Source organism: Butyricicoccus sp. AM05-1, from assembly GCF_003474415.1.
GTDB lineage: Bacteria > Bacillota > Clostridia > Oscillospirales > Butyricicoccaceae > Agathobaculum > Agathobaculum butyriciproducens.
The window spans coordinates 1-57,474 of the sequence record NZ_QUDG01000007.1 but is presented as its reverse complement, the minus strand read 5'-3'; the positions used below and the strand labels follow the sequence as shown (position 1 = coordinate 57,474).

Sequence of the window (57,474 nt, the reverse complement as noted above, 5' to 3'; positions counted from 1 at the left end):
GTAGTCGAGACCGTAGCCGACTACGAACTCGTCCGGAATCTCAAAGCCGAGATAATCCACATCGACGTTGATCTTGCGGCGCTCCGGCTTGGAGAGCAGCGTGCACAGGCGGATGGAGTTCGCGCCGCGTGCTGCCAGAATCTGCATGAGATAGTGCAGCGTTACGCCGGAATCCAGAATATCCTCCACGATCAGCAGGTCGCGGCCGTCGATCGGCTGTGCGATATCCTTGATGATCTGCACCTCGCCGGAGGTCTTGGTGCCCTTGCCGTAGCTGGATACGACCATGAAATCCACGTTGCACGGCGTATCAATGGCACGGGTCAGGTCGGCCATGAATACATAGGAGCCCTTGAGCACACTGACGATCAGCGGGTTCTTATCGCGGTAATCCTCCGTGATACGCGCACCCAGCTCTGCTACCTTTTCGTGAAGCTGCTCCTCGGTAAAGTAAACTTCCTTGATGTCATCTCGCATATTATAAGCCATTTTTTGATAACCCCTTTACTGTAATCTGCAGTGTATTTGCGTTATTTTTGGCTGTTCTGCTGCAGTCCGCACCGATATCCTGCACCGCGATCACGCCGTTTTTATCCGCGATAACGGCCATCGCATTCCGCATATAGCGCGGAATCTTTCGGTCGATCATCAACTTTTTGAGCGATCTGCTGCCGCCATTTTCGGTCAGCCGCAGAGTGTCTCCGGTGCGTCGTGTGCGAACACACAGCGATTCAAAATCTATTGTACCACAATCCAGACAAAAAGTATTGAATGTTTTGTAAAAAACTTCGGATTTTTCTAATTTTTTTGCAGTCAGCCTTACCGTGTCCTTCCAGATCATCCCTGCGAATGGTACGGTAAACGGGATTTCCGGCCGCTCGACCGCGGTTTCCGCCTTGGGAATGATGCGCAGAACGTCATATTCACGTCTTGCGAAACAGCCGTTCGGCAAATCGGTTTCCGCAGACGGAGACGCGGTTTCCAGCAGATGCTCGAGCGCTGAAATGTGCTTTGCGGTTACGTCTTTGAGCGGCATATCCGCGTTTTCGAGCAGCAGACGCAATGCTCGGCTGCGAACCGCCGATGCGGCCTCCCGCAGAGGCTGAATCTTCCACGCGCCGTTCCCGACTGCACAAAGTTGTACACAGGTCTGTGCATAACTCTGCAGGCAAGTCTCGTCCTGTCGAAGCTGACGCGAAAGCCGTGCTGCCGCCTGCACCGCCTGCGGATTCAATTCCCGCAGAATGGGAACGACCTCTTGACGGAGGCGGTTGCGCGTATAAGCCGTGTCCGCGTTCGTGCTGTCCGTAACGAAATCCTGTCCGCGCTCACGCAGAAAGGCTTCGATTTCCCGCCGTTCAACCTCGATGAGAGGCCGAATGATGCGTCCGCGCACCGGCGGAATGCCCGTGAGACCTTTCGCACCTGTGCCGCGCACCAAATGGAACAGCATGGTCTCCAGATTGTCGTCCGCATTGTGCGCCACTGCGATTTTGGCTCCGTGCGCGGCATGCTCCAGCCGTGCATAGCGAATACGCCGCGCAGTCTCCTCCACCGCGGAATCGCCTGCGGCAGCGGCTATGTCCACGCGCTCGACCGCCAGTTCCACGCCGAGCCTGTCACACAGCCTGCGGCAGAAGGCTTCGTCCCGGTCGGACTCTGCACCGCGCAGACAGTGGTTGAGGTGAAATGCCCGCACCGGATACCCCAGCTCGCGCAGACTCAGCAGAAGCGCTACGGAATCCGCACCGCCGGACAGGGCGACAAGCACATTTTCGCCGGTTTCGAGCATCGTATAGTCGGAAATCGTTCGTTTTACCGTATCCAGCATGGCTTACTCCTCGTGAATGCGGTCCGGGTTGGAGAAGGTCGTGTACTGACCGACCCACTGCAGCTCAATGGTGCCGGTCGCACCGTGGCGGTTCTTCGCAATGATAATTTCTGCGATATTTTTATTTTCGCTTTCATCATCGTAGTAATCATCGCGGTAGATAAACATAACGATGTCGGCATCCTGCTCGATCGCGCCGGACTCTCGCAGGTCAGACAGCATCGGTCGCTTATCCGAGCGCTGCTCGGACGCACGCGACAGCTGCGACAGACACACGACCGGAACATTGAGTTCCTTCGCCATAATTTTCAGCGAACGTGAAATCTCTGCGACCTCCTGCACACGATTATCCATGTGACGGCCGCCGACGTGCATCAGCTGCAGATAGTCGATGACGATCAGACCGAGTTCGTCACCCAGTCTGCGGCATTTCGCCTTGATCTCCGCAACCGTGATGGCCGGATTGTCGTCCACATAGATATTCAGTCCTGCCAGTACGCCGGACGCACGCGCAATCTTTACCCAATCGTCACCGTCCAGATTGCCGGTTTTCAGCTTCTGCGACTCGATGAGTGCCTCACTCGACAGGAAACGGCTGGCCAGCTGTTCCTTGCCCATCTCAAGCTGGAACACGCACACGCCGGTGCCCTTTTTGTCGCCGCGCTCCTTATTCTTAACACTTGCCTTAGCCGCATTGAGCGCCACATTGAGCGCAAACGCGGTCTTGCCCATGCCGGGTCGTGCCGCAATGAGAATCAGATCGGATTTATTGAGACCGGTCAGCGCCGTGTCCAATGCATGGAAGCCGGTGGACATGCCGGGAATTTCACTGTCCGACCGGGCGCGCTCGTCCAGTTCGGTATACAGATCCGCGATAACCTCAGAAAGCCGTGACAGGCCCTTAATTTCACGTCCCTGACGGATGCTGTAAATACGCTGCTCCGCCAGCTCGGCAATGCCGGAGGCTTCACCGTGGGCTTCAAGGGCGTTCTGCTGAATCTCGCTGCCCGCGTCCGCCAGCTGTCGCAGCAGGCTCTTGTCACGCACGATGCGGACGTACTCGTTGACGTTCCGCGCACCCGGCGTGACCTCCATCAGCTGAAAGAGATACGCGCGGCCGCCGGCCTCGTCGTAGTAGCCCATGCGCGTGAGCATATCCAGAACGGTTACCGGGTCAATGCGCTGTGCACCGTTGAACATCGAGTAGATAGTCTCAAAGATGCGCTTGTTTTCTTCCGCGTAAAAATCATCGGCGCGCACCTGCTCGATGACCTCGGGAATGCAGTTCGGATCGACCAGCATCGCGCCTAAAAGCGACTGCTCCGCAGTCAGATCCTGCGGCACCTGCCGCATTAAAAGTTCGTCGGGCACTTACTTACCTCCCTCCGCTAAAAAATAAAAATGGAAAATGGAGAATTGAGAATAAAGAACGAAAAATGACAACGCAGGCATAGCCTGCGTCAATCAAATCCCGCTTTGCTTGCAAAGCGCAACCACATGACAGGTTTTCCAAACGGAAAACCGAGTCATTGACCCGCCGCAGCGACCGTGCGTTTCACGCACGGCATGAAATAGGACACGGCAATACCGTGTCCGTAAAAAGTCAGGACATGCGCCTGACTTTTTACACCCCGACCCAGCGCCCTTGGGGCGTGTCCGGGGGTATCGCCGGTCGGTTTCTCCGGAACCGACCGGCGTATATAGTGGGTATTGGATACCCCCTATAGGTGCAGGTTAGGCCTCGACTACCTGCACCAGAATCTCGCCTGCGATATCCTGATACAGCTTTGCCTTTACACGGTGTACACCGAAGGTCTTGATCGGCTCCTCGAGCACGATCTTCTGCTTCGGTACGTTCAGACCGTACTGCTTGTTCAGTTCCTCAGCGATTTCCTTGGAGGTAACAGCGCCGAACAGACGGCCGCCCGTACCGCCCTTGGCCGGAACCTTTACCGGGCTCTCCTTAAGCTTCTCGGCTGCCTCGCGGGCTGCCTGCTGCTCGAGTGCGATCTTGCGTGCGTGTGCCTCATCCTGCGCCTTCTTCACGTTCAGGTTATCCGCGGTTGCCGGCTCTGCCAGACCGCGCGGCATCAGGAAGTTGCGGCCGTAGCCCTCGCTGACCTCGATCAGCTCGCCCTTTTTACCCTTGCCCTTAACGTCGGCCTTGAGAATTACTTTCATGGTGATTACTCCTTTTGTGTTTGCTATATCGAATGCGGCGAACAACTTCGCCTGCTTTTCGGTTTTATTTATTGTCGTCCTGCTTTTCGGTCCGCTGATCGTCGAAGTAGCCGCGAATAGCATCCGTGATCAGCTTGTCGGCCTCCTCCGGCGTGGTATTCTTCAGCTGTGCACCAGCCGCCGAATGGTTTCCACCGCCGCCGAGTCGTTCCATCAGCAGCTGCACATTGACGTGGCCTGCCGCACGAGCGGAAACCGCCATATCATTGCCGCTGCGGAACGCAACAACGCTTGCATGTGTGCCGATGATGGACAGCAGCTCGTCTGCTGCCTGTGCGGCCGCAATACGGTCTACCTCCTCACCGGTGATAGCGAAGATAACGCCCTGACCGCAGTTGCGCGCGGACGAGATCAGCTTCTGACGCTCCATATACTGGTCAAAGCTGGACTGGAACAGGCGCTTGACATCGCTCGACTCCGCACCTGCGCGGCGCAGATACGCTGCCGCCTCAAATGTGCGGACGCCGGTGCGCGTTGCAAAGCCCTTGGTATCCAGATAAATACCTGCCAGCATGGCTTCCGCCTCGCAGGTGAGGATGCCGCTGGTCGGCACAAGATACTGCAGCAGCTCGCTGACCAGCTCGGATGCGGACGACGCATACGGCTCGTGCAGGGATACGACTGCGTTCTCGATATAATCCGCCGCACGGCGGTGATGGTCAATGACTGCGATCTTGTTGATGGATTCGAGCAGCGCCGCGCTCTCCACATAGCCGGGACGGTTTACGTCCACCACGATAAGCAGCGTGTTGAAATCGCACGCGATCATCGCATCCTCGGCGCTGATGAACACGCCCTTGTACTCAGACTGGGTTTCCAGCCGTTCGATCAGGTCATTTGCCATGGTGTGCTGACGGTCCACAACAATGTGCACCGGTCTGCCCTTGACGCGCGCGGCACAGACCATACCGGCAGCAGCGCCGATGGCGTCCATATCGCTGTTCTTGTGGCCCATGACCAACACCTGAGACGAGTCGCGGATCAGCTGGCTGAGTGCGTTGGCAACCACGCGGCTCTTGACCTTGGTGCGCTTCTCGACTTCCTCGCTCAATCCGCCGAAGAAGGCAAAGTTAAATTTATTCTTGATAACCGCCTGGTCACCGCCGCGGGACAGCGCCATGTCGACAGCGAGTCCGGCAAACTGATAGCTTTCCGCAAGCGTTTCGCCGTCGCGTCCGATACCGATGGACAGAGTGGCTACAACGCCCTCGTGGTTCTCAATTTCGCGCACCTCCTGCAGAACGGAGAACTTGCGCGCGACCAGCTTGTCCAGCTCGGCGTTTTCGATCACGAAGATATACTTGTCGCGGTCGTACTTGCGCAGTACGGCGCTCGAGTCCTTCACCCAGGCAAACAGACGTTTATCAATGCCCGCCAGAATGTTGGATTTTTCCGAGTCGGTGGTGTTCTTGACCAGCTCCTCGTAGTTGTCGATTGCGATAACCGCGATAGCCGGACGGGTAGTCTCAGCCGCATCCCGCAGACGGACAAACTCGGTGCAGTCGATGAAATGCAGCATCATCAGCTGTCCCGCACCGCTCTGCACCATACTGCCGAATACATGGTACTGCCGCTTGCCGATGCCAAGCTCTCCCGGGAACGCGGTCTGTCCCTTGATGAGCCAGCCGGTCTCAAACGTCGGTGCGATCTCGCCCATGCGAACGCCGCTTACCGCAGTCCCCCGACCGCTGATTTCCGCAAATGCGTCATTCGCCCATACGATCTCGCCCGTGGTAGCCAGCGCAACAGCTGTCGGCAGCGGCGAGCGTGTCACCGCCGGACGGATCTCTCCGCCATCTACCTCGATGTTGTTCATCAGCTCCTGCACCTGCCGCCGCCGTGCCGCATTCATGCGCAGCGAAACAATCCGCAGGATGATACACACCACAATACCCGCCGCACCGTACACGCGGGAGAAATAAAGTCCCACGACCGCAAACAGGAAAAACAGCACATAAAACATTACGCTGTTGGGAGCCAGCATCTTCTGTAATCTCTTTTTCAAACCCCTGCCTCCTTTTTGGGACGCAAATATTCAACCTAATTATAGCAAGCCATTGTAGAAATTTCAACACTAAATGCAAACCGGTTTTGTATCTTTTCGCCGTCCGCTTGCAATTTCTGCGGCTTCATGGTACAGTAACCGTAGATTCGCATTCAGGAGGATATCATTATGCAATTTTCGTTTGCACACAACAATTTTAATGTCTGCAATCTGGACCGCTCGCTTTCTTTTTATAAGGAGGCTCTCGGTCTGACCGAATCCAGCCGCATCAACGCACCGGACGGCAGCTTCATTATTGTATACCTGACCGATGGCGTAACGCCGCATCTGCTCGAGCTGACGTGGCTGCGCGACTGGGACAAGCCGTACAACCTCGGTGACAACGAGTTCCACCTTGCCTTCCGCGTGGATGATTTCGATGCCGCGCACGCAAAGCATAAGGAAATGGACTGCATCTGCTTTGAAAATCCGGCAATGGGCATCTATTTCATCTCCGACCCGGACGGCTACTGGCTGGAGGTCATTCCCGCAAAGTAAACAGAAAACGCTTGGAGCTGCTGCTTTGAGCGTTTTTTTCATTCTCTTAACAGGATTATTCTGTTCATTTTTCGACAACGGGTGTATACTATTGAAGTTATCTCCTGACGAAAGGACTGTATCATTTGAATCCTTACCTTGATCTATACCTCACATGTGCACGGATTGGCGTATGCACGTTCGGCGGCGGCTATGCCATGCTGCCGATTCTGCAGCGCGAGGTCGTTGAAAACCGCCACTGGACAACTGAGGACGAGCTGATGGACTACTACGCCATCGGTCAGTGCACCCCGGGCGTTATCGCGGTGAACACCGCCACGTTCATCGGCTACAAAACGCACGGCATTCTCGGCGGCATTGCCGCCACGGCGGGCATGATCACGCCATCGCTGATTATTATCACGATTATCGCCGCATTTATCCAGCAGTTTGCGCATCTCGCTGTCGTGCAGCACGCGTTTGCCGGAATCCGCATCGCGGTCTGCGCGCTTGTGCTGCAGTCCGTGTGGAAAATGGCGAAAAAGGGCGTTGTTGACGTTCCGACCAGTGTTATCCTGCTCGTTACGTTCGCGGCTGTCGCTTTCTTCGGCGTATCGCCGGTTGTGATGGTCGTTATCGCCGCTGCTGCCGGTATTATCATCGGTATGATCCGGAGGAAGCGCGCATGACTTTTTTACTGCTGTTTCTCGAATTTTTCAAGACCGGTCTGTTTGCCATCGGCGGCGGACTGGCGACCCTGCCGTTCCTCAAGCAGATTTCGCTGCGGTATCCGTGGTTCACGCCGAATGATCTGATGGACATGATTGCGGTCTCCGAGTCCACACCCGGTCCGATGGGTGTCAACTCGGCAACATACGCAGGCTTCCACGCAGCCGGCATTCCCGGTGCCATCACAGCAACCTGCTCGCTTGTGCTGCCGTCGGTCATCATCATCATTCTGGTGTCGCGTGCGCTCGATAAGTTCCGCGACTCTCCGCTGGTCCAGAACGGCTTTTACGGCCTGCGTCCGGCGTCCGCGGGTCTGATCTTCGGCGCAATGCTCGAGGTGTTTGTCGCTTCCCTGCTGCATACGGAAAACTGGGCCGGTATTGCCAGCATCGGTTCGGTCATCAATGTTCCGGCGATAATTATTTTCCTCGTGCTGTCGCTCGGTATCTGGAAGCTCAAAAAACTGCATCCGATCGTGTTTATCCTGATCGGCGCGGTATGCGGCATTGTGTTTAACCTGTAAGTTTTGATTTGTTATCGTGCAGATTCTCTGTGGAACGGCGGGATGGGGCATCCCGCCGTTCCACAGAGAATCTGCCAAATGTTTTGCCGCATACACCATAATCACACGACATACCGTAGGGCGGGGTGACCTCACCCCGTCGCTACCCTCCGAATTGCACAAAAAATCCCTTTCTCAGTCGAGAAAGGGATTTTCTTTTTATTTCGTGAGGTATTCCTCAATCAGTTCACACGCATCCTCAATGCAGCCCGGACAGGAGCGCCGTACATTGCCGTCGGCTACGCCCTTGAGGTCGCGGCACAGATACGCGCCGTTCTTCTGCTCAAACTTCTCCTTGAGCATTTTCGTGACCTTATAGGTCTGACCCTTGGTCGTGCCCGGCTTATCCGCTCCTGCGCTGTTCTTCATGCCCGCGAGCATGAACGCACCGCTCAGCGCGCCGCACATCTCCATGCAGCCCATGCCGAAGCCGAAGCCTTCCGACATTTTATAGGCGGTCTCCTTATCCAGACCAACCAGATCGCAGTACGCGCAGGCCACCGCCTGTGCGCAGTTGTAGCCCTGATCGTGAAAATCCTGTGCCAGTTTTGCCCGTTCTGTCATAACAAATATCTCCTTCTGTCAAAGCAAACCGCGCCGTAAACGACGCGGTCAACTTACTTAATACTGCACCTGTGTGAAATAATACAGGATCGCATTGCACTGTGCACGCGCCTGCTTCTGCCAATCCTCCTCACTGTCGATGAACTTCTGGTCCTCCTCGTTATCAATGAAACAGAATTCACTCGTCAGCGCCGGAATATTCAGCGCCGCTGCTGCACGGTTGGTGTAATAATAATCGCCGTGACTGCCCTCGCGGAACACGATCTGGCGAATCGGAACCCCCAGCTTTTCGTACTCGTCGAGCAGCGCCTGCGCCAGAATTTTGGTCGGTCCGCCGTTCTTGTCCGCAATCTGCGCCAGGATCTCCGCGCCGCGTGCAGTGGTGTTGGCTGCATTGTGGTGGATACTGAAGAACAGGTCCGCCGAGGACGCATACTGTTTCATAACAGCGCCGCGCAGCGTCAGCTCGCTGCCTTCCTCAAGGGTATCGCGCACCATGATAACCTTTGCACCGGCTGCCTCAAGGTACTGCTTGAGGTACTGCGCCACATACAGGTTGACGTGCTTCTCATCGAGCGAACCGCCGTTGTTTGCGCCGACATCGCTGCCGCCATGACCCGGGTCGATAATGACCGTCTTCACGCCGTCAATGTGCGAGGTGCGCGGCGGCTGTATCGGATCGTTATCCTCGTCGCCGCTGACGTAGTCGCGCACGCGCGTCAGGTAAGCCGCACTGCAGTAGCGGCCGCTGCCCGAAGAGTTATCCATAATATGCGCCCAGCCGTTGCTGATGCTGTCAACCGCGATTTCCGCGCCGTTTTTCAGCACGCCGACCAGCGTGCCGGAGGTGCTCGGGATCGAGCGAACAGACAGCTCGGAACCCACGGTTACACGATACACGCCGCTTGTGAATGTCTCGACGGACGTGTCCGGTGTTGTCGGCTCAGTCGGCGTTGTCGGCTCGTCAGGAGTCACCGGTGTACTCGGCGTCGAAGGTGTGCTCGGTTTGGAGACAGTCGGCTCAGTCTGCTTATCGACCGCCGCATTGTAATCCCTTACACGCACCAGATAGTCCGCGCTGCAGTAACGGCCGCTGCCGCCTGCGCTGTCCAACAGATGTGCCCAGCCGTTCGACAGCTTATCCACGATAACCAGAGCATCCTTGGCGTACTCGCCGACTTCGGAATAGGTTTTGCCCGGACCGCTGCGCACGGTCAGCGCCGAATGGACATTGACGCGGTACACACCGGTCGTGAACGAAGCCGGAGTCGGTGCAGGCGTCGGTGTTTTGAGCGTAACCGTGCGGCTGGGTACGTCATAATCCGCCGTAAAGCCGAGTGCGGCCGCCATATCGGCTATCTTGTAGTAGTTGTTTCCGTTGATGATGTAACCGTCGAACGAAACCTTTTTGCCGTTCACCTTGACGATAGCCGTAGTGGGTTTGCCTGCCGCGCTGGACAGTGCCTTCGTGTTCAGCTCTCCGCCGACCGCGGTGTAGTTTTTGCCGGTCGTCAGGGTGATAACGTTGGTGGACTTCTCCCAGCCTACCTCAAACTCTGCGGTGCTGTTGCGCAGCAGATACGCTACATCGCGCAGCTTGAAATAATTATACTTGTTAATTAAGTACGCCTGCGGATTGGTCACCGCCTTGCCGTTGAGCTGAAACGCGTGCGTGGTCTTTGCCGCGCTGACGACTGCTCTCGCCTGCGGCAGATCCTGTGTCAGATCCCGCTCGGCGGCAGCCTCGGTCGTGACGGCTGTGGTCTCTGCCTCCGCGGCATCCTGCGGCAATTCTGCGGCCGCCGCACCCGCTGTCATATATATCGCCGCACTAAGCAATGCCGCGATCATTCGTTTGAAACGCATTCTTGAACCTCCATGCTGTTTCGCCGGTGGGTTGCTTTCCTGCATGCCCGCCGTGGGCATTCTTGATGGTATTTTACCACAAAACATGGCACATTTCAACGAAATATGACGAAACCGGGGCATTTGTAATATTACAAATGCCCCGATTATTCCATATAAGTACAATATTTCGTTAAGGCAATACCGCATAATTGAACAAGAGTGATTTGCGAGTAAATTTTGCGTACTGACGAGGCACAGTTTTGCGGTAATACTTGATGTATTACCGTGAAACTGCAACAAAGTCAGGACACAAAATTTCCGCAAAGCACCGCCGCTTTAATTGTGCGGTGTTGCCTTAAATCTCTTCCATCTGCCTGTTGATGGAATCCTCGCAGGAGCGCATGGCATCCAGTGTCTGCTGCCACAGCTCCTCGAGCGTCAGTCCACACAGCTCCGCGCCGCGCTCGATGACCTCACGCGAGCAGCCTGCCGCGAACTTTTTATCCTTGTATTTCTTCTTCAGGCTCTTGAGCTCCATGTCCTGCACGCTTTTGGATGGGCGCATGAGCGCCGCCGCACCGATCAGGCCGGTCAGCTCATCGGCTGCATACAGCAGCTTTTCCATCTCGTGCTCAGGCTTGATGTCCACACAAATCGCCCATCCGTGGCTGCATACCGCATGAATAATGCTCTCGTCTGCACCGCCTTCGCGCAGCAGCTCGGGCGCCTTGACACAGTGCTGCTCCGGCCACTGCTCAAAATCAATGTCGTGCAGCAGGCCGACAATGCCCCAGAATTCCGGGTCATAGCCGCGCTGCTCGGCAAAACAGCGCATGACGCCCTCAACCGTCAGCGCATGCCGTAAATGGAACGGCTCCGCGTTGTACCTGCGAAGAAGCTCCCATGCTTGTTGTCTGGTCATTTTGCAAAATCCCTTCTGTCATTTTCAATGTATGCGCAGGGCGGGATGCCCATATCAGTTTTGCAGCCAGCTTGGCTTTTCCCGCATTCTGACGCCTGCGGCGATGCCCAGCGCGGCGAACATGGTTACAATGGACGTACCGCCGTAGGAGAAGAACGGCAGCGTCAGGCCCATGACAGGCAGCAGACCGACATTCATAAAGATATTCATAAAGGTCTGGAACAGCAGCATGCCGCCTACGCCGACCGCAATCAGCGCCGAAAACGGCGTGGAGGCGCGGTACGCCACATAAAACAGGCGGATGATCAGCGCCATCAGCAGGATGATGATGAGCAGACAGCCGAGGAAGCCCAGTTCCTCGCCGGCTACCGAGAAAATATAGTCGGTCTGGTTCTCCGGCACATACTGCATCTGGGTCATCGTGCCGTTGGTCCAGCCTTGACCGGTAAACTGCCCCGAGCCGATGGCGATCTTGCCGTAGGTCGCCTGTCGGGACTGCTCCACGTCAATGGACGGGTCAAACAGCACGAGGATTCGCGTTTTCTGGTAATCCTTGAGCACATAATTCCACAGGATCGGCACGCTTGCGATACCGACTCCGGCAGCAATGCCCAGCCACTTGAGCGGCAGACCGGCCGAGAACAGCATGATAACCGCGATCATCAGGTACTGGATCGCCATGCCGGTGTCGCCCGACGAGAGCACGACCGCCCCCATCATTACCAGCGTGTGCAGACCGACCGAAACCAGTCCGCGCCATTCGGTGATATGATCCTGTATTTCGGTCATATGCGCGGCAATCGTGAAGATGAAGATCAGCTTGCCAAGCTCACCCGGCTGCAGGCTTGTCACGCCCAGATTGAGCCATGCACGCTGGCCGTTGACCTCGGTGCCGAGCGGCGTAAACAGCAGAAACTGCAGCAGAATGTTGCCGATCACGAATATTTTCCATAGGTCGCCCAGATTTTCCAAGTCGATCAGACTGAGCGCAATAAATGCTGCCAGACCGAGAATGATCGCGGCACCCTGTACATACAGGTTTTTCGTCGAGCCGTCCAGTGCCGTCACCGGGTTGAGCGTTGCCGAGTAAATGAGGAACATGCCGTAGATCGAGCAGACCAGTCCCAGCAGCATCAGATACAGGTCGGTGTTTTTGATATAATGCGTAACAGAGTGTACAATGGAACGAGCAGTGTCCATCAAACCCCTCCCTTTCAAAATAGAAAATTGAGAATTGAGCATCGGAAATTAAGGTATCGCCGCAACGCGGCGGAATTAGATTGCAGTGCTTTGCACTGCCACACTCATTTTCCATCCTCAATTACATTTCTATATGATACCACAACACACCCCTCTTTGCGAGTAACAATTTCGGCAAATTTTTCGCGTGCTTGTATGGAAAACCGGACGAAGTATTGATATAATGAATATATTATGTTACCCGCTGCAAAATAGAGGAGGAATTTCATGTTATCCGATATTGAAATCGCACAGGGCTGTCAGATGCGCCCGATCACCGAGGTTGCCGCTGCTGCCGGTCTGGATGCCGATGATCTGGAGCTGTACGGCAAGTACAAGGCAAAGCTGTCCGCAGACGTGTGGACCAAGGTGAAGGAAAAGGAAAACGGCAAGCTGGTCCTCGTTACCGCCATCAACCCGACGCCTGCCGGTGAGGGCAAGACCACGACCTCGGTCGGTCTGGGGCAGGCACTGTGCAAACAGGGCAAAAACGCGATTATCGCACTGCGTGAGCCGTCTCTCGGTCCGGTATTCGGCATCAAGGGCGGCGCGGCAGGCGGCGGCTACGCGCAGGTTGTTCCGATGGAGGACATCAACCTGCACTTTACCGGCGATATGCACGCCATCACGGCAGCAAACAACCTGCTGTGCGCCATGCTGGACAACCACATGCAGCAGGGCAATCTGCTGAACATTGATCCGCGCCGTATTGTGTTCACCCGCGTAATGGACATGAACGACCGTGCTCTCCGCAACATCACCATCGGTCTGGGCGGCAAGGTGAACGGTGTGCCGCGCGAGGATCACTTCATGATCACCGTAGCATCCGAGGTTATGGCTATCCTGTGTCTGGCCGCTGATCTGGACGACCTGAAAAAGCGTTTCGGTGATATTCTGGTGGCATACAGCTACGCCGGCAAGCCGATCTATGCACGCGACCTGCATGCAGAGGGCGCCATGACGGCACTGATGAAGGATGCCATCAAGCCCAACCTGATTCAGACGCTCGAGGGCACGCCCTGTCTGATGCACGGCGGTCCGTTCGCCAATATCGCACACGGCTGCAACAGCGTGCAGGCAACCAAGCTGGCACTCAAACTGGGCGATATTGCCATCACGGAGGCAGGCTTCGGCGCTGACCTCGGCGCAGAGAAATTCATGGACATCAAGTGCCGCAAGGCCGGTCTGGCTCCGGACTGCATCGTACTGGTTGCGACCGTCCGCGCGCTCAAGTACAACGGCGGTGTAGCCAAGGCTGATCTCAATCAGCCGAACATGGATGCGCTGAAGCACGGTATCTGCAATCTGGATGCGCATCTGGATAACATGAAGAAGTTCGGCGTACCGGTCGTTGTTGCCGTCAACGCATTCCCGACCGACACTGACGAGGAGATGGATTTCATCCGCGAGCACTGTGCCGAGCGCGGTGTGCGCGTAGCACTCTCCGAGGTATTTGCCAAGGGCGGCGAAGGCGGTCAGGCGCTGGCCGACGAGGTTCTGGCTGTGCTCGACGAGGGCAAGGCCGACTTCCACATGCTGTATGAGGATTCGCTCCCGCTCGAGGACAAGATCCGCAAGATCGCCAAGGAGATTTACGGTGCACTCGGCGTGACCATCGCGCCTGCCGCAAAGAAGGAGCTGGCAAACATCACCGAGATGGGCTACGGCAACCTGCCGGTCTGCGTTGCAAAGACGCAGTATTCGCTCTCCGATGACGCATCGCTGCTCGGCCGTCCGACCGAATTTGTTGTCAACGTACGCACCGCTCGTCTGGCTGCCGGTGCAGGCTTTGTTGTTGTAGAGACCGGCTCGATCATGACCATGCCCGGTCTGCCCAAGGTTCCGGCTGCGGAGAAGATCGACGCAGACAGCAACGGTAAGATCACCGGTCTGTTCTAAATACAATAAATACAATTTAAATGAAGAGTGGAGAGAACATCGGCTGCGGTGTGCTCTCCACTTTTCCCTCTTCTTTTGCTGTGAAAGTGATATTATGCAAATCAGTCTTATTTTAGCGCAGCAGATTGCCGAGCTGTTTCTCATTCTTCTGATCGGCTGCGTGCTCGTCAAGGTCCGGCTGCTCAAAAGTGCGGACAGCCGCGTGCTGTCGGTCGTGATGGTGTATGCGGTTATGCCGTGCGTCATCATCAACGCCTTTCAGGTGGATTACTCTCCTGCCGTTGTTACCGGATTGCTGTACGCCTTTGTACTGGCGATTGCGCTGCACGCGCTGCTTCTTCTGCTGGCGCGGCTGCTGCGCCGTCCGCTGCGGCTGGATGTGATCGAGCGCACCTGCATCATCTACACGAATGCGGGCATTCTGGTCATTCCGCTGGTGCGGGCGCTGCTTGGCGAGGATTATGTGATCTATTCCTGTGCGTTCCTCGTCGTACAGCAGGTTCTCCTGTGGACGCACTGCCGCAGTCTGCTCTGCGGTACGCGCGGCTTCGAGTGGAAAAAGATCATCGGCAATGTCAATATCATCGCCATTTTGATCGGCGGTGCACTGTTCATCCTGCGGCTGCCGCTGCCCGGTCTGGTGAACGATTTGTTTTCTCAGCTCGGCGCGATGGTCGGCCCGATCGGCATGCTGCTGGCCGGTATCGTCATTGCGGACACGCCGCTCCGCCAGCTGTTTATGCGCCGTCGGCATTATGTTCCTGTGCTGCTGCGGCTGATTATCTGCCCGATTATCACGGTACTGCTGCTTCGCGTCATCGGTGCGGCAAGCTGGATTCCGGATGGACACAGCATTCTGCTGACCGTGTATCTCGCGTGCATCACGCCTGCGTGCGCTACGGTTACTTCGATGGCGCAGCTTTACGACCGCGATGCTGAGTATTCCAGTGCACTGTATGTGCTCACAACGCTGTTCTCCATCCTCACCATGCCGCTGATGGTATGGGTGTTCGAGGCGCTCATTTAACAAAAAACCGTGTATTTCAAATGAAATACACGGTTTTCTTTTTGTCAGAAGCCCAGTTTTTCGCCGATGAGCACGACCTCACAGCTTTCAAATCCGCTCGGCACGCCCATATGAATGACCATGGCGCGGCAGATACGCTCCGGACTTTTACAGTTGTGACACCTGCCGTCAACCGCACACGGTGTTTTTTTATTCAGCCGCTTGGCATTGAGCGGAGCGGCAATATTTCTTGCCCGCTCGATGGCGCTCTGCAGGTCGGGACGCAGCTTGTTCACGCCGCACACGAAAATGCAGCGCTTCGGTCCGAACAGCGTGGCCGCCACGCGATTGCACTTGCCGTCTATGTTGACGATCTCACCGGTCTCGCTCAGTCCGTTCGCTGAAGAAAGGTAAATGTCCGGCGTCTGGCAGTACACGCCCTTGTCGATCCAATGCCAGTGCGCGTCCGTGCTGTCCGCAAAGTTCTCCGGAAAACCAAGCTGCTTCATCGTCATTGAGCCGCCCATTGACACGGATTTGCCTGCACAGGTGTCTCTCAGATAGGAAACTGCCTCATCTTTCGTTTCAAAGTAGCGGAAACCAAAGCCGTAATCGGTCAGAGCCTTTTCCGCTTTGCTCACATCGGGCACGCCGTACGCGAACAGCGGCAGCAGATCGCTCGGCTCATATGCGAGCGCGTCCGCACCGGATGCACGCAGTTCCTCCGCCGAGCGGAATCCCCAGGCAACACCGATGGCGGTCAGTCCTGCGTTTACTGCGGTCTGCATATCGGTCGCGCTGTCTCCGATGTAGAGGGTCGTTTCCTTGTCGCCGCCCAGTTCGTCCAGCAGCTGCAGCACGCTCGTCGGATCCGGCTTGCGCGGGATATTCGGCCGTTCGCCATAGGTAATGTGCACCAGATTGCCGAAATAGTGCTCAATCAGCGCTTTCGCAGCGGAATCGTACTTATTCGACAGCACGCCGACCGTCACGCCGTTCTCCTTGAGCGTTTCGAGCACCGAAACAATGCCCTCATACGGATGCGTGCGATTCATCATATGCTCGCCGTAGAACGCGCGGAAATCCGCCAGACAGGTGTCGATCATCTCGTCCGTGCGGCTCTCCTCGGGAATGCTGCGCTCGACCAGCTTGCGCACGCCGTTGCCGATACGGATGCGCGTCTGCTCCATGCTCACCGGCGGAAAGCCATGCTTCTCGACGGCATAGGTCACGCTGTCGCACAGATCACCGAGCGTGTTGAGCAGCGTACCGTCCAAATCAAAAATGGCCGTTGTAATTTTCATACATATTCGTCCTTTTCTTGTCCGTGAAAATAGAATACCGCACCACAGAATCCCGTGATACGGTATCATTATAGCACATTTTCTTACCCGCGCATATACGTCTTGGTAATTTCACCGAGCATGGACGAAACCGTCGGGTTGAGCGCTTCCGCGCGCACGCGCCAGCGCCAGTTCTTGCCGCCGATAGTGGCAGGCGTATTCATGCGGGAATCCGCACCGAGCGAGAGCAGATCCTGCAGGGTCGTCATAGCGATGTTCGCCGAGGACGCCCATACGCACTTGATGGCACTCCAGCCCATGGCCTCGGCGTGCGAGGTACGCAGATACCGGTATGCAAACTGCTTTTCCGGCTCGGAGCAGATGTCCATGATCTGCTCGCACACGGTCTGCGAGTCATGGGTCGAGGTGTAGACGATGCTGTTCGGCTTATAGTTGTGCGGCAGATGCTCGTTGTCGTAATCCGGCGTAAAGCCGAAAATCAGCACGCGCATGCCCGGAAAACCGCTTTCTTCGAGCAGCTTCTTGACCTCATCGGTCTGCACGCCGAGGTCCTCCGCGATGAGCGGCACCGGACCGAGTGCCTTCTCGATGGCGTTAAACAGTTCCATGCCCGGACCCTTGCGCCACTTTCCGTTGATGGCGGTCTCCTCGTCCGCGCCGACCTCCCAGTAAGCGGCAAAACCGCGGAAATGGTCGAGACGCACCACGTCGAACAGCGCCATGTTGCTCTTCATGCGCCAGATCCACCACGCGTAGTTTTCCGCCTTATGCGCCGTCCAGTTGTACACGGGGTTGCCCCACAGCTGACCGGTTGCAGAATAGTAATCAGGCGGTACGCCTGCTACCAACTTGGGGCTGCGGTCAGGCTTCAACTTGAACAGCTTGGGGTGCGTCCATACATCGGACGAGTCGGCGGAAACGTAAATCGGGATGTCACCGATGATCTGAATGCCCTTTTCGTTGGCATACTCGCGCAGTGCCGTCCACTGCTTGAAGAAGATATACTGCAGAAAAATCCGGAAATCCACCTCGTCACGCAGCTCTGCGGTCACTTTTTCGAGTGCTGCAGGCTTGCGGTCGCGCACATCCTTATCCGGCCACATGTAGACCGGCATGTGATGGTATTTCTCCTCCTTGAGCGCCATGAACAGCGCGTAATCCGGCAGCCATTCGCTGTTCTTCTCGATGAAGGCGGCGATTTTCTCGCGCATTTCCGGTGTCACGCGGCTGTATGCCTTGCGGAACAGCGGCCAGCGGGTATCGGCCAGCTGCTCGAAATCCGCGATATCCGCCGAAGCGTTGAAGTCGCCCTGACGAATCTCATCCGCGGTGAGCAGACCGTCCTCAACGAGCAGATCCATGTCGATCAGATACGGATTGCCTGCCGCTGCCGAAAAGCACTGGTACGGCGAATCGCCGAAGCCGGTATGACCGAGCGGAAGCACCTGCCAGTAGGTCTGGTGCGCCGCCGCCAGAAAATCTACAAAATCACGGGCGGTTTTGCCCATGGTGCCCACGCCGTGCGGCGAAGGCAGTGAAGTGACGTGCGCAAGCACGCCGCTGGAACGCTTAAACATATCCTTCTCTCCCTCTGTCAGTGGATCTGTTGTTATTATAGCACAGATGTAGTATTTAACCAAGAACTATCTGCAAATTTGCATATTTTTTGTGAAAGTTGTGGTCTTTCTGTAAATTTAGCTGAGATAACGGTTGTGCCCGACTATCTCTCTGTGGTATAATATTATGTCTATTATTGCAGAAGATGTGCCGCAGACCGGAGTATTCTGCGGCAGCTTACTCTTTTTTCGTCTCGTTTGAGGACAGTTTTCCATACTATAACACTGATGTAAGGGGTTTATCACGCATGAGAATGCGCAAAAAGAAAAACTTGGACGTTCGATTTGCCGCCTGTGCGGACGTTATGGCGTTCGAGCCGAAGGAAAAACGCGGCAAGTGGCGCGCCCTGTTCGGCAACGACAATCCGATCCATCTGGAGATCGGCTGCGGCAAGGGCCGTTTTGCCATCGGCATGGCTGAGCAGCACCCGGATGTGAACTTTATCGCGGTCGAGCGCGAGGAAGGCGCGCTCATTATGGCAGCCGAGCGCTGCCAGCAGCAGCCGCTGCCCAATCTGCGGTTCGTATCCTTCGACGCGGCTGAGCTGCGCGAGGTGTTCGCGCCCGGTGAGGTGGACCGCATTTACCTGAATTTTTCCGATCCGTGGCCGCCCAACCGTCAGCGCAAGCGCCGCCTGACGTGGCGTGCATATCTGGAAGTATATGACGAAATCCTGCGTCAGCAGGGTGATCTGTGCTTTAAGACGGATAATCAGCGCTTTTTCGAGTGGAGTCTGCAGGAGATCTGCCAGTTTGGCTGGCTGATTCAGAATATCTCGCTCGATCTGCATAACTCGGACTTTGAGGGCAATGTCATGACCGAGTATGAGGAGAAGTTCTCCGCGGAGGGCTACCGGATTTATCGTCTGGAGGCGCGCCGCCGTCTGCCGGAATTTCTGAAAAAGTAAACGAAAGAGGAAGGTTTTTACCTTCCTCTTTTGCTTTTTCAAAGTTCCGGTTATCAGTATTGTTTGTTAGTCTCTGCCAGACGGTGGTTGAGCGCTTGCGAAGCGAACGAAATCTTGCCTGCCCGGCAGGGGCACAAGAGGGTAGACACCAAGGTTTCCACCCTCTTGTGAATCACCCCTTTCCTAAGATAGTCTGGCGCAGACCAGAGACCGGCGACCGCTTCGAAAATGGGGAACGGCAGAGGATTTTTTCTTCCGTAGGGGCGCACAGAGTGCGCCCATTTCTCTACCTATTCGCAGTGTCAGATTCCATACTGCTACACATACCATTTCATCTCTGCAAGCGCGACACAAGGTGAATTGCCCGAAGGGCGAGAGAAACCATCGCGTTCATTTTCCATTCTCAATTTTCAATTTTCCATTCTATACGCATAAAAAAGAGGAAAGCACACGCTTTCCTCTTGCCTGTTACAGCTTATTGTATCCTCTCGGGGTGACGATTGCATCCAGCGGAGTGCCTGCGGCACAATCCGGGCAGGCTTTGCCGCGCACAAAGTTCTGGTAATGCGGGAAATCCGCGCCGGAGAACAGGCTGACAACCTTTTTTCCGCTCAGCTCGCTGATATTGGAGAACAACGCCGCAAAGCCGGAAACGCGGCCGCCGTAATACTCAACGCACTCCTTCGCCTGCGAGAAGGTCTGACCGGTGGATGCGGAATTGACCAGCACAAGCACATTACGGTGCTCGATCATATGGCGCAGGTTATCCGAGAACACAAACTGACCGTTGACGTTGCTGTCCGGCTCGACAAGATAAATATCCTTGCCGCTGTTGACATTGCCCATGCCCACGCTCGACAGCTCACCGGCGAGATACGCGCCGATGTACTCCGTGCCTTCCATGCACAGCAGTGTATCAATGCTGGTGGACGATAACTGGTATGCAATGCTGCGCGCGGCTTCTCTGGACATTGCCATGCTGTGCTTGATCTCGGACATATCAATATAGTAGTTGATGTGCGAATGATTCGTGGCAAAATGCCCCGGTATCGCGTCCGCGTAAAGTCGCTTGTTCACACGGGAGGTAATGCGGATCGACTGCTTCATACAAAAACCACCTTTCTTACAGCGCACCCCTATCGGGGAATATCTGAGAATCTATCTATATTATACCTCAGTCCGGTTCTCGTGGCAAGAAAAAAGGCGCGGCAGCAGCTTCTCAAATTGCACGCCATGCATAGGGTCGGTATGCTGCGCGGCAGTGTAGGCGATGCAGTCCTTGACGAACTCGCCGGCAAGTGCACAGGCATCGGCAAGCCCCCTGCCGTTCAGCAGCGCGCCGAGCACGACCGCCGCAAACAGGTCTCCGGTGCCGGGGTAATACTGCGCGATCCTCTCGTGCAGACTGATGATGCCGCCATCCGCAGACAGACAGCCGGAACCGACCTTCCCCGGCTCGTAATCCAGACCGGTCAGCACAACCTGTGCGCCGTAGCGGCTGTGAAGTGCATGCAGCCACTCCTGCGCTTCCGTTTCGTTCTGCGGTGCGGAGGCCGGGTCGCGGTCGAGCAGGATAGCCGCTTCGGTCGTATTCGGCGTGATGATATCCGCAATTTCGCACAACTCGCGCATACGCGTGCACATTTCAGGTGTATAGGTGGCGTAGACCTCGCCGTTATCGCCCATCACCGGGTCGATGAACGCCGTGCCGTTTTCGGATTTCAGCCGCAGCACAGCATCCCGCACACAGTCGATTTGATCCGCTGAGCCGAGAAAGCCCGCGTACACCGACTCAAACCGTAACCCTAACCGGTCGTACTGGTCGATAACACGCGGCATAACGCCGGTCAGATCGACCGTTTCCCAGCCGGGAATGGCCATGTGCGTAGAAAAATATGCGGTCGGCAGCGGCACACACTGGTGTCCTGCCGCCGAAATCGCTGCAATGATCGGCACAAGCGACGAACGTCCGAAACCCGACAGATCGTGCAGCGCTAAAACCTTTTTCTGCATGGATTTGCTCTCCTTCTTACTTTAGGGCAACACCGCACAATTAAAGCTGCGGCTTCTTGCGCAGGCTCCGGTCGCGCTGCCGCGGCGCTTTGCGGAAATTTTACACCCTGTCTGTATTTCAGCATACAATGAAAAACCTTTTCTGTCAACGCACCTGTCTGCCAGAATTCACATTATGTACTTAAATTTCCCGATCGGTTGTGGTATAATATAGGGTAACAAATTGGCGAAGTTGCTTTCACAAGCAGGGTATGCAATGGTTATGAAAGCAGCTTCCGGATAAAAGGAGCTTCTTCATGCTGAAAAAACGCATTCTATCCATCGTGCTGGCGCTGACCATGCTGATGGTACCGGGCGCTTACGCCGCTCAGCCCGCAAAGGACAATATGCGCGGTGTCTGGGTCGCGTCCGTACATAATATTGATTTTCCCTCCGAGCAGGGCATGACCGCCGACCAGCTCAAGGCAGAGGCCGATACCGAGCTGGACAACATTGCCGCAATGGGCCTGAACACGGTCTTCCTGCAGGTGCGGCCTTCCGCAGATGCGCTGTACCCGTCCGGGCTGTTCCCGTGGAGCCGCTACATCAGCGGCACGGCCGGTCAGGCACCGGACGGCAGCTTTGACGTCCTCGGCTACTGGGTAACCGCAGCGCACGAGCGCGGTCTGCAGCTGCACGCGTGGATCAACCCATACCGCATTACGATTGACGGCGAGAACGAATGGAACGCCATCCCGGATTCCAGTCCGGCCAAGCAGCACCCGGAGTGGGTGATCAAGTACAACGACAACTACTACTTCAATCCCGGTATTCCGGCGGTGCAGCAGCTTGTCGTAGACGGTGCGGCTGAGATCGTCAAGAATTACGACGTGGACGGCATTCATCTGGACGACTATTTCTATCCGGGTACGGATTTTGCCGATGAGGCGACTTACGAGCGCTACGGTCAGGATTTCAGCAGGATCGGTGACTGGAGACGCGACAACGTCAACACACTCATCGCTGCTCTGGATGAGACACTGCATACGCTGGATAAGAACCTCTCGTTCGGTGTCAGTCCCGCCGGTATCTGGGAAAACAAGAGCGCAAACTCCAAGGGCAGCGACACGCAGGGTCAGTCCTCGTTCAGCGAACTGTACTGTGATTCCCTGCAGTGGATCAACGCCGGCACAGTAGACTATATCTGTCCGCAGCTGTACTGGTCGATCGGCTTTGAGCCTGCTGACTTCCAGACGCTCGTCAAGTGGTGGCAGAAGGCGGTTTCCACCAGCGATGTGGCGCTGTACATCGGCATCGGCGCATACCGCTCGGTGGAAGCGCAGCCCGGTGATACCTGGTACGGCACGGATGAAATCGAGCGTCAGCTTACTCTGCTCGATGACAGCATAGATATTCAGGGCGAGGTATTTTTCAGCTATGCCTCCCTTGAGTCCATCGACGGCTGTCCGGCCTTCCTGACCGCGCACTACGCGGCGGATAAGCCGGTCACCAAGCCGGATGCCGACAATTCCGGCACCATCACCCAGGAGGAAGCACAGCGGCAGGCTACCCTGCTGGATATGCTTTCCCGCTTTATCGTTTCCCTGTTCCGCTGACCGCACATTTTTCGGAGGTGCATTCCCATGGTCGATCTACTCACCCGTGAATATGAGGTGAATTACAGCCACATTGACAACCGCGGCATTGCCAAGCCGTCCTTCCTGTGGAATATCATGCAGGACGCAGCGACCGTCCACGCAGAAGCGCTGCACATCGGTCCGCTCGATCTGCGGATCGTGTGGGTGCTCTCGCGCATGAAAGCGCGGCTGACGCGTCCGCTGCTGCCGTATGAGCGGCTGCGGTGCGAAACGTGGTGTCCGGGCATCAAGGGTGCAAGCTGGTACCGCAGTTTCTCGTTCTTTGTGGATAACAAGCCGGTTGGCGACGCACAGTCTATGTGGGTAACGCTCGACCCGGAGACTCACCGCATTGTGCGTCCGAGCGCATTTCCCGAAGCCGAGCAGTATCTGCACACCTCCCGCGGAGAGCTGTTTGCGCCGCTGCCCAAGCTGTCGTGCGACAATGTGCGCCTGCATCATGTTCACGAGGTCCGTTATTCAGATCTGGATGTCAACAATCATGTCAACAACGTGCGTGCGGTCGAGCTGATCTCGGACGCGCTCGATCTGCACAGGCAGCCGGGGTTCGTCTCCGAACTGCAGGTCAACTACACCGCCGAAACCGCCTGTGGCGAATCGCTTTCGCTGCTGACCGGCACGGCGGACAGCGCACGTTACATTCGCGGTGAAGCCGACGGCAAAACCCGCTTCGAGGCGCTTGCCACGCTTTCGCCGCTGCCCGACCCGAAGGAGGGATTGGTATGACGCAAGCGATCGAGCAGGCTGTATGCGATATTTTGGGCGCATGCCAGCCGGTCAAAATCATCCTGTATGCGGAAAAACGTACGATGGCAACCGACAAGCTCAAGGCATTCAGCCTTTGCATTATCGTGCCGGAGAGCGCCAACTGCCGCACACTGCGCACACACCTGCACCTGGCGATCACGGTTTCCGTACCCGTCAGTCTGAGCGTTTACACCACCGAGGAATGGGCGGAGCTTTGCACGGACAGTACCTCGTATGCCGCATGGATCGCCCGGAAAGGCAAGGTGATTTATGACCAGGCGACGTAAAGGTGCATCCGACAGCTGTTTTTACTACAAATGGCTGGACAAGGCACTGTGCGACCTGCAGGCCGCACGTCTGCTGCTGACCTACGGCGGCGATCATTACAACATCGCGTTCCACTGCCAGCAGGCGATTGAAAAGGCGCTGAAAGGCTATCTGCTGTTCCGCACCGGACGGCATTTTGACGGACACAACCTGACGTACCTGTGCCGTCAGGCGATTCAGCTGGACTCGAAGGCGTTCTCCGAATATCTGGACGAGAGCGCGGCGCTCAATGATTTATATATTGAGACGCGGTATCCAACCGACCTGCCGTTTGAGATTGATGAGCTGGAGGTCCGCCGGTATCTGGATATGGCGGAGCGGATGTTCGCCGCGATTCGGCAGCAGCTGTATGAGGGCGGGAGACCGCATGAGATTGTTCAAAGACGATAACTCGTCTTAAATCGTGAAATTTTCGCTTGCGAAGCGAACGGAACTCGCCTACGCGGCGGAGCGCACAAGAGGGTAGACACCTGCGGTTTCCACCCTCTTGCGAATCTCCCCTTTCCCTTAGAAAACACGGCGAAATTTTCAGAACTGAGACTATAAAGGACCGGCAGAGAAGTTTTTCTACCGTAGGGGCGGACCAATGTGTCCGCCCATTTCTTTACCTCTACGCAATGCCAGATTCCTTACTGCTACACATATCGGCTACTCTCCGCAGGCGCGGCACAAGGTGAATTGCCCGAAGGGCAAGAGAGGGTCCCCTGGGGGATGACTGTGCCGCGCAACTCGTTTGTCTGATGGCTACGGACAGCACCTACGAATTACAATTATTAACCAATTTTACCATAGGGTGCGGCAAGGTGAATTGCCCGAAGGGCAAGAGAAGGTGCCCTGGGGTGCGACCTCGGCGCACCGTTTGTCAACCATCTGCACATTGCCTAACCGTAGGGGCGGCCAGTGGCCGCCCACGCAACGCCCAATCATTGCAAAACTCCTATCTCCTCACTCCTACCTCCTACCTTACGTAATCTCTCACATCTTGACACTTGCATACTCCGTCAACTTTTGCTATCATATAAGGATGTAAGGAGTGACTAACCATGAACGCTGCGGAACGACGCACTAAAATCACCCACCTGCTTGCACAGGCGAACGGGCCGTTATCGGCGACCGCGCTGGCCGCGCAATGCGGTGTCAGCCGCCAGATTATTGTAGGCGATGTTGCGCTGCTGCGTGCAGGCGGATTGGCCGTGCTCGCTACGCCGCGCGGATATATTCTGGAGAACACCTCGGCGCCGACCTGTGCGGAGCGGCACATTGTCAGCCACCACGACAACAGCCGCATGCTTGAGGAGCTATACACGGTCGTCGATCTCGGCGGAGCCGTAATTGATGTGACGGTCGAGCACGCTGTATACGGCCAAATCTGTGCACCGCTGCACATTTTCTCGCGGTATGACGCCGACGCGTTTAACGAGAAGATTCAGCAGTCCGGCTCCCGGCCGCTGTCCAACCTGACCGGCGGCATCCACCTGCACACCATCCGCGCCACAGATGAGAAAACGCTCGAACGCGTAATTCAGGGACTCAAGGACAAAGGCTTTCTGCTTCTCGAGGATAACTAAAAACCACCCGAACGACAAATTTCGTTCGGGTGGTTCAGTCTATCAATAAAGTCCGTTTTCGCGCTGCTGACGCTGACGCGCGGCAGCGCGCATGAAATAGAATTTGCTGTGCAAATTCGTAAAAAGCCGGAGCATGTATCTGGCTTTTTACACTTCTGGAGGAAGAAAGTTTCGACCATCGGGAGGAACTTTCGTACGACTTTGGAACGGCCTACGGTCCGTTCCTGCTTGTCGGCGAAACTGTAGTTTCGCGACAGCCTCAACCACCCGAACGATAAATTTCGTTCGGGTGGTTTTCTTTTACTCGTTATCTGCCTGCTGCTCCTTATACATAGCGATCTGCTCCGCGTCCCATACCTCCAGATCACGCACACCGGCGCGTCCCTCCACGTGATGACGGAATTCATGCCGCAGAACTTTTCGCATTTCTTCGGTCAGCTCATCCTCATCCATATGGCGGTACGCCCGCTTGAACGAGCCGTAGTACATTACAATATATTTGCCCATCGCCGGATCAATGCGGTACTGCCCCATCACATACAGGGTGCCGTTGCGGTCCTCCGGGTGCAGAAGATACCCGGGTTCAACGACGATACCACCGTTCAGTTCCTCGTAAAACGACTGCGGAATCTCCTCCGCGAGATCGGATAATATTTCTTCAAATCGGTCGATCGAGATCATGCCTGTCTTCCTTTCTGACCTTACTGCTTGTCTGCCCTTACTATAGCACAACCTGTTTTTACAGGCAACCAAACTTTTTGTGAACAATGTGTCTTGACAGGTGTTGTTTTATGTTGTATACTTCTATCTGTTCACAACTCAAATATTGGAAAGGACCTGTTCCCATGGTTAAGAGTAAAAGTTTGTATCATTTGGCGCTGGCCGGCGTACTGTGTGCGATCGGCATCATCATCCCGATTTTTTCTCCTGTAAAGATTCGACTCGACCCGATGAGCTTCACGCTGGCAAGCCACGTTGCTATTTTTCTGGCGATGTTCATTTCTCCGGCTGTCGGCGTGGCCGTTTCAGTCGGCACGACGCTTGGCTTTCTGGTCGGCGGCTTCACCATGCCGGTCGTCCTACGTGCGCTGACCCACGTTGTCTGGGTTGCGCTCGGTGCATACTATCTGCAGAAGCACCCGGAGCTGATTGACTTCCGTCAGCAGGTTGAAAACCGCAACGCAAAGCTGTTTGGTCTTGGTGCGGTACTCAGCATCATCCACGCGGCACTGGAAACCCTAGTCTGCGTACCGGTTTACTTCGGTCAGGGCCTGTCCGGCGCGGAAACCGTTCGCATTCTGCTCGGTCTGGTGCTGCTCGGCTCGTTCATTCATTCGATGATCGACTATGCGCTGTCTCTGCTGATCTGGCGTCCGGTCAGCGGCACGATGCGCACTAGCAGAGTTTCGTAAACTGCAAAAACACCCGTCAATGACGGGTGTTTTTCTTTTCTTATTTCACCTCGCAGCCGCCCCATTCTACCACGGTGAAGCCGTCTCTTGCAAACGGCGTGAACGTCTGCGGCTCGATGGTCTGCGGCTTGCTCAGCGGCTTCCATGCCATGAATACGCGGAGCACGCTGTCCGGTGTCGGGTCAATGTCCAGCTTGGCGGCATCTGTGTACGCCTCGGACTGGAACGAAATAAGGTTGTACGGGTTATCCTGCATTTTCGGCAGCCAGTACACGATGAACTCGTTGTACTCGCGCGGTGTCAAGCCGATCTCGGCCAGTTTTTCGCGGAGAAAATCCGCCATGTCCGCTCCGGCGACGCAGAAGCCCTTGGAGAAGTCGTAGTCGGTGTTGTCCTCGCCCTCCCAGAACAGGTAGGAGTATTCGTCGCCGTTTTCGTCGTACAGTGTGCCGTCCGGCTCGGCGGTGACGCGCCAGCCGTTCTCGTAGGCCGGATACGTCGCGGTGAGCGTGCCCGCGTAATCCAGCGATACGGAAACCGTCGTTTCCTGCTCAGGATAGAGGTAGATGACGGGTTTTTCAGTTAACGGCTCATCTGCCGGCTCAGCGCATCCTGTCAATCCAAGCGCCAGAGCCGCCGTAAGTGTTCCTGCAAGCAATCTCTTCATAGCAATTCCTCCTTTGTCCGGTTAGACGAAATCGGGGGCTATTGGGTTCCCTGTTCTGCGGAAATTTACGGTCGTACCCACTCACCGGTCAGCGCATTCTTCTGCAGAACCAGATGGAATCCGTCGGCATCATTAAAATAAACCGCCTTATCCATATCCTCAATCGGCAGGACAACGGTGTATCCCGCACTCATCGTGTTTGCACTGCCGAATGCGTTGTAAAACGTGAGATAATGTTCGCCGTTCTTCGGCTCGTCCTTATAATCCCGGATATCCTCAATCGGCGGAAAGACAGCTGCATGGAGTGTCAGCGTTTTCCTATCCTCGGAAACCGTATAATCGCGCAGTGTGACATTCTGCTGCTCGGTCAATCCCGATCCCACACAAAATAGCAGAAACGGTACAAAAACCGCTGCGAATACAGCAATAATTCTTCGTATTTTCATCGTTTTTCTCCTATCCTTTTATCTGTAAAAATGCGAAAGGCCGTCCGCAAGGGACGACCTTTCCGCACTCTCTCTTTTCTCTTTTCCCTATACAGCAGTTACTTCTTCAGGCGATTGATGTACTCCAGAATGATATCGGTGGAATATTCAACACCCAGACGGCCTGCATTAATGCAGAGGTCGTAATGGTCGCACTTGCCCCATACCTTGCCGGTATAGTAATTGTAATAGGTAGAACGCTGCTTATCCATCTTCTCGAGAGCAGCCTCGGGCGTCTTGCCCTCGATGACGTAATCACCGCAGGTCTGAACGCGCTTTACACGGTCCTCAATCGAGCCATGGATGAAGAAATCGAACTTATTCGGGAAGTCACGCAGTACATGGTCTGCACAGCGGCCAACGATAACACACGAGGAATCCTCTGCCATCTCGCGGATGATATTGGACTGAGCCAGATACAGCTGATCGGTCAGGCTCATGCCGTTCAGACCAACCGAACCGAACATCGTCAGCGAGTACAGGAAGCTGTTGGTCGCACGCTTGTCGAGCTGCTCAAACAGTTTTTCGTCAAATCCGGTCTTTTTAGCCGCACGGGTAATAAGTTCCCGGTCATAGAACGGAACGCCCAGACGGAGCGCCAGCTTCTGACCGATCTCACGACCACCGGTACCATATTCACGACCAATAGTAATAATCAAGTTGTTATTCATAACGCACCCTCCTTACCAACCGGAATTATACAAATTGTACAATTCTCTATATCTGTAGTATGAACCATTTATGCGTTTTTGTCAAGTAGGATTCAAAATTTTTTTCATTCTGTAAATTTGATTGGTTTTCGCTTCAAAGCGAACGCGCCTTGCCTGCCCGGCAAGGGCGCAAGGTGAATTGCCCGAAGGGCAAGAGAAGGCGCCCCGGGGTACGACTCGGCACACCGTATCTATTTTGACAAAAGAAAACCCGCTCGAAAGCGGGTTTTCTCGTTATCTCTTTACTTATTCTTGATCAGCATCGGTCCGACTTCATTGATATTGCCGGCGCCCATGGTGAGCACCAGATCATTCGGGCCTGCCTCCTTACGGAGATAATCCGCAATCTCGTCAAAGCTGTCAAACGATACCGCGCCCGGCACCTCCCTGGCGATATCCGAGGAATAAATGCCGATGGTATTCTTCTCGCGGGCGGCGTAGATCGGAGCAAGAACCGCCTGATCGCACAGCTTGAGCGCGTCCACAAACTCGTGGAACAGCGCCTTGGTGCGGGTATAGGTGTGCGGCTGGAATGCGCACAGGATACGGTCGAAGTGCATTTCCTTCGCGGTGTTCAGCGTGGCTTTCATCTCGCTCGGATGATGCGCGTAATCGTCTACGACGGTTGCGCCGTTCGGCATTTTGCCGACCAGCTGGAAACGGCGGGACGAACCGGTGAACTTGTTCAGACCGCACTCGGCAGCGTCACCCGGCACACCGAGAAACTCGGCAGCGGCGCAGCACGCCAGAGCGTTCAGCATGTTATGACGACCCGGAACGGACAGCGCCACCTTAGCGTACTCCTTCCCCTCTACCATAACGGTAAAGCGGTAGTAGCCGTTCTCATCGCGCACGTCGGTCGGGTAAACGTCCGAGGTTGCGCTCGTGCCGAAGGTACGGACCTTGCGGTTGATGCCTGCCACACTGCGCATTGCATGCGGGTCATCGCCGTTGACGACAACAAGACCGTTCATCGGGGTCAGCTCGGCAAACTCATGGAACGAGTGGATGATATCGTTGATATCCTTGAAGAAATCGAGATGATCCTCCTCCACATTGAGGATAACCGCAACGGTCGGTGCAAAGCGCAGGAACGAATTGCAGTATTCGCAGCTTTCAGCCACAAAACAGCCCTTGCCGCCGATACGGAGCGTACCGCCGATGGCAGGCAGGTTGCTGCCGACCATAACGGTCGGGTCCATCTGCGCTTCCATGGTCATGAGCGTCATCATCGAGGTGGAAGTTGTCTTGCCGTGCGTGCCTGCCAGACAAACCACGTTGTCATAATCGCGCATGAGGTGTCCCCATGCCTCGGCACGCTCCATGACCGGAATGCCCAGCTCATGGGCGCGGACAATCTCCGGATTTTCGTCATGCACAGCAGCGGTGCGCACGATGAGCGACGCACCCTCGACGTTCTCCGGCTTGTGCTCGTAGGTAATCTTTGCACCCAGAGCCTCCAACCGTGCGGTAACATCCGTACGCAGACGGTCGGAGCCGGAAATCGGCACACCGCGGCTGAGCAGCAGCTCGCCAAGCGAATTCATGGATACGCCGCCGATGCCGATCAGGTGGATGCGTTCCTTATTTTCAATGTAGGGCTTAATAGACAGAGCCATTTCCCTAAGCCTCCTGTATTTTTGTTTATTAGATTTATTATAGTACAAAATCGCCCGGAATAAAATAGCTAACCGAGAAAAACTCCTGCCGGACCTGAAAAAAAGGAATATATGATACCGGAAATACCGCTGCATATCGCTTATCCGCATACATTTAACTAAAGTGTAGTTTGATTTTTTCGCATGTTTACGATAAAATATCCTTAGGCATGCTGTCCTGTCCGGTCAGCACAAATGCCGCAATATAAGGAGAGGCATTGTATGAGAGTACTGATTTTATCCGTCACCGCCGGTTTCGGTCACCATGCCACCGCAAAGGCCATCGGCGACATGCTGGAATCCAAGGGCGCGGAAGTTCACACGCTGGATGTTTACGCCTATATCAGCAACCTGATCAAAACCACCATCGACAAGGGCTATCTGTTCTCCTCCAAGCACATGCAGACGCTGTACCGTCTGGTCTACCAGCTGGCCGAGAACAACGGCGCAAGCTATTTTAACTCTGCGCCGAGCATTATCAATATCATCAACGCACTCGGTGCGTCCAAGTTTGCCAAGGTCATTGCGAACCATGTGCCCGATGTTATCATCTGTACGCACGTTTTTGCGGCGCAGATGGTCGATGAACTGAAAAAACGCAAAAAACTCGCCGATATCGAGACCATCGGCATTGTTACCGACTACACGCTCCACCCGTACTGGGAGGATGTGCCGCGCGTGCAGTACATCGTCACCGCGAGTGAACTGCTCACCTACCGCTGTGTACAGCGCGGCATTCCGGAGGACCGCATCCTGCCGTTCGGCATTCCGGTGCACCCGAAATTCAACGAAAAGCTGTCCCGCGAGGACGCGGCGGCACAGCTCGGCATTGATCCGAAAATGAAAACCATCCTGCTGATGGGCGGCAGCATGGGCCACGCCGACCATGTGAAGAACATCGAAAGCCTGTCGCAGATCGGCACGCCGTTCCAGTTTCTTGTGGTATGCGGCAACAACAAAAAGATGCTCTACCATGTAGAGCAGTTTGCCGCGCATTATCAGGGCAGCTGCAGGATCTATCCCTACGGCTTTGTACACAACGTAGAGGTGATGATGAGCGCGTCCGACTGCATTGTATCCAAGCCGGGCGGTCTTACCGTGTCCGAGGCTCTGGCGAAAAACCTGCCGATGCTGCTGTTCGATCCGATCCCTGGTCACGAGGAGCGCAATGTTGATTTTCTGGTCAACAACGGCATGGCGGCGCTCATTACCAAGCACTTCCCGATCGACGAGGCGGTGTACGAGCTGTTCTGCAATCCGGTGCGGCTGGAGACCGTGCGGAGAACCATGAGCGAGATTGCCCATCCGGATGCCACCGAACGGCTGGCTGAATTTGTCCTGCGTAAACGATAATACCGTGAAGGGGAGTACCCGCCTGCGGGTACTCCCTTTCGTGCCGTTAAATTCCTACTGATTTACTCAGTTCTGCGCTACATCTGACTGCGGCACCAGCGGTGTCAGCGGTGTCAGCAGCTTAGTGATCAGGCTGACCATCTCGGTCTTCGGGATGGGCTGCGACTCGGTGATCCACTTTTCGGTCATGCCGATGACGCCGGTCGCAAGAAAGCGTGCAGCATACGCATCCTCGACACTGCGGTACGGCAGCAGCTCCATGCGGCATTCCTCGATAACGCCGATCATCTTTTTGCCGAAACCATCCGGTGCATTGACCTTGATGAGTGCGGTAACGATCTCACGATTCTCCTCCAGATAATCCATCAGACGGCTGAGCACCAGCTTGAGCGTTACCGTCTCGCTCGGGCGGATGGCTGCGATCATCCCGCGGAAATCCTCGATCATCCCTGTCTCGATCTTATCGCGCAGGTCATACACGTCCCGATAATGCGCATAAAATGTGCCGCGGTTGATATCCGCTTCGCGCACTACGTCGGTCACGGTGATGCTCTGGAAGTCCTTCTGCTGCATCAGCCGCGTCAGTGCCTGCCGCAGCAGCTTTTTCGTTCGTCGGATGCGCTTATCCTCCACTTCTGCCATGGTATTTCACTCCATTCATATTGCTTTTTCCGTTCCATTTCCGTAATTCGCATTTTAACGAACACATATAATATTTTTGTGCGTTATCATTCACTCTTATCATATTTGATTATTGCGTTCGTTATCCTTATGTACTATACTATAACACGAAAAGAAATCCTACACAATATCTATTTCTGAGAAAGATGGTGTTTTCTTTGTGAAACTTAAAGGACATAGCCCTGTTGACCTGATCATTAACAATCGAAAACTGATTGAAAAGATCTATATCGTACTGATCATCTTCAGTTTAATCTGTGTGCCGATGGTTGGGATCAACTACGATTTAACAAAATACCTGCCGGATTCGTCTCCGTCCGCACAGGCGCTGGACATCATGGAGGACGAATTTACCTATCCCGGCATGGGACGCGTCATGCTCGAGGATGTGACGCTGTACGAAGCCAAAAACATAAAGGACCGTATCGCGGACGTTGACGGTGTGGACATGGTCATGTGGTGCGATATGGCCACCAATATCTACGGCTCGAGCGAATTCATCAACTACGACAATATCGACGACTACTACAAGGATAACACCGCCTACATGGATGTTATCTTCACCGACAAGGACTCGTCCAACCAGACCCACAAGGCGGTGCATGAGATTGAAAACATCGTCGGTGACAGAGGTTTGGTAGCAGGCTCCGCTGTATCGGATACCAACCTCGGCCCGACCATTAACAAAGAGGTCGCCCGTGTTATGGCACTGGCCGTTGTCATTATTTACATCATTCTGACAATCACGACCACCTCGTGGTTTGAGCCGGTGCTGTTCCTGTCCGTGCTCGGCATTGCAATCCTCATCAACATGGGCACGAACATCATCTTCGGCGAGATTTCGTTCCTGTCCAACGCCGTTGGTGCGGTGCTACAGCTGGCCTGCTCGATGGACTACTCCATCTTCCTGCTGCACGCCTTCACGCAGGAGCGCGCAACCGGTGCAGAACCCGAACAGGCGATGGCGAACGCCTGGCGAACCGCCTTTTCATCCATCGGTGCTTCCGGCATGACGACCATCGTCGGCTTTGCCGCCATGGCACTGATGAACTTCGGCATCGGCCCGGATATGGGCTTCGTATTGGCCAAGGGCATCGCGCTCAGCCTGCTGACCGTGCTGCTGCTCATGCCGGCGCTCATCCTGCGTTCGCAGAACATCATTGCCAAGACGCAGCACCGTCCGTTTATCCCCAAACAGGGCCGCGGCATCGGTGAATTTGCGTACAAAATCCGTCATATCGTATTTCTTGTGGTTCTTATCATCATCATTCCGTGCTATATTGCACAGGGTATGGCGAATTTCTCTTACGGCAACGAGGCCGTTGCAAACTCACCCGGTACACCGGTTTACGAGGCCGAGCAGCAGATGAATGCCAAGTTCGGCAAGAGCAACATGATGATCGCGCTTGTCCCGCCCGACAGCAACATCACCGAGAAAAAGATGACCGAGGAGATCGACGACCTGTCCTACGTCAAGTACGCGCTCAGCCTGTCGTCCGTTCTGCCGGAAGGCATTCCCGAGGATTTCCTGCCGGAGAACATCACCAGCCTGATGCACTCGAAAAACTGGGCACGCGTGATTATCAACGTGCGTTCCGCCGGTGAAAGTGACGATGCCTTCAAATTCTCGGACAATATCCGCGCGATTATTGATAAGTATTACCCGAACGAAACGACCTACCTTGTCGGCGTAACGCCGTCCACGCAGGATATTAAGGATATTATTGTACCGGACTACAACCGCGTCAACATCGTTTCCCTGCTGGGTGTAGCACTCGTTATCGCGATAACCTACAAGGCACTGATCCTGCCGATCGTCGTACTCATCCCGATCGAGTGCGCGATCTTCATCAACACCGCTCTGCCGTACATTTACGGTCAGCGAACCATGTACCTTGGCTTTATCATCGTCGGCTGTATCCAGTTAGGTGCTACGGTTGACTATTCAATATTGATGACCGGCAACTATCTGGATGCCCGCTCACAAGGGGATAAAAAGGAAGCCGCAATACGGGCGGTATCGGTCAGCGCCGAATCGGTTATGACCTCCGGTCTGATCGTTATGACGGTTGCCTACGGCCTGTACTTCATGACCTCGGTCGAAGCGATTTCCGGTCTGGGCCAGCTGATCGGCCGCGGTGCGCTGATCTCGGTCATTCTCGTACTGTTCTTCCTGCCGATGTGCCTGATGCTGTTCGACCACTGGATCGTCAAGTCGGATTACGCAGAAAAGAAGCACGCCAAGATGAACAAGATCCGCGCGACAAAGATCAAGCTGCCGATCCTGAGCGAGCTGCACCAGCAGCGCGTCAACCTGCAGAACCAGATCCGCGAAAACCGCAAGGCACGCAACAAGGAGCTGCGCCTCAAGCTCAAGAACCTGATGAACGGCGATGGCTTCAAGTTGCCGCAGAACTACACGCCGCCGACGCAGGAGCCGTCCAAACAGCAGCAGACCGAAGAATCCGCACACAAGCGCATGATCGGCAAAAAGCTGCGTATGCGTATCCATAACCGCATTGAGATGCGTAAGGAGCAGCTTGAACAGCTGGCCCAGCGTCTCGGCAGCGACAAGAATAAGCCGAACGACAGCCAGAATGACAACCAGAACGATAATACGGAGGAGAACGACCATGAAAACAGATAAGCTGCGCCGACTGACCGCAGCCTCGCTTGTTCTTGCGTTCACGCTGCCGCAGGCGGCACAGGCCGCCGAGCCCACGGTAGAAACCGACGAATCGGTATATATCAACATGGATTACTACGGTGCGCCGACCAATACGCGCATCGTAAAGGGTGTCAGCCTGAACGGCCACACCGAGTTCACCGATTTCGGCAGCTACGCAGATGTGTACAACATGAGCACCTATGACGAGCCGGTCATCAAGGACAATTCGGTGTACTGGAAGCTGTCCGACACCAGCAAGCAACGCTTCTACTACGAGTGCATCCCGACCGACAAGGTCAATATCCAGATGCCGTGGAACTTTGATGTTTCCTACAAGCTGAACGGTGTTTCGGTCAAGGCGGAGGACTGTGCAGGCGCAAACGGTCTGGTGGAGATCACCATTCACGCGGTGCCGAACAGCTACGCAAGCGACTACTACAAAAACAATATGATGCTCGTCTGCGGCACCGGTATCGACATGAGCAAGGCACTTTCCATTGATGCACCGGGTGCACAGGTTCAGTCTGTGGGAACCTACAAGCTGGTCGTATTCATGGGTATGCCGGGCGAGGAAAGCACGTTCACCGTGCGTATCGGCTCGGATAACTTTGAGAACATGGGTATGTTCATGTTTATGACGCCGGCTACTCTGTCCTCGCTGGATATCATCTCCGACCTGAAGGACGTCAAGGACCGCCTGAGCGATTCCGGCGACAGCCTGTACTCCGGCATGAGCAGCATGCTTGACACCATGCAGTCCATGCAGAACGGCATGGGTACGATGTCGAGCGGTATTTCGGGCATCAATGCCGTGCGCCAGCAGCTGATCAAGGACCGCGGCACGATTGATCCCAAAACGGATGCCGCGCTGACTGCTCTGGAAAAGCTGACCGGCGAAAGCGATTCGCTGATCCCGGAACTGAACAACACCAAGGACACGCTCGTTAAGCTGAACGCGACCACGAACAGCATTCTCGATACGCTCGAGGAGTCCGGTGCAGATATCACCGAGTACCAGACGCTGCTGCAGAATATCCGTACCTCGCTGAATAATTTGGAGAATCTCATGGATGATCTGGATGATAAGACCGGTTCGGAGTGGCTGTATATCAGTGAGCTGCAGAGTGATATTAAGAATCTGAAGGATGACCTGAGCGATATTCAAGGAGATATGAAAAACCTGAATGATCGTATCAAAGCCCTTGAAAACATGAATGACAGCATTGGTTCTGCGCTGACTAACATCCTGCAATTACTGGTAAAGAATCACGTCATCGATGAAACAACCGCAGCAACCTTTGGCAAACTTATATCGGACATTTCTGAGAAGTGCAGTGACCTGACCACTTCGATGAGAAATCTGACTTCTACCATCTCCGGTACTGCGGATTCCCTCTCCGGCTTCCTCGACACCTCGGATTCCATCCTCGACAATCTCGACGATATCTGCGATGTACTCGACGATTACAAGGGTCTGGGTCAGGACTTCACCGCCGAGGGCAAAAAGCTGACCGAGCTCGCCAATACCACGCTTGGCCGCGTCAACCAGCAGCTGACCGAGATTCCAGCACTGACCGAGTCGCTCAACCAGCTGACCTCGATCACCTCGTCCTCCATCGACAAGGGCACCGAGTTGCTCGACACCACCACCAAAACGCTCACCGCGTCCTACCAGCTGCTCAACACGGTCAACAGCACACTGCGTTCGGTTCGCAGCGACGCGGATGCCAGCACACAGACCACCATCGACGGCCTGCTCGATGTGCTCGATAAGGCTTCCCGCTCGAACAGCTCGAATAAGCTGCAGAACGCGACCGACGACATCCACAATGCGATTGACGACGCTAAGACCGACCTTGAGGACGATACTAACATCCTCAATATCGACTCCTCGGCCGACCTGCAGTCTGTCACGAGCAGTATGAACCCGACACCGAGCAGTCTGCAGTTCATCCTGCGCACGCAGGAGATTTCGACCGATGATGACGATGATGCTATCACCTCGGATCAGGATGCTGCCGACGAAGGCGTTCTCGCGCGTATCGTGAATATCTTCAAGAAGCTCGCAAGCGCGATTTACGGCGTATTTGTTTCGGAAGAGTAACCGCATATAGACCAAAAGGACAGGAAAATTTCCTGTCCTTTTTCCTTATCCACAGGTTGGGGATAATTGCGAACCGTATGGTGTGAAACCGTTTGTCAAATCCATTTATATCATCGACGTTGATTGGTGCAATTCAAGTAGAAACAGCGGGGTGAGGTCACCCGCCGTTCCACCGAGAATCACACGATAACAAATCAAAATTCGCATAAAAAAACGGTTCCGTCTCCGGAACCGTTTTTCCTATCCATTTATCATGCGCGAATCTTCTCGCCCATCTCCGCGCTTGCGTGACTGAGTACCGGAAGCAGCACCGCACCAACGATGATACCCGCAATGCCCTGCACGATATTCATCGGCACGCCGAGAACAACCGCGGCTGCCGCAGCGCCCATGCTGCTGCCCATCACGACCTCCATGCCGACCTCGTACACAAAGTAGCCCAGAACCATGACGATCTCTGCCGGAATACCGCACAGAACCACACGGGTAATTGTATTCATGCCCTTGCCTGCCATGCGGTGGTACAGCCAGCCGCCGAGCAGAGCGGTCAGCGCCTTGATGGCAAACGTGCCGGGCACCCATGCCATGTAGCCGCCGATAAGGTCCGCCATCATCGAGCCGATACCGGCTGCCAGTGCGCCCAGACCGGGACCGAGCAAAATGCCGCAGATCAGCACCATGCCGTCACCGAGGTGAATGTAACCCTGTGTTGGTGTCGGAATGCGGATGATCATCGTAGCAACTGCCGTCAGTGCCGCCAGCAGTGCTGCCAGCACAAGCTTTCTGATGTTTTTTCCTGTCATATCGCATACCCTCTTTTCCAGTAATTCTGTCTGTAAGCCTATTGTATGCGATATTGTGGCTTTAGGAAAGTGTCAGTTCACGCAAGTTTCACAAGGTCAGTTTCAGGCATTCGCCTTGAAATTATTGATGTAGTAATCGCCGTTTTCGTCGTCCATCACAACGCAGACCAGCTTGCCCTTGGAGACAACCTTGGCCTCATCAACGCCTACGCAGATCCACTTGCGCGGGTCGACCGTGGTCTTGAGCTTAGCCGCCGCGTCTGCCGCCTGCTTTTCATCCGCAAAGCGCAGAACAACGATGGAATGTGCCTGCGAGGTAATCATAGACTCGGAGGCTACGCCTGCCTCAAACTTGATGTCATCCGTACCAAGGTACCAGAACAGGCCGCGGCTCATGCCGTCCTCACCCATGCCGTTGTAGAGTGCCTCCTCGGCAACACCCATGCCGCCGAACGGATGCGCACCGTAAATCTTGCTCACCAACGCAGAAAGCTTCTCGTCCACCTTGACGGTCTCCGGCTGCTCCGGCTCGCTCACCTCCGGCTTTTTATAGCCCCAGACAGCCTCGCCGTACTTCTTCATGAACAGGTCGTAATTCTCGTTGTAGCGCTTCTTATACACGCTTTCAATCTGCGGGTCAAAGGTGTAAGCCGTACCGTCAATGGTGATCTCGGTCCATGCGTGAACCGATTCACTGCCCTTAGGCGAAACGCCGGTTCCAGGAATCGCCTGTGCGTCAAAGCCGACCTGACGAGCGAGGTAAGTAAAGCCTGCCGCCCACGAGTAACAGTTGCCCTTGTGGGTCTTAAGCATATCGGTCGCGGAGGTCAGCGCCCAGTCGCTCTTCGAAGTGTCAGCCGCGCCGATGCCGAGATAGCCGAACGTATTCTTCGCGTAATCATACACCGCACGCAGCTTCTGCTGCTGGGTCATGCTGTCCTTGACAACGCTCTTTACTGCCGAAGCCAGCAGCGCGTCCAGTTCAGTCGAGCCGGTGATGTAGTAGCCGTTGTGGTCAAGCTCGAGCGAGCCGATGAACTTGTCATGGTCAAACTGCTTGTCCTCATTGACATGGAACAGCTTGCCGTCAATGTTATGCCAGCCCGGCGTCAAATCGGTGGTCTCCTTATCGAACGAGGTCCACTTTTCGGAGCCGCTCGACTTGTCAAACTTATGGTCGGTGGTTGCCTCAAGCATATCCCAGTATGCCCAGTGCGTGTTCGGCACATCCGGCATAATACGGATGCCCTCACTCGTATTGATCGTAAACTCATCCGCCTGACGGCCGAGCACACGGTTGAGGATGGTTACCGTCTCCGCACGGGTAATCGGCGCATTCGGGCGGAAATTCGTGCCTGCCGAAATCCAGCCCTGCGCCAGAGCAGTCTGCACCGCATTGTACGCCCAGCTGGTCTTGGGTACATCGGCGAACGACTTGTCCGTGCCGATATCGGTGTGCGGGAAGCGCGACAGAATCGCTACAAACTCTGCACGGGTAATCTTAGCGTTCGGCTTAAACGTGCCGTCCGTGTAACCGTTCACCAGACCGAAACCGGTCATTTGACGAACAGCATCCGCATACCACGCGGAAACCGAAACGTCATTAAACAAATGGTCCTCATTCTTGACCTTGTTCACCAGCAGAGAGGCCAGCAGCTTGCTCGCCTCTGCACGGGTAATGGATGCATCCGGACGAAAGGTGCCGTCCGTGTAGCCGTTCATATACTGCATGTGCTCTGCGGTATTCAGCTGCGGCTGCGGTGCCGAATTCTGAGCCGCGCACGCGGAAATCGGCAGGGCTGCCGCCATCAAAGCCGCAAGCGCACCTGCGGTCATTCGTTTTTTCATCATACTTCCATACTCTCCTTCAAATCGTTTTCGGGGATAGTATTGAATTAGACGGAATCACTCGTCATTTGGTTCCCTGTTTTGCTCATCTTTTTTACTTTTTTCTTTTTCGGGATCGAGCACGACCGGAATGAGCGCTGCCGCCAGCTTTCCCTTGCCGCGGTGCTTGACGTAGAAGAAGCCGATGATGGAAAACGCGATCGCACCGATGCAGTTGACCTGCAGATCCTTCATCGTGTCGATCAGGCCAATATCCAGATAGCCGCCAAGCTGCTCCGTCCAGTCCTCACCGTTAACGCTGACCGACTCAATCTGCACATGCACCGGCACATTTAGGCCGTCCGGGTTGAGCGACACCGAGTTGACCTCGTGCACGACATAGTCCTTCTGCATGTCCGTGTGCATCACCTGATCAGCGGTGAACTCGAAAAATTCCCACAGCACGCCGACCGTCATGGAGAAGCAAAACGCCACGATAGCCAGGAACAGCGGCGACAGCTTGAAGGTAAACCGTTCGCTTCGGTTAAACAGGTCAACCAGGCAGAAGCCGACCGCCGCGACCAGAAATCCGTTTATCGTGTGCAGCATGGTGTCCCATCCGGGAATGATGGTGTAGAACGAGTTGATCTCACCCAGGATCTCGGCGGCATAGATAAAGCAGTAGATGATAGCTTCCATCATCGGCGGGATGTCGATGGCAAGCTGTTTTTCAATCAGCGTCGGCATCGCCAGCAGCACAAGCGACAGCACGCACACGAACATATTCTCATACCGCTGCATGAACGCACAGCGGATGAATGTCAGCACGACCAGAAGCGACAGTACGCCGCGAATGGTCAGTCTGCGGCGTACGCGGCGGCGCTGCTCCGTGACGCGCTGCTGTAATTGTTTTTTATCCATATTTGTTAACTCCTTAAAGTAATTGCGAAAAGAGTAAAAGAGAGAACAACGCGCTTCGTTGTTCTCTCCGTAGTGGTTTCTCGCTTACAGAACGTAAACCTGCGTGGTCTCGTACACCTCGTAAACCTTCTTGAGAGAGGCCATCTCGGTGCCGGCCAGACGGGCACATGCACGGCCCATCGCAACAGCGTAGCGTGCCACCTCGTCAAACTTCATGCCCGCGTGCATAGCGTTTGCAATCGCGCCGACCATTGCATCGCCGGTACCGACCGCACCTTCGTCATAGATTTTCGGGTTGGTGGTAACGTACAGCGACTCCGGCTCGTCCTTTGCGGTGAGCAGAGCGCCCTCCTGACCCATGGAAACGCAGACAGCCTTTGCGCCCATATCCAGCATCTTGCGTGCGGAATGTACAACGACCTCGGGATCGGCGGACGGCTTGTCACCGACAGCCTCAGCCAGCTCGAAGATGTTCGGCTTTACAAAGTCCGGCTCACACCCCAGTGCCTCCAGCAGCAGCTCGCCCTGTGCGTCGATGATCAGCTTGCAGCCGTGCTTCTTGATGGTCTTGCACAGCTTACGGTAGTTCTTCAGCGGGAACTCCGGCGGCGTAGAACCCGCCAGAACGAAGATATTGCCCTCGTCCAGATAGTTCTCCATGCGGTCGAGCAAGCGCAGGAAATCCGAATCATCCAGCTTGTTGCCCGGCTCATTTACCTCGGTATGGCCGCCCTGCGCATCAATGATCTGCGTATTGACACGGAGCTGTCCCGCAATATCAACAAAATCGTGGTGAATGTCCGCTGCTGTCAGCATGTCCTTCATAATGCGGCCGTTTGTGCCCGCACTGAAGCCAAGCGCAATACTGCTGCCGCCCAACGCCTTGATCGCGCGCGACACGTTGATGCCCTTGCCGCCCGGTTCCAGATGACTGGACACCGCGCGATTAAGCTTGCCCACCTGCAGCGGGTGCTCGATACGCTGCGTACGGTCCAGTGCAGCGTTAAGCGTTATCGTGATAATCATGGGACGCCCCTCCTGAAATATAATTTCCCTCATCGCGGCTTCGCATTTGTCCCGTGCGAATAACCGCGTTCTCATCTATATTACATTTTACAAAATCTTATGAATAAAGTAAATGGTTTTTCTTGATGTTAGCCACATTTAACCGGGTTGTTTTTGTACCCAAACTTTATTTGATCCAACCGCAGTCTCCACACCACGGACACTCCCACTGTTTGCCCGTGACTTTTGCTTCCGCGCCGCACATCGGACAGCGCATTTTACCGGTTTTCGGCAGCGGCCTCGGCTTTGGCGGCTCTTTCGGCGGTTCCTGCTGCCGACGGTACAGCCGCACAAAAAAGACTACGCCGAGCAGCAGCACCACGGCGATCGCCGCGATCTGTTCTTTTGTCATGCTGTCCCTCTTCTCACTTGTGGTACTTGCCGCCTGCCGCGATATTGAGCGCGCGGTAAATCTGCTCGAGCACCATCACTCTTGCCAAATGATGCGGAAACGTCATCGGTGACATGGACAGCCGCAGCGCCGCCTTCTTTTTCACCCGCTCGGACAGACCGCACGAGCCGCCGATGAGCACGCAGATCTTGCTTGTCCCCGATACGGTCAGCTTGCCGAAATAGTCCGCCAGCTGCTCAGAGGACATCGGCTTGCCTTCGACGCACATCGCAATCACAGACGCGCCGAGCAGCAGCTTGCTCTCGATGAGCGCGGCTTCCTTTTCGAGCGCCTGCGCGATCTCGCCCTCAGAGGGCGTCTGCGGCAAACGCTGCTCGGGCAGCTCGATGATCTCTAATTTACAATATGCACCGAGGCGCTTGGTATATTCCTTTACAGCGTCTGCCCAGAATTTTTCTCCGAGCTTTCCGACGCAGATCAGCCGGACAGAGAGCATAGCCTTTCCTCCCCAAATGATACCGGATGCTCCATGTGCTCCTTCGGCGCAACGAGCACCTCGCACGCGGGCAGTCCGCGCAGCGCCGACAGCGTTTGCTGCCGCGCCAGCTCCGGCATGTTGTTTTTCTCACTCAGATGCGCCAACACAAGCGTTCGCGTGCCGCTTTTCACCAGATCCGCTGCAAATACGGCGCAGTCCGGATTGGACAGGTGCCCGCTCGGTCCGGCAACACGCATCTTGAGCGAATACGGGTACGGACCGGCCTGCAGCATGTGCGGATCATGGTTGCTCTCCAGCACAACCATTTCGCAGCCGCGCATAAGCTCGGCCGCATCGCGCGGCACAAAGCCGAGGTCGGTGGCAAAGCCGAACCGGCTGCCGCCGTGCTCGAATATGTAGCCCGTGCTCTCCGCCGCGTCATGCGGCGTCGGGAACGGCACAACGTCCACATCCCTGACCCAGAAGCGCTCGCCGCTGTCGAATACGTTCAGACGGTCGGCGTACTCCGGATTCTTTTCCTCGAAAGCCTCGGCTGTGCCGCGAGTGGCGAACACCGGCGCCTTCGCTTTTTTAAGAAACATCGGCAGTCCCTTCACATGATCAATGTGCTCATGCGTCAGCACCACCGCCGAAATATCCTCCAGCGTGAGCGACAGTGCCTTCAGCGCAGTCGTAATCCTGCGCAGCGACACACCGAGATCGATCAGGATCGCGGTGCCGTCCGCCATATATAAGCCGCAGTTGCCGCTCGAACCGCTGGCGATACTGTAATAATAATGCTCTGCCATGGTACTCCTTCAGCAGTTGTTTTCATCCGTTTGTGTGCTGCAGAAAGGCAGTTCGCGTTAGAATCATCAGTGTGACGTTTCCGCAGTAGAATGCGAACGGTTCCCCGGCAATCTCTGCACCGAATCCGGTAAGAATGTGCACCGTTGCGTCTCTCGCTTCGAGGAAAATGTTATCCACATCCTGTGCAAAAACATCATCCAGCACACATTTCAGCAGAAAGGTTCCCTTGTGCTGTCCGCGCAGCCCGCGCGCGACCGTGATACGGCCCATGTGACACTGCCCGCCCTCGCGGTAGATGGCCGCTGTGCCGACGAGTTCGCCGTCCTGCTCCATGCACCACCACTGCGGCTGCTTATCCGCCGGAATGAAGTTCAGCTCCTTCGGAATGTCCTGCTCGTCCGCGAAAATCTGCGCGGCAAAAGCGAGAACCGCATCCATGTCCGCATCAGACGCACGCCGAACCATACATTCTGCTTGCATTCTGCTCATCTGCCTTATATTCTGCAAAAAAGGCGAAAGGATGCTCCCTCCGCCTTTTTTCCTCATTACAATTAGAAATTACTTGTTCTCGGTGCTTTCCGGAATCTCGGAGCGATACATATCCGCACCCAAAGCAACAAACTTCTCTACAAGCGTCTCATAGCCGCGCTCGATGTTCTGCACCTGCTCGACCTCGGTAACACCCTTGGCTGCCAGACCGGCGATAACCATCGCCGCACCTGCGCGCAGGTCGTGTGCACGAACCGGAGCACCATTCAGCTCCTTGACGCCCTCAACAACCGCGATCGCGCCGTCCACATGAATGTTTGCGCCCATGCGGGTCAGCTCCTCGGTATAGCGGTAGCGGCTGCCCCAGATCCCCTCGGTGATGATGCTGGTGCCCTCTGCCAGACACAGCGCCGTTGTCATCTGCGGCTGCATATCGGTCGGGAAGCCCGGGTACGGCAGGGTCTTGATGTTGGTCTTGGTCAGCTTGCCCTCGCGGCGAACGAGCACCGCGTCGTCAAACTCGGTGACCTCAACGCTCATCTCGCGCAGCTTTGCGGTGATGCACTCCAGATGGCGCGGAATAACATTCTTCACCAGAACCGAACCGCCGCAGGCTGCAACGGCTGCCATGAAGGTGCCCGCCTCGATCTGATCCGGAATGATGGAGTAATTGCCGCCATGCAGGCTCTCTACACCGCGAATCTTGATCACATCAGTACCGGCGCCCTTAACATCCGCGCCCATTGCATTCAGGAAGTTCGCCAGATCGACAATGTGCGGCTCCTTCGCGCAGTTCTCCATAATCGTCTGACCCTTGGCCAGAACAGCTGCGAGCATGATGTTCATGGTCGCGCCGACCGTAACAACGTCAAAATAAATATGTGCGCCGTGCAGACCGTCCTCGGGTGCCTCGACCCGGATGTAACCGCCCTTGGGCAGCGTTACCTTTGCGCCCAGAGCTTCAAAGCCCTTGATGTGCTGGTCGATCGGACGGACGCCGCCGAAGTTGCAGCCGCCGGGCATTGCTACCTCGGCAAAGCCGTACTTGCCGAGCAGCACGCCGAGCAGATAGTAGGATGCGCGCAGCTTGCGCTCCAGCTCGTGCGGCTTGAGGCTCGGGTTCTGCGCATTCTGGATTTCCACCGTAGTGGCGTTGATCTGGCGGATCTGCGCACCCAACTCGCGCATGATCTCCATCTGCAGCGTTACATCAATGATCTTGGGCACGTTTTCAAGACGAACCGGGCCATCTGCCAGCAGAGCCGCCGGAACGATTGCGACCGCTGCATTCTTCGCGCCGGAGATGGTCACCTCACCATTCAGCGTCTTGCCGCCGTTGATTACATACTTTGTCAATCTACCTACTCCTCACTAAGCCTTGGCGCGGAAATCTCCGCGTTTTTCTCCGAATACTGTATCTTATGTCAGCGAATGACTGTCCGTGCCGATCCTCTTTGCAGGCAGCTCCGACAGCGGCTAAACCCATTCGCGTAAAATCTCACTAATACATTTTACCACAATTTCAGATAAAGAAAAGCAGTTTTTCAGTTTTCTTCACCGATAATCGTCTTTTTGTCACAATCCACCAAATATTCGCCTGTTTCGGTGTCAATCTTCCAAGTAGGTGTAAGACGAATACGGCGGCTGCTGTCGGTTTGCATACGATAACCGGCCGTCATCGACTCAATCTTACCGGTTTCGCCGCTTTCTGCGGCAAACTGCAGCAGAGCATCTGCTGCGCTGCAGGTAATGCTGATGCCGTTCGCGGTGGTGTACGGCGTGCCGAAGCTCCACAGTCCGACGAGCGACACCGAGCCGTCTCCGGCAGAAAAGTCCAGTGTCAGCCGCCGATTGTGCACCGGCAGTCCGGCGACCGAGCCGGTCAGCGTAACTACCGTGTCCTCCGCCGTCCAGCCGGCCTGCTCAGCCTGAAAGCCCCACCGGCTGCACAGTCGGCGCGCCTGCTCGAGCGCTTCCGATGCGGAAGTCGGCGCAGATTCAGTCAGCGTATAGTCCGCCTGCACATTGCCGTCCGCCTGCCACTCGAGCGTTCCCCTGTCGCTCTCAAAGCGCACCGTGCCGTCCTCCTGCTCGGTGCGTTCAGCGTGTTCGCCCAGCATGGCGGCTGCGATTTTTTCCTCATCTGCGCGGCTGCGGTCGAGCGACAGCTCGGGCAGTGTGATGTCCTCCGGAAACGAGAACGCCGTATCCAGCTGCATCCCTCTGGCGCTCACCAGCGTGCGCAGATTGGCCTCAAGCTCACTCGATCTCCGGTGGCTTTGCCAGCCGCGTACCGCCAGATTGCCCAGCAGAAACAGGTTGATCGCAAGCAGTATTGCGATCAGTATATTTTTGACTTTATCCCATTGCAAGCGCTCTCATCTCCCTTCTGCGGTCACTCTGCCGCATTTTTCAGATAGAACCGGCTCGGTACATACTGTCCGTCCTGTGCCCGGTAGGCTGCCATCAGACCGCGTTCCGCGCCGGAGGCTCCGGCTGCCGCCTGTTTTGCGGGCATGACCGTGCGTTTGCCGCCGGTCGGCTGAAATTTCTGCAGCCGAATCGTTGCCGTGCGCAGCGCACTGCCATCGAATACGAAGGTTGCAAAGTCCGCGTCACCGAGCACCGGCACGCCGCTGTACATCTGCAGAAAAATCAGTGTGGTTTGCTCGCCGCTGCGCTCCACCGCGTACAGCGACGCATGCGTATCCGTATCGCCCGCTCGCTGCGCCGCATCGAGAATCAGCCGGGCGCAGTCCAGCTGTGCATCCAGCGCCGCCGCATCCGTGATATCGCTTTCGTCATAAGCGCTCACCGTTGCTGAGCCGTCCGTGGACGCGTACTGCACCAGACCGGACGCATTCAGCCGCAGTGTGCTCGTATCATCGAGGAACACGCGGACAGTTCCGTCCTGCTCATTGTAAAAATCCGTGTAGGCCGTGTAGCCGAATGCACCAAGCAAATCCTCCAGTCCGGTGCCGCTCTGTGCGGCAAACAGGTTGATCTGCGCCGGTTTCAGCACCGGAAGCGACAGCGCCTCGCTGTCGAACAGCAGCGTTTCCGGATAGACCGCGTACGCATCTCCCGCAAAGCTGCATGACAGACCGCGGAAGTTCTTCTGTGCCTCTCCGAGCGCATTCTGCGAGACCGCTGCATCCGCAGCATACAGCCTGCCGTCTGCCATGCGGACAAACAGCCGCTGCACACCGGCGGCATACACCAGTGTTTCGACCTGCAGGCGGTCATTATCCTTCCACGAGCCGCCCAGCCAGCCCGCAATAGACTGCATCGGGATCGCACCGTGGTAGCGCAGCAGCGCACAGCTGCCCGACCGCAGAGCCGTGCACAGCTCACTCTCATCAGCCGGCCGCAGTCCCTCACCTGTGAGCGCCTGCGACCACAGTGAACGCGTTGCCGTGATGCCGGCGTCAATATCGGTCAGATTGTACTGCACGCCGTACAGCTTGCCGTCAACGGTCAGCGCCATCTGTGCCGGATCCGCCGCCGAAACACCGGAGGACCGTATCTCATAGCCCACCGCACCGCCTACAAAGCGGTCGTGCAGACGGCGGAGTGCGCTGTCTGCGGGCATTTGCGCAATGTTCAGACCCATCAGCCAGTTTACCGCGCACAGCACGCCCATCAGTCCGCACAGCACCAAAAGCGAGATATTCTTTGCGGTGTTCTTCGCTGAGCGTTTCGCACCTCTCATACCTTATCCTCCCTGCCGTGCGGCTTGAGGTCGGTCGGAAGCGTGATCGTCACGGTCGTGCCCTTGCCGTATTCACTGGTCAGAGCGATCTTGCCCTCGTGCTGCTCAACGATCTCCTTGGCGATCGCCAGACCCAGTCCGGTGCCGCCAGCGGCACGCGAGCGTGCCTTGTCCACGCGGTAGAATCGCTCAAACAGGCGCGGCACATCGTCCGCCGGAATGCCGACACCGTTGTCCTCAACTGTGATGCGCACATGGTTTGCGCCTGCGCGCTGTGCCGTCAGACGGATCCTGCCGCCCGAAGGCGTGTACTTGACCGCGTTGGACAGAATATTTACCACAACCTGCTCGATGCGTTCTCTGTCGCCGACCATCGGCGGCAGGTTCGGCTCGGTCTCAACGAGGATCATGTGACCGCTGTCCTCGGCGGTCAGCTTCATGGCATTCGTCACCTTTTTCAGCAGATCGGACACCGAGAACCGCGTCATACGCAGCTCCATTCGTCCGTAATCCAGCTTGGAAAGCGTCAGCAGATCGGTGACAATACGCGCCATGCGCTCGCTCTCGCTCGAAATAACGCCCAGAAACTGCTTTTCCGTGTCAAGCGGCAGCTCTCCGGCGGCATCGAGCAGCGTTTCGGTGTACGAGCGGATATTCGTCAGCGGCGTGCGCAGCTCGTGCGACACGTTTGCTACAAACTCGCGGCGTGCGTCATCCAGACGGCGCTGCTCGGTGACATCGTGAATGACCGCGATGACACCGCCCTCGCCGTCCAGTGCGCCATAAGGCGCCAGCGTGACGGACAGCACGCGCCCAAATCGCGTAATCTCGTTCGTAAGGAAGCTGCGCGAGACGGTTTCGTCCGTGTCCGGCATGTCCAGATCAGCGAACATCTCATCAAAGCTCAGCTTCTGCTCTACACGCACACCCAGCAGATTTTCGGTTGCCGGATTCATGTGGATGAGCGTGCCGTCGGTCGTGAAGGCGGCTACGCCGTCGGTCATGTGCAGGAACAGCGTGTTCAGCTTGTCGCGCTCGCCCTGCACCTCGCCGACCGTGTTTTTCAAACGGTGTGCCATGTAATTGAACGAACGGGTCAGCTCGCCGATCTCATCCGACGACTGCACACCGAGGTCCTGATCAAAGTTGCCTTCCGCGATCGACCGCGCACCCTCAGTGATGCGCTCGATCGGCGTGGTGATGGTCTTGCTGAGCAGAAAGGACAGCAGGATAGCCGCCAGCAGGCCGAACATCATCGCCTGCATGACAATCTGGAAGAACCGCCACGACAGATCGGAAATCTCCCGCTTGTTGTCCGCGATATACACGATGTAGTCCACCGCACCGTCGCCGTTCTTGTCGAGCGGCACCGCAATATCCATAATGCTGTCGGATACCGCCGAGCGCGTTCCGGTCTCTCCTGCCATTGCGGCAATGACGTTGCTCGTGCGGGTGACGGATACGTTCGGGTTGGAGCCGTCAAGGAAGCCGCCCTCACTGTCGAGAATGGCATAGTTGCGGTAATCGTCGATGCCGAGTCGGCTCTTGTGGGCATCTATGATGGTTTTCAGACCATCCGTGCCGGGTTCGGCAGCCGCCTCCTGCATGGAGCGGATGGTGTCGGTCGTGAACACCGCCTGCATCTGCTCATAAAAGCTGTTCAGATAGAAGGTGTTGATACTGTTGATCAGAAACGTGCCGACCACCGCCATAACGGATACGATCAGCAGCACCAGAATCAGTACCAGTTTTCTGTGTAGTGAACGGAACATAGCTTACTCCCCGTCAGCAAAGTAATATCCCATGCCTCTTTTTGTGATGATGTATCTGGGACTTGCCGGTTCATCCTCGATCTTCTCGCGCAGACGGCGGATCGCCACGTCCACCGCACGCAGGTCGCCGTAGTAGTCATAGCCCCAGACCTGCTCCATCAGCTCCTCACGGGAGAAAACCCGTCCCGGAGCAGCGGACAGGAAGCACAAAATGTCAAATTCCCGCGCGGAAAGCTCGAGCGGATGGCCGTTTTTGTAGACCATGCCGTTGTCCTTGGATACACGCAGACCGCCGCCGGACGGCGCTTCCGCCTTTTCCCTGTCCTCTCCTGCGTAGGTACGGCGCATGTTCGCCTTGACGCGCGCCATCAGCTCGCGCATAGAGAACGGCTTGGTGATATAATCGTCTGCACCCAGTTCCAGACCCATGACCTTGTCGGTCTCTTCCTCACGGGCGGTCAGCATGATGATCGGTGTGTCCTTTTCCGCGCGCACCCGCCTGCAGACCTCAAAGCCGTCCATCTCGGGCAGCATGACATCCAGCAGAATCAGGTCGGGCGCTTCCTCAAGCGCGCAGCGCAGACCTTCCGCGCCGTCATACGCCGCGAGTGTGTCGTAGCCCTCACGCTGTAAATTGAATACCAGAATGTCTGAAATGGCCTTTTCGTCCTCAACCACAAGGATTTTTTTCTTATCCAAACCCTTTCCTCCTCTGCACTCTCCAATCTCCACTCTTATCTTAGTAAAGATTCTTCAGCTTTGCTCTATACATAGCCGCCACCGTTTTGGCATCGCGGATCTCGTCCCGCTCGATCATTTTCTCTACCTCTGCGATCGGCAGTCGCACGACCTCGACAAATTCGTCCTCATCCGGCTGCATTTCGCCTTCGGTCAGGTCAAGCGCGGCAAACAGATAGGTCACCTCGGTCAGAAAGCCGGGAGACGGATAAATCGCGCCGAGCGGCACGATGCGTCCGGCAGTACAGCCGGTCTCCTCCTTCAGCTCGCGGATGCCGCATTCCTCGGCGTCCTCCGGACCGTGATCCATCTTGCCGGCGGGCATTTCGAGCAGCTCGGTATCGAACGCATAGCGGAACTGCCGCACAAGAATAACGTTGCCGTCCTTGTCGATCGGCAGCACGCCGACACCGCCGACGTGCTCACAGACCTCGCGCGGCGCGGTCTTGCCGTTCGGCAGCGATACCTCGTCCACACGAGCGGTCATGATCCTGCCTCTGAACTTATATTCGCTGGAAAGCTGTTTTTCTGTCATATCCATAGAAAATCCTCCTTAATCGGCTGCATTTACACAGCGCAGGATATAGGCGGTCTCCGGCGGGACGGATACGACCAGACCGTCCGGGTCGGCGTACGCGAAGCCCTCGCCGCTGAGCAGGTCGAGCGCATACAGCGCATCAATTTTTGTTTCCACATACTGGTGTCCGCGGTTGACCGCGATCACCAGACGCGAGTCACCGCTCGTGCGCTCATAGCGCAGCAGTGCACCGGCTGTCGTGTCGCTGAACTGCAGGTCGCCGTCCGCAAGCGTCTGTTCCTCGGCACGGATTTCGCACAGCTTACGGTAGAACGAAAGCAGTTCCTGGTTTTCGTGTCCCCACGGGTAGGTCTGGCGGTTGAACGGGTCCTCGAAGCCCTGCTGACCGGCCTCATCACCGTAGTAAATGGTCGGAGAACCCGGCATGGTGAACTGGATGACCGCCGCCATCCGCAGGCGGCGCAAGGCGATTTCCAGACGGTCCGGCGGCAGCTGATAGTGTGCGCGGCCGTTTCTGTCCATCTTCCACTCGTTCTCGGTTACGCCGAGAAGGGTGAGCGCACGCGCGGTGTCATGCGTACCTACAACGTTCATCAGGTTGTAGAACACGTCCCGCGGGTAGTTTTCGCGGATGCACTCCATGCTCTCCGCGAAATGCTCGGCTGTGCCGCCGTTCAAAAAGCCGAAAATAGCGTCTCGCAGCGGGTAGTTCATAACCGAATCCAGTTCGCCGCCCTGGAAATAGCGTCGGCGCTCGGAGTACGCGATTTTGTTGGACGCATCCTCCCACACCTCACCGATGATGAGCGCATCGGATTTTTCCCTGCGGGCTGCCGCGTTCAGCTTCTGGATGAAGCTGTCCGGCAGCTCGTCAGCAACATCCAGCCGCCAGCCGGACGCGCCCAGCCGCAGCCAGCGGCGGACCACGCTGTCCTCGTCCTCGATGATGTAATTCTGATAGCTGCCGTCGGTCTCATTGACCTGTGGGAGCGTGTAGATGCCCCACCACGAGCCGTACTCGTTCGGCCAGTTGTGAAAGTCAAACCAACTGAAATACGGCGATTCCTTGGACTGGAACGCGCCTACGCTGTCGTAGTGACCGCGTGCGTTGAAGTAACGGCTGTCGTAGCCGGTGTGATTGAATACGCCATCCAGTACAACGCGCATGCCGCGTCTGGCGGCTTCGCTGCACAGCGCACGGAAGTCCTCCTCGCAGCCGAGCAGCGGGTCGATGCGCTTGTAATCGCCGGTATCGTAGCGGTGATTGGAATACGCCTGAAAGATCGGATTGAAATAAATGGTGGTAACGTGCAGGCTCTCCAGATAATCCAGCTTGGCATATACGCCGCGCAGCGTACCGCCGAAAAAGTCGTTATTGAGAATTTCGCCGTGCTCATCCGGCAGGTATACCGGAATATCGTCCCAGTTCTGATGCAGCACACGCGGGATCACGCCTTCGCCCTCCGGCTGCTCGGGCGCCTTGTCGCGGCAGAAGCGGTCCGGAAAAATGTTGTAGGTGATGCCCTCACCGAACCAGCGCGGCGTATGGTACTCGCCGTCGTACACGGTCAGCTGGTACTTATCACCGACCGCCTCGAGCAGCTCCGCCTGACCGCCGTAGCCGCGTGCACAGTAGTGCAGACCATCCGCCAGCTCCACCGAAAAATAATACCAGTACAGACCGGGATGCGGCGGCGTATAGGTTACCGTATACCGATCATGTGAGCCTTGATAGCCGCACCAGTGCAGCGGATAGGATTCGGCCTGACAGCCGTCTTCCTCAATCCAAAGGGTAACGTGCAGCGCGCCCTGTGCCCGCTGCGGATAAACAGAAAACTCGACCGCCTGCCCTGCCGGTACCGCGCCATACGGCTTTTTGCATGCAGTGCTGCGGGAGTGAAACATACTATCAGAAATGCGATTCACGCAAGCTCCTCCAAACATATATCCTCTTGCCAAATCATACCTTACCATTATATCAGCAATATTGGCGGTATTACTTTTAGTATAGCACAAAACCGCAGAACGGTAAACAACAGCTGTCGCACGAAAGAAAAGAAAAACCGGTTCAATACAAACTTTTCAGGCGCAAAGCAAAGAGCTGACTCCAACGGAGTCAGCTCTTTGGATCCGGTTTTGATTTTAGCCGAGCAGGTTCAGGATTTCTTCCTTCGGCATAGCGCCGACAGCCTTATTGGCAACCTCGCCGTTCTTCATCACGATCAGGGTCGGGATGGAGACAATGCGGAACTGCATGGACAGCTCGCCCTGCTCGTCTACATTGATCTTGCCAACCTTGATGTCGTCACGCTCGTTTGCGATCTCGTCCACGATCGGCGAAACCATGCGGCAGGGACCGCACCACGTTGCCCAGAAATCCAGCAGGACCGGCTTGTCCGACTTCAGCACTTCGTTCTCGAAATTTTCCTTCGTAATGGTTATTACTGCCATATTAAACACTCCTTAACCTTTCAGTGATAATTCATAGTAAAATGCATACTGCTGCATGACACCCGCAAAGCCTTTATAGCGTTTCAGCGGAAACCCTTTCGGATAGTGTGCGTCCAGCATTTGACGAATATGCGTATCGACCGGAAACGCGTCGATGTGATGCAGCGCAAACAGACAGATACACTCCGCAACCTTGATGCCGACACCGGTCAGGCGCAGCAGCTCGGCTTTAGCGTGAGCGTAATCCATGTGCCGGACAGCTTCCAGATCGACCGCACCGGACGCGATCTGCCGTGCCGCGGCGCAAATGTATTTGGCGCGGTAGCCGAGGCGCACCGGCGCAAGATCCTCGGGCGTGCACGCCGCCAGACGCTCTGCCGTGGGAATGCTATTGTATACCTGTTCACTCTTATTATAACAGATTTCCCCGAAAAGGGAACACAAATTTTCGACACACTTGGTAATCCGCGCGATATTGTTCTGCTGCGAGATGATAAAGCATAGAATAGTTTCCCACAGATCCTGCCGCAGAATACGCAGTCCGCCGCCGTATGCAACGGCGTTCTGCAGATAGATATCGCGTTTGGCAACTGCGGCTTTGCAGCGGCCGTAGTCCGCATCCAGATCGAAATACGGCCGCCAGATGGCGTTAAACTCGTCTTCATCGCAGTCGAATCGTACGGTCCGGCCGTTCTGCTGAATATTCAGCAGGTGTGTGCCCGCAATTAAGTTGTACGACTTATCCCCAACCCTGTGGAAGCGGAAGCACTGACCGGAGTTTGCGATCTGGTCAATGTCGAAATCGTTCAGTACGCGCTCGATCATTGGTGCATAGCCTCATGCTCGCGCACCAGTTCGGTAAACAGGTCGCTCAGCGTCCAGCCGATGTTGTGCTCGGTGACCATGGCCTTGTACGGCACGGAAACACCATGCGCCTTCATTTCACGGAGCAGAATGTCCAGTCTCTTTTCGGTAAAGCCGTCCAGCACCATCATCGGTGCGGAAGGCGCATCTGCAGTCGCGTCAGTCGGCTCAAAGCCCTTGCGGTTCAGCAGAAAGCCGACGGTCTGACCGGCAGAGACCGCTTCGACATTCTTAATCCGCACGCCCATGCGAACGAGCACGGTCTTAAGTGCCGCAGTCTGTTCGCTCGGCTGCGGCTCGAAATATAACACTTTTTCACGGGATGCCGCCATAGTGGAACCCTCCTGTTTTATTCTCATAAGATTGTATACTAATATTATATCATTTCTGTCAAGTCCCCTATTGACAGAAAGTGTGTTCGGTGCTATGCTCATAGTTAGCAATAACTAACCAATTAAAAAGAGAGGTGCGTATGATACAGCAGACATTGCTTTGGGCGGCCGCAGGCACAGGCTTCACCTTCCTGATGACCACGATCGGCGCCGCCATGGTATTCTTTATGAAACGGCAGTCCAGCGCTCTGATGCAGCAGATTTTCCTCGGATTCGCGTCCGGTGTGATGATCGCCGCGTCCATCTGGAGTCTGCTCATTCCCGCGATCGACGAGGCCGCGCAGAACGGCCAGCCGGGCTGGATACCCGCTGCAGGCGGCTTTATCCTTGGTTTGGTGCTTATGCTTACGCTGGACGGCTTAATGCCGCACCTGCACAGCGGCGCAGAGCAGGCCGAAGGTCTGCCATCCTCCTTTCGGCGAACCACGCTGCTTGTCCTCGCAGTGACGCTGCACAACATTCCGGAGGGCATGGCGGTTGGTCTGTCCTTTGCTCGTGCGGCACAGCATACCGGCAACGCAGGATTGTTTGCAGCGGCAGGCGCGCTTGCCATCGGCATCGGCATTCAAAATTTCCCAGAGGGAGCCGCAGTCGCGCTTCCGCTCCATCAGGAGGGGCTGAGCCGCGCACGCTCATTCGTTTACGGTTCGCTGTCCGGCATCGTTGAGCCGATTTTCGGCGTGCTTGTCGTGCTGTGCGCGTCCGCGCTGACACCGTTCATGCCGTGGCTGCTGTCCGCTGCGGCAGGCGCGATGCTGTACGTTGTGGTCGAGGAGTTGATTCCCGAGGCACATCTCGGTGAGCATTCACATCCGGGCACCCTTGGTGTGATGGCGGGTTTTCTGGTGATGATGGTGCTGGATACAGCTTTGGGATAATTGAAAATGGAGAATTGAGAATAGAAAATGAAGTTTTCTTTCTCCTTCCACAAAAACGAAAAGCGTCCCAATGGGACGCTTTTCGTTTTTCAGATAATCCGTGTTTTAACTTTGCCTAATACAGATTATCCTCAATATCTATTATGAATCTGTTTGCAGTAATCAAAATAGACTTGCCGCAATTCCTTCAGATTTTTCTTGCGAATGAGCACCACATCGTCGTTTGTAAGGATAAAGTCCTTATCCACAGCTTTGACGTAGTTCATATTCACAAGGAAGCTCTGGTGGCACCGCAGAAAACACGGAGCCGTCAGTTCCTGCTCAATCTCGCTGAGTTTTTTATATATTGTGTATGTCTTTTCGCCCGCCTGATGCAGAATGCACTGCGAGTTATGGCTTTCCACATACATAATCTCTTCGCGCGGAATGTGTAGCACCTGCAAACGATTCTTGATCGCGTATGTATTCTCGACGATATCGGACAGTACACGGTGCATGGTTCGCTCGAACGTCTTTGGGGTATATGGCTTGAGCAGATAACCGGATGCACCGACTTCAAAGCTGTCCGGTGCAAAATCCAGCGCAGCGGTACAAAATACGATCGTGCCCTTGTAGCCAATCTCACGCAGACGGCGTGCTACGTCAATGCCGAGCGGCGGGTCCATCAGAATATCCAGCAGAATAATATCAAACCATCCGCCGTCCCCAAGCTCATAATAAAGCGGTTCACCGCTGTCGTACATTTTGCAGGAATAGTCAATCGCATGTGCATTGCAGTAATGACTGAGAAAATCCGCAAGGATATCTCGTTCTAACGCCGAATCATCACAAATTGCGACCCGCAACATGATTATTGACAGTCCTTTCTCGTCAGTTTTTGTCGAATTTCTTAGCGGTTTCTTAACACATTCTGCCGATTTCACAAGATTCTGTTCCAATTTCACAGAATAGCAAAAACCGCATGATTCTTCTGATAAAATAAACATGTTCCCAAATGAAGTGGGAACATCAGCAAATATCGACGGAGGAAGCATCATGTTTGTCTACAAAGTAATCAGAAAAAATCACTATTCGCCTGAGACCGGAGCTTACATATCTTTCGGTATCAGTGCTCACGATCCGCAGCACGGACAAACCTGCTTCGTCCCCGATGTGTTCATCGGCGAGCCGGAAGCACGCGCCTTTACAGAACGCCTGAATACGCTTCAGGTGTCGCCCATCCATTTGATTGATGTGATTGAGGACACATTGGGCGTTTAACACGCAGATTACATAAAAATGCCCAGTTCAGAGGCCAGAGAGCGAATTGCCTGCACAATGCCGATGTATTCGGCCGTGACTTCGTATCGCAGTTCCGTGATTTCCTCATCCCGATTGCCGCGCAGCGCTTGCAACAGTGCTGCGCTCTTCTTTTCCAGCCGTATAAAGCCAAAGCTGCGTGCCTGTCCGGTCAGCGTGTGTACCGCTTTGATTGCCGCATCGCGATCGTGCCGACCCAAGGCATCGTTCAATTCCGCGCAGCAGGGCTCGTCCAAAAATCGGATCAGGAATTTCTGCAGCATATTCTCGTTGTAAAAGCGACGGCAGGCTGCTTCAAAATCTCCATCTATCGCTCGATAAAATTTATACAGAGACATATCGACATCTCCCTACAGATATTCTATCATTTCAAAAATCGACTGGCAAGAGGTGAAAATAGTTTTCTATCGTCATTTCTCGACAAAGATCGCGTTTTACAGTAAAAGAAAAACACCTGATCAAATGATCAGGCGTTTTTATGGAGCTGCTAACCAGATTTGAACTGGTGACCTCATCCTTACCAAGGATGCACTCTACCGACTGAGCTATAGCAGCGAAAGAAAAAACGGCACGATTACGGTACCGTTTTTTGGCGACCCGGATGGGACTTGAACCCACGGCCTCTAGCGTGACAGGCTAGCGCTCTAACCAACTGAGCTACCGGGCCATATTAACTTAATTTGGTGGGCCTTCGGGGACTTGAACCCGGGACCGACCGGTTATGAGCCGGTTGCTCTAACCAACTGAGCTAAAGGCCCATATAGGGAATCGACTTTACCCTGCCGTCACGATGAAGTGACGGCAAAGCATTGTCTGAATGGCTCCTCAAGTTGGACTCGAACCAACGACCCTGCGGTTAACAGCC

56 protein-coding genes and 3 tRNA genes (1 of these 59 only partly in view) are annotated in these 57,474 nt (G+C 55.5%); 17 read left to right on the top strand and 42 right to left on the bottom strand.

Annotation, left to right across the window (positions count from 1 at the left end; translation table 11 throughout):
- From hpt to DW088_RS10560, 5 genes are all read right to left on the bottom strand, one after another.
- Positions 1-489, bottom strand: partial view of a hypoxanthine phosphoribosyltransferase gene (hpt, locus tag DW088_RS10580; protein ID WP_243022094.1) — the 5' portion only. The gene continues 66 nt to the left of window position 1, outside the view; the window shows 489 of its 555 coding nt (coding positions 1-489); its start codon is at positions 487-489; the stop codon falls past the left edge of the window.
- Positions 479-1,831 (bottom strand): tRNA lysidine(34) synthetase TilS, encoded by a 1,353-nt coding sequence (gene tilS, locus DW088_RS10575; RefSeq protein WP_118360687.1) that lies wholly within the window; start codon positions 1,829-1,831, stop codon positions 479-481. The genes hpt and tilS overlap by 11 nt, the downstream gene beginning before the upstream one ends.
- A gap of 3 nt (positions 1,832-1,834) precedes the next feature.
- A complete protein-coding gene (gene dnaB / locus DW088_RS10570) occupies positions 1,835-3,202 on the bottom strand; it encodes a replicative DNA helicase (protein ID WP_188886039.1) in 1,368 nt (455 codons plus the stop codon).
- A gap of 363 nt (positions 3,203-3,565) precedes the next feature.
- Complete coding sequence (gene rplI / locus DW088_RS10565; protein WP_110436125.1) at positions 3,566-4,012, bottom strand: 50S ribosomal protein L9; 447 nt, start codon at positions 4,010-4,012, stop codon at positions 3,566-3,568.
- A 64-nt stretch (positions 4,013-4,076) separates the two neighbouring features.
- Positions 4,077-6,077 (bottom strand): DHH family phosphoesterase, encoded by a 2,001-nt coding sequence (locus DW088_RS10560; RefSeq protein WP_118360686.1) that lies wholly within the window; start codon positions 6,075-6,077, stop codon positions 4,077-4,079.
- Between the two features lie 168 nt (positions 6,078-6,245).
- On the opposite strand from DW088_RS10560, the gene DW088_RS10555 reads away from it, so the two are divergent.
- From DW088_RS10555 to DW088_RS10545, 3 genes are all read left to right on the top strand, one after another.
- Positions 6,246-6,614: a VOC family protein gene (locus tag DW088_RS10555; RefSeq protein ID WP_118360685.1), complete on the top strand. Its 369-nt coding sequence runs from the start codon at positions 6,246-6,248 to the stop codon at positions 6,612-6,614.
- A gap of 125 nt (positions 6,615-6,739) precedes the next feature.
- On the top strand, positions 6,740-7,282 hold the full coding sequence (locus tag DW088_RS10550; RefSeq protein ID WP_118360684.1) for a chromate transporter: 543 nt from the start codon (positions 6,740-6,742) through the stop codon (positions 7,280-7,282).
- The gene (locus DW088_RS10545; protein WP_118360683.1) at positions 7,279-7,845 is read left to right on the top strand and encodes a chromate transporter; all 567 of its coding nucleotides are present in this window, start codon (positions 7,279-7,281) and stop codon (positions 7,843-7,845) included. Before DW088_RS10550 ends, DW088_RS10545 begins: the two co-directional genes overlap by 4 nt.
- A 198-nt stretch (positions 7,846-8,043) precedes the next feature.
- On the opposite strand, the gene DW088_RS10540 is transcribed toward DW088_RS10545, so the two are convergent.
- The 4 genes from DW088_RS10540 to DW088_RS10525 form a co-directional block, all read right to left on the bottom strand.
- On the bottom strand, positions 8,044-8,448 hold the full coding sequence (locus DW088_RS10540) for a C-GCAxxG-C-C family protein (protein WP_118360682.1): 405 nt from the start codon (positions 8,446-8,448) through the stop codon (positions 8,044-8,046).
- 57 nt (positions 8,449-8,505) lie between these two features.
- Positions 8,506-10,314, bottom strand: a complete 1,809-nt coding sequence (locus tag DW088_RS10535; protein WP_158574669.1) for an N-acetylmuramoyl-L-alanine amidase — start codon at positions 10,312-10,314, stop codon at positions 8,506-8,508.
- Positions 10,315-10,651: 337 nt separating this feature from the next.
- Positions 10,652-11,218 (bottom strand): hydrolase, encoded by a 567-nt coding sequence (locus DW088_RS10530; protein WP_117751793.1) that lies wholly within the window; start codon positions 11,216-11,218, stop codon positions 10,652-10,654.
- Positions 11,219-11,272: 54 nt separating this feature from the next.
- Positions 11,273-12,418, bottom strand: coding sequence for an FtsW/RodA/SpoVE family cell cycle protein (locus DW088_RS10525; protein WP_158574668.1), 1,146 nt, complete (start codon positions 12,416-12,418; stop codon positions 11,273-11,275).
- Between the two features lie 267 nt (positions 12,419-12,685).
- Here DW088_RS10525 and DW088_RS10520 point away from each other — a divergent pair, with 267 nt between their 5' ends.
- Positions 12,686-14,356, top strand: coding sequence for a formate--tetrahydrofolate ligase (locus DW088_RS10520; protein WP_118360679.1), 1,671 nt, complete (start codon positions 12,686-12,688; stop codon positions 14,354-14,356).
- A 94-nt stretch (positions 14,357-14,450) separates the two neighbouring features.
- Positions 14,451-15,383: an AEC family transporter gene (locus DW088_RS10515; RefSeq protein ID WP_118360678.1), complete on the top strand. Its 933-nt coding sequence runs from the start codon at positions 14,451-14,453 to the stop codon at positions 15,381-15,383.
- 44 nt (positions 15,384-15,427) lie between these two features.
- On the opposite strand, the gene DW088_RS16330 is transcribed toward DW088_RS10515, so the two are convergent.
- Together DW088_RS16330 and malQ are read right to left on the bottom strand one after the other, a co-directional pair.
- Positions 15,428-16,666: an HAD-IA family hydrolase gene (locus tag DW088_RS16330; RefSeq protein WP_243029883.1), complete on the bottom strand. Its 1,239-nt coding sequence runs from the start codon at positions 16,664-16,666 to the stop codon at positions 15,428-15,430.
- An 83-nt stretch (positions 16,667-16,749) separates the two neighbouring features.
- Positions 16,750-18,306 carry a 4-alpha-glucanotransferase gene (malQ, locus tag DW088_RS10505; RefSeq protein WP_279217336.1) on the bottom strand — a complete coding sequence of 519 codons (1,557 nt, stop codon included), beginning with the start codon at positions 18,304-18,306 and terminating at the stop codon, positions 16,750-16,752.
- A gap of 224 nt (positions 18,307-18,530) precedes the next feature.
- Between malQ and trmB the strand changes: the two genes are divergently transcribed.
- Entirely contained in the window at positions 18,531-19,190 is a 660-nt protein-coding gene (gene trmB / locus DW088_RS10500) for a tRNA (guanosine(46)-N7)-methyltransferase TrmB (RefSeq protein ID WP_110436112.1), read from the top strand.
- A gap of 468 nt (positions 19,191-19,658) precedes the next feature.
- On the opposite strand, the gene DW088_RS10495 is transcribed toward trmB, so the two are convergent.
- Positions 19,659-20,297, bottom strand: a complete 639-nt coding sequence (locus tag DW088_RS10495) for a phosphoribosyltransferase (RefSeq protein ID WP_118360675.1) — start codon at positions 20,295-20,297, stop codon at positions 19,659-19,661.
- A gap of 60 nt (positions 20,298-20,357) precedes the next feature.
- Positions 20,358-21,203 carry a PfkB family carbohydrate kinase gene (locus DW088_RS10490; RefSeq protein ID WP_118360674.1) on the bottom strand — a complete coding sequence of 282 codons (846 nt, stop codon included), beginning with the start codon at positions 21,201-21,203 and terminating at the stop codon, positions 20,358-20,360.
- A 296-nt stretch (positions 21,204-21,499) separates the two neighbouring features.
- Between DW088_RS10490 and DW088_RS10485 the strand changes: the two genes are divergently transcribed.
- The 5 genes from DW088_RS10485 to DW088_RS10465 all read left to right on the top strand — a co-directional run bounded on the left by DW088_RS10485 (position 21,500) and on the right by DW088_RS10465 (position 25,482).
- The gene (locus DW088_RS10485) at positions 21,500-22,798 is read left to right on the top strand and encodes a glycoside hydrolase family 10 protein (protein WP_118360673.1); all 1,299 of its coding nucleotides are present in this window, start codon (positions 21,500-21,502) and stop codon (positions 22,796-22,798) included.
- A gap of 27 nt (positions 22,799-22,825) precedes the next feature.
- On the top strand, positions 22,826-23,566 hold the full coding sequence (locus DW088_RS10480; RefSeq protein ID WP_118360672.1) for an acyl-[acyl-carrier-protein] thioesterase: 741 nt from the start codon (positions 22,826-22,828) through the stop codon (positions 23,564-23,566).
- A complete protein-coding gene (locus tag DW088_RS10475) occupies positions 23,563-23,874 on the top strand; it encodes a hypothetical protein (RefSeq protein ID WP_118360671.1) in 312 nt (103 codons plus the stop codon). The genes DW088_RS10480 and DW088_RS10475 overlap by 4 nt, the downstream gene beginning before the upstream one ends.
- Positions 23,858-24,304, top strand: a complete 447-nt coding sequence (locus DW088_RS10470; RefSeq protein ID WP_117489955.1) for a HEPN domain-containing protein — start codon at positions 23,858-23,860, stop codon at positions 24,302-24,304. Before DW088_RS10475 ends, DW088_RS10470 begins: the two co-directional genes overlap by 17 nt.
- Before the next feature lie 653 nt (positions 24,305-24,957).
- On the top strand, positions 24,958-25,482 hold the full coding sequence (locus DW088_RS10465) for a transcription repressor NadR (protein ID WP_118360670.1): 525 nt from the start codon (positions 24,958-24,960) through the stop codon (positions 25,480-25,482).
- A 300-nt stretch (positions 25,483-25,782) separates the two neighbouring features.
- Here the strand turns inward: DW088_RS10465 and DW088_RS10460 are convergent, their stop codons facing one another.
- The gene (locus DW088_RS10460; RefSeq protein WP_118360669.1) at positions 25,783-26,163 is read right to left on the bottom strand and encodes a metallopeptidase family protein; all 381 of its coding nucleotides are present in this window, start codon (positions 26,161-26,163) and stop codon (positions 25,783-25,785) included.
- Positions 26,164-26,327: 164 nt separating this feature from the next.
- Between DW088_RS10460 and DW088_RS10455 the strand changes: the two genes are divergently transcribed.
- On the top strand, positions 26,328-26,894 hold the full coding sequence (locus tag DW088_RS10455; protein WP_117489964.1) for a hypothetical protein: 567 nt from the start codon (positions 26,328-26,330) through the stop codon (positions 26,892-26,894).
- Between the two features lie 40 nt (positions 26,895-26,934).
- Here DW088_RS10455 and DW088_RS16325 read toward each other — a convergent pair whose 3' ends face one another.
- The 4 genes from DW088_RS16325 to murC form a co-directional block, all read right to left on the bottom strand.
- Positions 26,935-27,561: a hypothetical protein gene (locus DW088_RS16325; protein WP_118360668.1), complete on the bottom strand. Its 627-nt coding sequence runs from the start codon at positions 27,559-27,561 to the stop codon at positions 26,935-26,937.
- 65 nt (positions 27,562-27,626) lie between these two features.
- Positions 27,627-28,007, bottom strand: a complete 381-nt coding sequence (locus DW088_RS10445; RefSeq protein ID WP_118360667.1) for a hypothetical protein — start codon at positions 28,005-28,007, stop codon at positions 27,627-27,629.
- A gap of 98 nt (positions 28,008-28,105) precedes the next feature.
- On the bottom strand, positions 28,106-28,717 hold the full coding sequence (locus tag DW088_RS10440) for a cytidylate kinase-like family protein (RefSeq protein ID WP_110436100.1): 612 nt from the start codon (positions 28,715-28,717) through the stop codon (positions 28,106-28,108).
- A gap of 281 nt (positions 28,718-28,998) precedes the next feature.
- On the bottom strand, positions 28,999-30,375 hold the full coding sequence (murC, locus tag DW088_RS10435) for a UDP-N-acetylmuramate--L-alanine ligase (protein ID WP_118360666.1): 1,377 nt from the start codon (positions 30,373-30,375) through the stop codon (positions 28,999-29,001).
- Between the two features lie 261 nt (positions 30,376-30,636).
- On the opposite strand from murC, the gene DW088_RS10430 reads away from it, so the two are divergent.
- Positions 30,637-31,767: an MGDG synthase family glycosyltransferase gene (locus DW088_RS10430; protein ID WP_110436098.1), complete on the top strand. Its 1,131-nt coding sequence runs from the start codon at positions 30,637-30,639 to the stop codon at positions 31,765-31,767.
- Between the two features lie 66 nt (positions 31,768-31,833).
- Here DW088_RS10430 and DW088_RS10425 read toward each other — a convergent pair whose 3' ends face one another.
- The gene (locus DW088_RS10425; RefSeq protein WP_118360665.1) at positions 31,834-32,409 is read right to left on the bottom strand and encodes a TetR/AcrR family transcriptional regulator; all 576 of its coding nucleotides are present in this window, start codon (positions 32,407-32,409) and stop codon (positions 31,834-31,836) included.
- 199 nt (positions 32,410-32,608) lie between these two features.
- On the opposite strand from DW088_RS10425, the gene DW088_RS10420 reads away from it, so the two are divergent.
- Positions 32,609-35,095, top strand: coding sequence for an efflux RND transporter permease subunit (locus tag DW088_RS10420; protein WP_243029882.1), 2,487 nt, complete (start codon positions 32,609-32,611; stop codon positions 35,093-35,095).
- Positions 35,082-37,220 (top strand): hypothetical protein, encoded by a 2,139-nt coding sequence (locus tag DW088_RS10415; RefSeq protein WP_118360664.1) that lies wholly within the window; start codon positions 35,082-35,084, stop codon positions 37,218-37,220. The genes DW088_RS10420 and DW088_RS10415 overlap by 14 nt, the downstream gene beginning before the upstream one ends.
- Positions 37,221-37,471: 251 nt before the next feature.
- On the opposite strand, the gene DW088_RS10410 is transcribed toward DW088_RS10415, so the two are convergent.
- The 18 genes from DW088_RS10410 to DW088_RS10325 form a co-directional block, all read right to left on the bottom strand.
- A complete protein-coding gene (locus DW088_RS10410; protein ID WP_118360663.1) occupies positions 37,472-38,023 on the bottom strand; it encodes an ECF transporter S component in 552 nt (183 codons plus the stop codon).
- Positions 38,024-38,125: 102 nt separating this feature from the next.
- Entirely contained in the window at positions 38,126-39,874 is a 1,749-nt protein-coding gene (locus DW088_RS10405) for an S-layer homology domain-containing protein (RefSeq protein ID WP_118360662.1), read from the bottom strand.
- 54 nt (positions 39,875-39,928) lie between these two features.
- Entirely contained in the window at positions 39,929-40,771 is an 843-nt protein-coding gene (locus DW088_RS10400) for a hypothetical protein (RefSeq protein ID WP_118360661.1), read from the bottom strand.
- Positions 40,772-40,855: 84 nt separating this feature from the next.
- Complete coding sequence (locus tag DW088_RS10395) at positions 40,856-41,797, bottom strand: 1-phosphofructokinase family hexose kinase (protein ID WP_158574667.1); 942 nt, start codon at positions 41,795-41,797, stop codon at positions 40,856-40,858.
- 166 nt (positions 41,798-41,963) lie between these two features.
- Positions 41,964-42,188 carry a hypothetical protein gene (locus DW088_RS10390; RefSeq protein WP_118360659.1) on the bottom strand — a complete coding sequence of 75 codons (225 nt, stop codon included), beginning with the start codon at positions 42,186-42,188 and terminating at the stop codon, positions 41,964-41,966.
- Positions 42,189-42,201: 13 nt separating this feature from the next.
- Entirely contained in the window at positions 42,202-42,684 is a 483-nt protein-coding gene (rlmH, locus tag DW088_RS10385; RefSeq protein WP_118360658.1) for a 23S rRNA (pseudouridine(1915)-N(3))-methyltransferase RlmH, read from the bottom strand.
- Positions 42,666-43,475: an MBL fold metallo-hydrolase gene (locus DW088_RS10380; protein ID WP_118360657.1), complete on the bottom strand. Its 810-nt coding sequence runs from the start codon at positions 43,473-43,475 to the stop codon at positions 42,666-42,668. Before DW088_RS10380 ends, rlmH begins: the two co-directional genes overlap by 19 nt.
- Before the next feature lie 22 nt (positions 43,476-43,497).
- Positions 43,498-43,956, bottom strand: a complete 459-nt coding sequence (locus DW088_RS10375) for a GNAT family N-acetyltransferase (protein WP_158574666.1) — start codon at positions 43,954-43,956, stop codon at positions 43,498-43,500.
- A 78-nt stretch (positions 43,957-44,034) separates the two neighbouring features.
- Positions 44,035-45,321: a UDP-N-acetylglucosamine 1-carboxyvinyltransferase gene (locus tag DW088_RS10370; protein ID WP_118360655.1), complete on the bottom strand. Its 1,287-nt coding sequence runs from the start codon at positions 45,319-45,321 to the stop codon at positions 44,035-44,037.
- Between the two features lie 188 nt (positions 45,322-45,509).
- Complete coding sequence (locus DW088_RS10365) at positions 45,510-46,337, bottom strand: hypothetical protein (protein WP_118360654.1); 828 nt, start codon at positions 46,335-46,337, stop codon at positions 45,510-45,512.
- 23 nt (positions 46,338-46,360) lie between these two features.
- Complete coding sequence (locus DW088_RS10360) at positions 46,361-47,677, bottom strand: hypothetical protein (protein WP_118285005.1); 1,317 nt, start codon at positions 47,675-47,677, stop codon at positions 46,361-46,363.
- The gene (locus DW088_RS10355) at positions 47,674-49,449 is read right to left on the bottom strand and encodes an ATP-binding protein (protein ID WP_110436084.1); all 1,776 of its coding nucleotides are present in this window, start codon (positions 49,447-49,449) and stop codon (positions 47,674-47,676) included. The genes DW088_RS10360 and DW088_RS10355 overlap by 4 nt, the downstream gene beginning before the upstream one ends.
- Before the next feature lie 3 nt (positions 49,450-49,452).
- Positions 49,453-50,148, bottom strand: a complete 696-nt coding sequence (locus DW088_RS10350) for a response regulator (RefSeq protein ID WP_110436083.1) — start codon at positions 50,146-50,148, stop codon at positions 49,453-49,455.
- Between the two features lie 40 nt (positions 50,149-50,188).
- Positions 50,189-50,728 carry an NUDIX hydrolase gene (locus tag DW088_RS10345; protein WP_118285006.1) on the bottom strand — a complete coding sequence of 180 codons (540 nt, stop codon included), beginning with the start codon at positions 50,726-50,728 and terminating at the stop codon, positions 50,189-50,191.
- 12 nt (positions 50,729-50,740) lie between these two features.
- The gene (locus tag DW088_RS10340) at positions 50,741-52,651 is read right to left on the bottom strand and encodes a glycoside hydrolase family 13 protein (protein ID WP_243029881.1); all 1,911 of its coding nucleotides are present in this window, start codon (positions 52,649-52,651) and stop codon (positions 50,741-50,743) included.
- Positions 52,652-52,867: 216 nt separating this feature from the next.
- Entirely contained in the window at positions 52,868-53,176 is a 309-nt protein-coding gene (gene trxA, locus DW088_RS10335; RefSeq protein WP_118360653.1) for a thioredoxin, read from the bottom strand.
- Positions 53,177-53,188: 12 nt separating this feature from the next.
- Positions 53,189-54,001 carry a DNA-3-methyladenine glycosylase family protein gene (locus tag DW088_RS10330; RefSeq protein ID WP_118360652.1) on the bottom strand — a complete coding sequence of 271 codons (813 nt, stop codon included), beginning with the start codon at positions 53,999-54,001 and terminating at the stop codon, positions 53,189-53,191.
- Positions 53,998-54,372, bottom strand: a complete 375-nt coding sequence (locus tag DW088_RS10325; protein WP_158574665.1) for a DUF3783 domain-containing protein — start codon at positions 54,370-54,372, stop codon at positions 53,998-54,000. The genes DW088_RS10330 and DW088_RS10325 overlap by 4 nt, the downstream gene beginning before the upstream one ends.
- A 140-nt stretch (positions 54,373-54,512) precedes the next feature.
- On the opposite strand from DW088_RS10325, the gene DW088_RS10320 reads away from it, so the two are divergent.
- A complete protein-coding gene (locus DW088_RS10320) occupies positions 54,513-55,310 on the top strand; it encodes a ZIP family metal transporter (protein WP_207663033.1) in 798 nt (265 codons plus the stop codon).
- Between the two features lie 131 nt (positions 55,311-55,441).
- On the opposite strand, the gene DW088_RS10315 is transcribed toward DW088_RS10320, so the two are convergent.
- Positions 55,442-56,158 (bottom strand): LytR/AlgR family response regulator transcription factor, encoded by a 717-nt coding sequence (locus DW088_RS10315; protein ID WP_158574664.1) that lies wholly within the window; start codon positions 56,156-56,158, stop codon positions 55,442-55,444.
- Positions 56,159-56,345: 187 nt separating this feature from the next.
- Here DW088_RS10315 and DW088_RS10310 point away from each other — a divergent pair, with 187 nt between their 5' ends.
- Entirely contained in the window at positions 56,346-56,570 is a 225-nt protein-coding gene (locus tag DW088_RS10310) for a DUF6514 family protein (RefSeq protein ID WP_118360650.1), read from the top strand.
- An 8-nt stretch (positions 56,571-56,578) separates the two neighbouring features.
- Here DW088_RS10310 and DW088_RS10305 read toward each other — a convergent pair whose 3' ends face one another.
- From DW088_RS10305 to DW088_RS10290, 4 genes are all read right to left on the bottom strand, one after another.
- Entirely contained in the window at positions 56,579-56,947 is a 369-nt protein-coding gene (locus DW088_RS10305) for an Hpt domain-containing protein (RefSeq protein ID WP_118360649.1), read from the bottom strand.
- Positions 56,948-57,088: 141 nt separating this feature from the next.
- A tRNA-Thr gene (locus DW088_RS10300) sits at positions 57,089-57,164 on the bottom strand.
- Positions 57,165-57,199: 35 nt separating this feature from the next.
- Positions 57,200-57,276: transfer RNA gene (locus tag DW088_RS10295), tRNA-Asp, on the bottom strand.
- Positions 57,277-57,290: 14 nt separating this feature from the next.
- Positions 57,291-57,367, bottom strand: a tRNA-Ile gene (locus tag DW088_RS10290).
- Positions 57,368-57,474: the final 107 nt, after the last annotated feature.

What these genes read in the sequence shown, in the direction of transcription:
- DW088_RS10400 (WP_118360661.1), bottom strand. Translation starts at nt 40,771, where the DNA reads ATGGATAAAAAACAATTACAGCAGCGCGTCACGGAGCAGCGCCGCCGC.
- murC (WP_118360666.1), bottom strand. Translation starts at nt 30,375, where the DNA reads ATGGCTCTGTCTATTAAGCCCTACATTGAAAATAAGGAACGCATCCAC.
- trmB (WP_110436112.1), top strand. Translation starts at nt 18,531, where the DNA reads ATGAGAATGCGCAAAAAGAAAAACTTGGACGTTCGATTTGCCGCCTGT.
- DW088_RS10430 (WP_110436098.1), top strand. Translation starts at nt 30,637, where the DNA reads ATGAGAGTACTGATTTTATCCGTCACCGCCGGTTTCGGTCACCATGCC.
- DW088_RS10345 (WP_118285006.1), bottom strand. Translation starts at nt 50,728, where the DNA reads ATGGATATGACAGAAAAACAGCTTTCCAGCGAATATAAGTTCAGAGGC.
- trxA (WP_118360653.1), bottom strand. Translation starts at nt 53,176, where the DNA reads ATGGCAGTAATAACCATTACGAAGGAAAATTTCGAGAACGAAGTGCTG.
- DW088_RS10380 (WP_118360657.1), bottom strand. Translation starts at nt 43,475, where the DNA reads ATGGCAGAGCATTATTATTACAGTATCGCCAGCGGTTCGAGCGGCAAC.
- DW088_RS10405 (WP_118360662.1), bottom strand. Translation starts at nt 39,874, where the DNA reads ATGATGAAAAAACGAATGACCGCAGGTGCGCTTGCGGCTTTGATGGCG.
- DW088_RS10540 (WP_118360682.1), bottom strand. Translation starts at nt 8,448, where the DNA reads ATGACAGAACGGGCAAAACTGGCACAGGATTTTCACGATCAGGGCTAC.
- DW088_RS16325 (WP_118360668.1), bottom strand. Translation starts at nt 27,561, where the DNA reads ATGAAGAGATTGCTTGCAGGAACACTTACGGCGGCTCTGGCGCTTGGA.
- DW088_RS10315 (WP_158574664.1), bottom strand. Translation starts at nt 56,158, where the DNA reads ATGTTGCGGGTCGCAATTTGTGATGATTCGGCGTTAGAACGAGATATC.
- DW088_RS10545 (WP_118360683.1), top strand. Translation starts at nt 7,279, where the DNA reads ATGACTTTTTTACTGCTGTTTCTCGAATTTTTCAAGACCGGTCTGTTT.
- DW088_RS10515 (WP_118360678.1), top strand. Translation starts at nt 14,451, where the DNA reads ATGCAAATCAGTCTTATTTTAGCGCAGCAGATTGCCGAGCTGTTTCTC.
- DW088_RS10485 (WP_118360673.1), top strand. Translation starts at nt 21,500, where the DNA reads ATGCTGAAAAAACGCATTCTATCCATCGTGCTGGCGCTGACCATGCTG.
- DW088_RS10495 (WP_118360675.1), bottom strand. Translation starts at nt 20,297, where the DNA reads ATGAAGCAGTCGATCCGCATTACCTCCCGTGTGAACAAGCGACTTTAC.
- DW088_RS10425 (WP_118360665.1), bottom strand. Translation starts at nt 32,409, where the DNA reads ATGGCAGAAGTGGAGGATAAGCGCATCCGACGAACGAAAAAGCTGCTG.
- DW088_RS10445 (WP_118360667.1), bottom strand. Translation starts at nt 28,007, where the DNA reads ATGAAAATACGAAGAATTATTGCTGTATTCGCAGCGGTTTTTGTACCG.
- DW088_RS10390 (WP_118360659.1), bottom strand. Translation starts at nt 42,188, where the DNA reads ATGACAAAAGAACAGATCGCGGCGATCGCCGTGGTGCTGCTGCTCGGC.
- tilS (WP_118360687.1), bottom strand. Translation starts at nt 1,831, where the DNA reads ATGCTGGATACGGTAAAACGAACGATTTCCGACTATACGATGCTCGAA.
- DW088_RS10525 (WP_158574668.1), bottom strand. Translation starts at nt 12,418, where the DNA reads ATGGACACTGCTCGTTCCATTGTACACTCTGTTACGCATTATATCAAA.
- DW088_RS10475 (WP_118360671.1), top strand. Translation starts at nt 23,563, where the DNA reads ATGACGCAAGCGATCGAGCAGGCTGTATGCGATATTTTGGGCGCATGC.
- rlmH (WP_118360658.1), bottom strand. Translation starts at nt 42,684, where the DNA reads ATGCTCTCTGTCCGGCTGATCTGCGTCGGAAAGCTCGGAGAAAAATTC.
- DW088_RS10465 (WP_118360670.1), top strand. Translation starts at nt 24,958, where the DNA reads ATGAACGCTGCGGAACGACGCACTAAAATCACCCACCTGCTTGCACAG.
- DW088_RS10355 (WP_110436084.1), bottom strand. Translation starts at nt 49,449, where the DNA reads ATGTTCCGTTCACTACACAGAAAACTGGTACTGATTCTGGTGCTGCTG.
- DW088_RS10395 (WP_158574667.1), bottom strand. Translation starts at nt 41,797, where the DNA reads ATGATTATCACGATAACGCTTAACGCTGCACTGGACCGTACGCAGCGT.
- DW088_RS10470 (WP_117489955.1), top strand. Translation starts at nt 23,858, where the DNA reads ATGACCAGGCGACGTAAAGGTGCATCCGACAGCTGTTTTTACTACAAA.
- DW088_RS10460 (WP_118360669.1), bottom strand. Translation starts at nt 26,163, where the DNA reads ATGATCTCGATCGACCGATTTGAAGAAATATTATCCGATCTCGCGGAG.
- DW088_RS10455 (WP_117489964.1), top strand. Translation starts at nt 26,328, where the DNA reads ATGGTTAAGAGTAAAAGTTTGTATCATTTGGCGCTGGCCGGCGTACTG.
- DW088_RS10325 (WP_158574665.1), bottom strand. Translation starts at nt 54,372, where the DNA reads ATGGCGGCATCCCGTGAAAAAGTGTTATATTTCGAGCCGCAGCCGAGC.
- DW088_RS10415 (WP_118360664.1), top strand. Translation starts at nt 35,082, where the DNA reads ATGAAAACAGATAAGCTGCGCCGACTGACCGCAGCCTCGCTTGTTCTT.
- DW088_RS10490 (WP_118360674.1), bottom strand. Translation starts at nt 21,203, where the DNA reads ATGCAGAAAAAGGTTTTAGCGCTGCACGATCTGTCGGGTTTCGGACGT.
- DW088_RS10530 (WP_117751793.1), bottom strand. Translation starts at nt 11,218, where the DNA reads ATGACCAGACAACAAGCATGGGAGCTTCTTCGCAGGTACAACGCGGAG.
- DW088_RS10330 (WP_118360652.1), bottom strand. Translation starts at nt 54,001, where the DNA reads ATGATCGAGCGCGTACTGAACGATTTCGACATTGACCAGATCGCAAAC.
- DW088_RS10360 (WP_118285005.1), bottom strand. Translation starts at nt 47,677, where the DNA reads ATGAGAGGTGCGAAACGCTCAGCGAAGAACACCGCAAAGAATATCTCG.
- DW088_RS10320 (WP_207663033.1), top strand. Translation starts at nt 54,513, where the DNA reads ATGATACAGCAGACATTGCTTTGGGCGGCCGCAGGCACAGGCTTCACC.
- DW088_RS10480 (WP_118360672.1), top strand. Translation starts at nt 22,826, where the DNA reads ATGGTCGATCTACTCACCCGTGAATATGAGGTGAATTACAGCCACATT.
- DW088_RS10440 (WP_110436100.1), bottom strand. Translation starts at nt 28,717, where the DNA reads ATGAATAACAACTTGATTATTACTATTGGTCGTGAATATGGTACCGGT.
- DW088_RS10305 (WP_118360649.1), bottom strand. Translation starts at nt 56,947, where the DNA reads ATGTCTCTGTATAAATTTTATCGAGCGATAGATGGAGATTTTGAAGCA.
- DW088_RS10520 (WP_118360679.1), top strand. Translation starts at nt 12,686, where the DNA reads ATGTTATCCGATATTGAAATCGCACAGGGCTGTCAGATGCGCCCGATC.
- DW088_RS10310 (WP_118360650.1), top strand. Translation starts at nt 56,346, where the DNA reads ATGTTTGTCTACAAAGTAATCAGAAAAAATCACTATTCGCCTGAGACC.
- DW088_RS10555 (WP_118360685.1), top strand. Translation starts at nt 6,246, where the DNA reads ATGCAATTTTCGTTTGCACACAACAATTTTAATGTCTGCAATCTGGAC.
- DW088_RS16330 (WP_243029883.1), bottom strand. Translation starts at nt 16,666, where the DNA reads ATGAAAATTACAACGGCCATTTTTGATTTGGACGGTACGCTGCTCAAC.
- rplI (WP_110436125.1), bottom strand. Translation starts at nt 4,012, where the DNA reads ATGAAAGTAATTCTCAAGGCCGACGTTAAGGGCAAGGGTAAAAAGGGC.
- DW088_RS10410 (WP_118360663.1), bottom strand. Translation starts at nt 38,023, where the DNA reads ATGACAGGAAAAAACATCAGAAAGCTTGTGCTGGCAGCACTGCTGGCG.
- DW088_RS10375 (WP_158574666.1), bottom strand. Translation starts at nt 43,956, where the DNA reads ATGCAAGCAGAATGTATGGTTCGGCGTGCGTCTGATGCGGACATGGAT.
- DW088_RS10535 (WP_158574669.1), bottom strand. Translation starts at nt 10,314, where the DNA reads ATGCGTTTCAAACGAATGATCGCGGCATTGCTTAGTGCGGCGATATAT.